The 57339-nt window shown below is 55.1% G+C and carries 56 protein-coding genes, 4 tRNA genes and 1 riboswitch (2 of these 61 running past the window's edge); of the genes, 15 read left to right on the top strand and 45 right to left on the bottom strand.

Translation table 11 applies throughout. The features are described 5' to 3' along the window. The 6 genes from OGX84_RS19075 to moaA form a co-directional block, all read right to left on the bottom strand. On the bottom strand, window positions 1-604 hold the 5' portion of the coding sequence (locus OGX84_RS19075) for a Bax inhibitor-1/YccA family protein (protein ID WP_024130511.1). Its footprint begins 101 nt before the window's first position; 604 of the gene's 705 nt are visible here — the first part of the coding sequence; the start codon lies at window positions 602-604; its stop codon lies off the left edge, out of view. A 51-nt stretch (window positions 605-655) separates the two neighbouring features. Continuing rightward, window positions 656-1108, bottom strand: coding sequence for a molybdopterin synthase catalytic subunit MoaE (gene moaE / locus OGX84_RS19070; RefSeq protein WP_058668823.1), 453 nt, complete (start codon window positions 1106-1108; stop codon window positions 656-658). Between the two features lies 1 nt (window position 1109). Further along, window positions 1110-1355, bottom strand: a complete 246-nt coding sequence (moaD, locus tag OGX84_RS19065; protein ID WP_012133191.1) for a molybdopterin synthase sulfur carrier subunit — start codon at window positions 1353-1355, stop codon at window positions 1110-1112. Beyond that, the gene (gene moaC, locus OGX84_RS19060) at window positions 1348-1833 is read right to left on the bottom strand and encodes a cyclic pyranopterin monophosphate synthase MoaC (protein WP_012133192.1); all 486 of its coding nucleotides are present in this window, start codon (window positions 1831-1833) and stop codon (window positions 1348-1350) included. The genes moaD and moaC overlap by 8 nt, the downstream gene beginning before the upstream one ends. Before the next feature lie 2 nt (window positions 1834-1835). Next, window positions 1836-2348: a molybdenum cofactor biosynthesis protein B gene (gene moaB / locus OGX84_RS19055; protein WP_047457988.1), complete on the bottom strand. Its 513-nt coding sequence runs from the start codon at window positions 2346-2348 to the stop codon at window positions 1836-1838. A gap of 24 nt (window positions 2349-2372) precedes the next feature. Continuing rightward, window positions 2373-3362, bottom strand: a complete 990-nt coding sequence (gene moaA / locus OGX84_RS19050) for a GTP 3',8-cyclase MoaA (RefSeq protein WP_024130512.1) — start codon at window positions 3360-3362, stop codon at window positions 2373-2375. Continuing rightward, window positions 3350-3496: riboswitch (molybdenum cofactor riboswitch) on the bottom strand. Its footprint overlaps the gene before it by 13 nt. Before the next feature lie 286 nt (window positions 3497-3782). Between moaA and yvcK the strand changes: the two genes are divergently transcribed. Continuing rightward, entirely contained in the window at window positions 3783-4691 is a 909-nt protein-coding gene (yvcK, locus tag OGX84_RS19045; RefSeq protein WP_024130513.1) for a uridine diphosphate-N-acetylglucosamine-binding protein YvcK, read from the top strand. A gap of 104 nt (window positions 4692-4795) precedes the next feature. On the opposite strand, the gene uvrB is transcribed toward yvcK, so the two are convergent. The 5 genes from uvrB to bioB all read right to left on the bottom strand — a co-directional run bounded on the left by uvrB (window position 4796) and on the right by bioB (window position 10997). Continuing rightward, on the bottom strand, window positions 4796-6817 hold the full coding sequence (gene uvrB, locus OGX84_RS19040) for an excinuclease ABC subunit UvrB (RefSeq protein ID WP_047457991.1): 2022 nt from the start codon (window positions 6815-6817) through the stop codon (window positions 4796-4798). Window positions 6818-7384: 567 nt separating this feature from the next. After that, window positions 7385-8071, bottom strand: a complete 687-nt coding sequence (gene bioD / locus OGX84_RS19035; RefSeq protein ID WP_214143430.1) for a dethiobiotin synthase — start codon at window positions 8069-8071, stop codon at window positions 7385-7387. Then, window positions 8064-8819, bottom strand: coding sequence for a malonyl-ACP O-methyltransferase BioC (gene bioC, locus OGX84_RS19030; protein ID WP_047457995.1), 756 nt, complete (start codon window positions 8817-8819; stop codon window positions 8064-8066). The genes bioD and bioC overlap by 8 nt, the downstream gene beginning before the upstream one ends. Continuing rightward, window positions 8806-9960: an 8-amino-7-oxononanoate synthase gene (gene bioF / locus OGX84_RS19025; RefSeq protein WP_286458294.1), complete on the bottom strand. Its 1155-nt coding sequence runs from the start codon at window positions 9958-9960 to the stop codon at window positions 8806-8808. Before bioF ends, bioC begins: the two co-directional genes overlap by 14 nt. Then, window positions 9957-10997, bottom strand: coding sequence for a biotin synthase BioB (gene bioB / locus OGX84_RS19020; RefSeq protein WP_012133202.1), 1041 nt, complete (start codon window positions 10995-10997; stop codon window positions 9957-9959). Before bioB ends, bioF begins: the two co-directional genes overlap by 4 nt. An 86-nt stretch (window positions 10998-11083) precedes the next feature. Between bioB and bioA the strand changes: the two genes are divergently transcribed. Beyond that, window positions 11084-12373: an adenosylmethionine--8-amino-7-oxononanoate transaminase gene (bioA, locus tag OGX84_RS19015; RefSeq protein WP_286458292.1), complete on the top strand. Its 1290-nt coding sequence runs from the start codon at window positions 11084-11086 to the stop codon at window positions 12371-12373. 65 nt (window positions 12374-12438) lie between these two features. Then, window positions 12439-12915 carry a kinase inhibitor gene (locus tag OGX84_RS19010; RefSeq protein ID WP_049010068.1) on the top strand — a complete coding sequence of 159 codons (477 nt, stop codon included), beginning with the start codon at window positions 12439-12441 and terminating at the stop codon, window positions 12913-12915. 105 nt (window positions 12916-13020) lie between these two features. Here the strand turns inward: OGX84_RS19010 and hutH are convergent, their stop codons facing one another. From hutH to hutI, 5 genes are all read right to left on the bottom strand, one after another. Next, a complete protein-coding gene (gene hutH / locus OGX84_RS19005; RefSeq protein ID WP_012133205.1) occupies window positions 13021-14541 on the bottom strand; it encodes a histidine ammonia-lyase in 1521 nt (506 codons plus the stop codon). 1 nt (window position 14542) lies between these two features. Beyond that, window positions 14543-16228 carry a urocanate hydratase gene (gene hutU, locus OGX84_RS19000; protein WP_012133206.1) on the bottom strand — a complete coding sequence of 562 codons (1686 nt, stop codon included), beginning with the start codon at window positions 16226-16228 and terminating at the stop codon, window positions 14543-14545. A 139-nt stretch (window positions 16229-16367) separates the two neighbouring features. Beyond that, window positions 16368-17087 (bottom strand): histidine utilization repressor, encoded by a 720-nt coding sequence (locus OGX84_RS18995; RefSeq protein ID WP_115626508.1) that lies wholly within the window; start codon window positions 17085-17087, stop codon window positions 16368-16370. 88 nt (window positions 17088-17175) lie between these two features. Beyond that, window positions 17176-18117, bottom strand: coding sequence for a formimidoylglutamase (hutG, locus tag OGX84_RS18990; protein ID WP_012133208.1), 942 nt, complete (start codon window positions 18115-18117; stop codon window positions 17176-17178). Then, complete coding sequence (hutI, locus tag OGX84_RS18985) at window positions 18114-19337, bottom strand: imidazolonepropionase (RefSeq protein ID WP_275166441.1); 1224 nt, start codon at window positions 19335-19337, stop codon at window positions 18114-18116. Before hutI ends, hutG begins: the two co-directional genes overlap by 4 nt. 231 nt (window positions 19338-19568) lie before the next feature. On the opposite strand from hutI, the gene OGX84_RS18980 reads away from it, so the two are divergent. Then, window positions 19569-20852: a putative acyl-CoA thioester hydrolase gene (locus OGX84_RS18980; protein WP_012133211.1), complete on the top strand. Its 1284-nt coding sequence runs from the start codon at window positions 19569-19571 to the stop codon at window positions 20850-20852. Window positions 20853-20924: 72 nt separating this feature from the next. Here OGX84_RS18980 and OGX84_RS18975 read toward each other — a convergent pair whose 3' ends face one another. The 3 genes from OGX84_RS18975 to OGX84_RS18965 all read right to left on the bottom strand — a co-directional run bounded on the left by OGX84_RS18975 (window position 20925) and on the right by OGX84_RS18965 (window position 25841). Next, complete coding sequence (locus OGX84_RS18975; RefSeq protein ID WP_275166439.1) at window positions 20925-23183, bottom strand: hydratase; 2259 nt, start codon at window positions 23181-23183, stop codon at window positions 20925-20927. A gap of 84 nt (window positions 23184-23267) precedes the next feature. Further along, window positions 23268-24701: an anion permease gene (locus OGX84_RS18970; RefSeq protein WP_230032185.1), complete on the bottom strand. Its 1434-nt coding sequence runs from the start codon at window positions 24699-24701 to the stop codon at window positions 23268-23270. Between the two features lie 84 nt (window positions 24702-24785). Further along, the gene (locus OGX84_RS18965; protein ID WP_115609475.1) at window positions 24786-25841 is read right to left on the bottom strand and encodes a 4-oxalomesaconate tautomerase; all 1056 of its coding nucleotides are present in this window, start codon (window positions 25839-25841) and stop codon (window positions 24786-24788) included. Between the two features lie 198 nt (window positions 25842-26039). Between OGX84_RS18965 and OGX84_RS18960 the strand changes: the two genes are divergently transcribed. Continuing rightward, window positions 26040-26978 carry a LysR family transcriptional regulator gene (locus OGX84_RS18960; protein WP_047458020.1) on the top strand — a complete coding sequence of 313 codons (939 nt, stop codon included), beginning with the start codon at window positions 26040-26042 and terminating at the stop codon, window positions 26976-26978. Between the two features lie 59 nt (window positions 26979-27037). Here the strand turns inward: OGX84_RS18960 and pgl are convergent, their stop codons facing one another. Further along, window positions 27038-28033, bottom strand: coding sequence for a 6-phosphogluconolactonase (pgl, locus tag OGX84_RS18955; RefSeq protein ID WP_024130516.1), 996 nt, complete (start codon window positions 28031-28033; stop codon window positions 27038-27040). A 163-nt stretch (window positions 28034-28196) separates the two neighbouring features. On the opposite strand from pgl, the gene OGX84_RS18950 reads away from it, so the two are divergent. Beyond that, on the top strand, window positions 28197-29015 hold the full coding sequence (locus OGX84_RS18950; RefSeq protein WP_012133218.1) for a pyridoxal phosphatase: 819 nt from the start codon (window positions 28197-28199) through the stop codon (window positions 29013-29015). On the opposite strand, the gene modC is transcribed toward OGX84_RS18950, so the two are convergent. The 4 genes from modC to OGX84_RS18930 all read right to left on the bottom strand — a co-directional run bounded on the left by modC (window position 29016) and on the right by OGX84_RS18930 (window position 31929). Then, a complete protein-coding gene (modC, locus tag OGX84_RS18945; protein ID WP_012133219.1) occupies window positions 29016-30074 on the bottom strand; it encodes a molybdenum ABC transporter ATP-binding protein ModC in 1059 nt (352 codons plus the stop codon). It lies immediately after the preceding gene. Window positions 30075-30076: 2 nt separating this feature from the next. Continuing rightward, the gene (modB, locus tag OGX84_RS18940; RefSeq protein WP_012133220.1) at window positions 30077-30766 is read right to left on the bottom strand and encodes a molybdate ABC transporter permease subunit; all 690 of its coding nucleotides are present in this window, start codon (window positions 30764-30766) and stop codon (window positions 30077-30079) included. Continuing rightward, complete coding sequence (gene modA / locus OGX84_RS18935) at window positions 30766-31539, bottom strand: molybdate ABC transporter substrate-binding protein (RefSeq protein WP_012133221.1); 774 nt, start codon at window positions 31537-31539, stop codon at window positions 30766-30768. The genes modB and modA overlap by 1 nt, the downstream gene beginning before the upstream one ends. 240 nt (window positions 31540-31779) lie before the next feature. Continuing rightward, window positions 31780-31929 carry an AcrZ family multidrug efflux pump-associated protein gene (locus OGX84_RS18930; protein WP_024130518.1) on the bottom strand — a complete coding sequence of 50 codons (150 nt, stop codon included), beginning with the start codon at window positions 31927-31929 and terminating at the stop codon, window positions 31780-31782. 128 nt (window positions 31930-32057) lie between these two features. On the opposite strand from OGX84_RS18930, the gene modE reads away from it, so the two are divergent. From modE to gpmA, 7 genes are all read left to right on the top strand, one after another. After that, window positions 32058-32846, top strand: coding sequence for a molybdenum-dependent transcriptional regulator (gene modE, locus OGX84_RS18925; protein ID WP_012133223.1), 789 nt, complete (start codon window positions 32058-32060; stop codon window positions 32844-32846). A gap of 67 nt (window positions 32847-32913) precedes the next feature. Next, entirely contained in the window at window positions 32914-34386 is a 1473-nt protein-coding gene (modF, locus tag OGX84_RS18920; protein WP_112002195.1) for a molybdate ABC transporter ATP-binding protein ModF, read from the top strand. Window positions 34387-34604: 218 nt separating this feature from the next. Continuing rightward, complete coding sequence (gene galE, locus OGX84_RS18915; protein ID WP_112002194.1) at window positions 34605-35621, top strand: UDP-glucose 4-epimerase GalE; 1017 nt, start codon at window positions 34605-34607, stop codon at window positions 35619-35621. A gap of 9 nt (window positions 35622-35630) precedes the next feature. Continuing rightward, window positions 35631-36677, top strand: a complete 1047-nt coding sequence (gene galT, locus OGX84_RS18910; protein ID WP_112002193.1) for a galactose-1-phosphate uridylyltransferase — start codon at window positions 35631-35633, stop codon at window positions 36675-36677. A 3-nt stretch (window positions 36678-36680) separates the two neighbouring features. Continuing rightward, window positions 36681-37829, top strand: coding sequence for a galactokinase (gene galK / locus OGX84_RS18905; RefSeq protein ID WP_047458033.1), 1149 nt, complete (start codon window positions 36681-36683; stop codon window positions 37827-37829). After that, entirely contained in the window at window positions 37823-38863 is a 1041-nt protein-coding gene (gene galM / locus OGX84_RS18900) for a galactose-1-epimerase (RefSeq protein ID WP_060815868.1), read from the top strand. Before galK ends, galM begins: the two co-directional genes overlap by 7 nt. 221 nt (window positions 38864-39084) lie before the next feature. Beyond that, window positions 39085-39837, top strand: a complete 753-nt coding sequence (gpmA, locus tag OGX84_RS18895) for a 2,3-diphosphoglycerate-dependent phosphoglycerate mutase (protein ID WP_112002192.1) — start codon at window positions 39085-39087, stop codon at window positions 39835-39837. 102 nt (window positions 39838-39939) lie between these two features. On the opposite strand, the gene OGX84_RS18890 is transcribed toward gpmA, so the two are convergent. The 5 genes from OGX84_RS18890 to aroG form a co-directional block, all read right to left on the bottom strand. Continuing rightward, window positions 39940-40716, bottom strand: a complete 777-nt coding sequence (locus OGX84_RS18890) for an ABC transporter ATP-binding protein (RefSeq protein WP_112002191.1) — start codon at window positions 40714-40716, stop codon at window positions 39940-39942. Next, entirely contained in the window at window positions 40713-41795 is a 1083-nt protein-coding gene (locus tag OGX84_RS18885) for a FecCD family ABC transporter permease (RefSeq protein ID WP_052194398.1), read from the bottom strand. Before OGX84_RS18885 ends, OGX84_RS18890 begins: the two co-directional genes overlap by 4 nt. Beyond that, entirely contained in the window at window positions 41792-42778 is a 987-nt protein-coding gene (locus tag OGX84_RS18880) for an ABC transporter substrate-binding protein (RefSeq protein ID WP_275166429.1), read from the bottom strand. Before OGX84_RS18880 ends, OGX84_RS18885 begins: the two co-directional genes overlap by 4 nt. Window positions 42779-42789: 11 nt before the next feature. Then, on the bottom strand, window positions 42790-44958 hold the full coding sequence (locus OGX84_RS18875) for a TonB-dependent receptor (RefSeq protein WP_112002189.1): 2169 nt from the start codon (window positions 44956-44958) through the stop codon (window positions 42790-42792). A gap of 183 nt (window positions 44959-45141) precedes the next feature. Beyond that, window positions 45142-46194 (bottom strand): 3-deoxy-7-phosphoheptulonate synthase AroG, encoded by a 1053-nt coding sequence (gene aroG / locus OGX84_RS18870; protein ID WP_012133235.1) that lies wholly within the window; start codon window positions 46192-46194, stop codon window positions 45142-45144. A gap of 315 nt (window positions 46195-46509) precedes the next feature. Here aroG and OGX84_RS18865 point away from each other — a divergent pair, with 315 nt between their 5' ends. Continuing rightward, window positions 46510-46884 carry a YbgS-like family protein gene (locus OGX84_RS18865; protein ID WP_112002188.1) on the top strand — a complete coding sequence of 125 codons (375 nt, stop codon included), beginning with the start codon at window positions 46510-46512 and terminating at the stop codon, window positions 46882-46884. A gap of 112 nt (window positions 46885-46996) precedes the next feature. Then, window positions 46997-47938 carry a CDF family zinc transporter ZitB gene (zitB, locus tag OGX84_RS18860; RefSeq protein WP_047458052.1) on the top strand — a complete coding sequence of 314 codons (942 nt, stop codon included), beginning with the start codon at window positions 46997-46999 and terminating at the stop codon, window positions 47936-47938. On the opposite strand, the gene pnuC is transcribed toward zitB, so the two are convergent. The 16 genes from pnuC to cydB all read right to left on the bottom strand — a co-directional run. Beyond that, window positions 47935-48654 carry a nicotinamide riboside transporter PnuC gene (pnuC, locus tag OGX84_RS18855; RefSeq protein ID WP_047458055.1) on the bottom strand — a complete coding sequence of 240 codons (720 nt, stop codon included), beginning with the start codon at window positions 48652-48654 and terminating at the stop codon, window positions 47935-47937. The genes zitB and pnuC overlap by 4 nt on opposite strands. 24 nt (window positions 48655-48678) lie before the next feature. Then, window positions 48679-49722, bottom strand: coding sequence for a quinolinate synthase NadA (gene nadA, locus OGX84_RS18850; protein WP_024130522.1), 1044 nt, complete (start codon window positions 49720-49722; stop codon window positions 48679-48681). A 397-nt stretch (window positions 49723-50119) separates the two neighbouring features. After that, window positions 50120-50195, bottom strand: a tRNA-Lys gene (locus OGX84_RS18845). 132 nt (window positions 50196-50327) lie between these two features. Further along, window positions 50328-50403, bottom strand: a tRNA-Lys gene (locus OGX84_RS18840). Window positions 50404-50406: 3 nt separating this feature from the next. Continuing rightward, window positions 50407-50482 (bottom strand) — tRNA-Val (locus OGX84_RS18835). 35 nt (window positions 50483-50517) lie between these two features. After that, window positions 50518-50593: transfer RNA gene (locus tag OGX84_RS18830), tRNA-Lys, on the bottom strand. Window positions 50594-50757: 164 nt separating this feature from the next. Beyond that, window positions 50758-51546, bottom strand: a complete 789-nt coding sequence (cpoB, locus tag OGX84_RS18825; protein WP_012133241.1) for a cell division protein CpoB — start codon at window positions 51544-51546, stop codon at window positions 50758-50760. 9 nt (window positions 51547-51555) lie between these two features. Further along, window positions 51556-52074, bottom strand: coding sequence for a peptidoglycan-associated lipoprotein Pal (gene pal / locus OGX84_RS18820; RefSeq protein ID WP_003022983.1), 519 nt, complete (start codon window positions 52072-52074; stop codon window positions 51556-51558). Window positions 52075-52108: 34 nt separating this feature from the next. Further along, on the bottom strand, window positions 52109-53401 hold the full coding sequence (gene tolB, locus OGX84_RS18815) for a Tol-Pal system beta propeller repeat protein TolB (protein WP_024130523.1): 1293 nt from the start codon (window positions 53399-53401) through the stop codon (window positions 52109-52111). A 132-nt stretch (window positions 53402-53533) separates the two neighbouring features. Continuing rightward, window positions 53534-54760 (bottom strand): cell envelope integrity protein TolA, encoded by a 1227-nt coding sequence (gene tolA, locus OGX84_RS18810; RefSeq protein WP_047458058.1) that lies wholly within the window; start codon window positions 54758-54760, stop codon window positions 53534-53536. Window positions 54761-54823: 63 nt separating this feature from the next. Further along, on the bottom strand, window positions 54824-55252 hold the full coding sequence (tolR, locus tag OGX84_RS18805; protein ID WP_012133245.1) for a colicin uptake protein TolR: 429 nt from the start codon (window positions 55250-55252) through the stop codon (window positions 54824-54826). 3 nt (window positions 55253-55255) lie between these two features. Further along, entirely contained in the window at window positions 55256-55948 is a 693-nt protein-coding gene (gene tolQ / locus OGX84_RS18800) for a Tol-Pal system protein TolQ (protein WP_024130524.1), read from the bottom strand. Beyond that, entirely contained in the window at window positions 55945-56343 is a 399-nt protein-coding gene (gene ybgC / locus OGX84_RS18795) for a tol-pal system-associated acyl-CoA thioesterase (protein WP_012133247.1), read from the bottom strand. The genes tolQ and ybgC overlap by 4 nt, the downstream gene beginning before the upstream one ends. 149 nt (window positions 56344-56492) lie before the next feature. Beyond that, a complete protein-coding gene (gene ybgE, locus OGX84_RS18790) occupies window positions 56493-56786 on the bottom strand; it encodes a cyd operon protein YbgE (protein ID WP_012133248.1) in 294 nt (97 codons plus the stop codon). After that, entirely contained in the window at window positions 56786-56899 is a 114-nt protein-coding gene (cydX, locus tag OGX84_RS18785; protein ID WP_003022970.1) for a cytochrome bd-I oxidase subunit CydX, read from the bottom strand. Before cydX ends, ybgE begins: the two co-directional genes overlap by 1 nt. A 14-nt stretch (window positions 56900-56913) precedes the next feature. Beyond that, window positions 56914-57339, bottom strand: the 3' portion of a protein-coding gene (cydB, locus tag OGX84_RS18780; protein ID WP_012133250.1) for a cytochrome d ubiquinol oxidase subunit II. It continues 714 nt past the right edge of the window; 426 of the gene's 1140 nt are visible here — the last part of the coding sequence; its start codon lies off the right edge, out of view — the gene reads right to left on this strand; it ends in the stop codon at window positions 56914-56916.

The following is a 57339-nucleotide window of genomic DNA, read 5'->3' as shown; positions in this document are numbered from 1 at the left end:
AGCTGTCACGAACATCAATCTGCTCGCCAATGTTTTTCAGCTTCTGCGTGTCATAGGCGGTCAGGCCGACAAAGACAACCACCCCGATATAGGTTACCGCCCACATCAACGCTTCGCTTTTGAGCCAGAAGTTGACCAACGATGCCAGAATGATACCGATCAGCGCCATAAACAGCATGCTGCCCCAGCCGCTGAGATCGCGTTTCGTGGTGTAGCCATACAGGCTCATCACGCCAAACATCCCGCCGGTCACGACAAACGTGCTGGCGATAGACGAATAGGTATAAACGATAAAAATGCTCGACAGCGTCAGGCCCGTCAACGCCGAATAGAGCATAAACAGCGTGGTCGCCATCCCGGCGCTAAGTTTTTGCACCATTGCCGACAGCGCAATAACCAGCGCAAGCTGGGCGATAATCAAGCCAAAGAAGGTGATTTTGCTGGAAAAGACAAACATCATCACCGCAGGCGTATTCGCTGCATACCAGGCGATAAATGCGGTCAGCAGCAGCCCAACCGTCATCCAGCCATATACCTGCGCCATATACGTTTGCAGGCCGGAACGGGTCTGTACGATAGAATCGGATCGTGGGAATCGGTCCATGATGATCTCCTGATTAAAAGTGATACCCCTGAATAAGGGTATCACATTCTGCTACCAGCGTTTTGCCGCCTGCCGATCGCTATCGCGCGCTTCCACCCAGCGCTCGCCTTCCGGCGTCGCTTCACGCTTCCAGAACGGCGCGCGGGTTTTCAGATAATCCATAATGAATTGCCCGGCCTCGAACGCGCTGCTACGGTGCGCGCTGGTTACGCCGACAAAGACAATCTCATCGCCCGGCCACAGTTCGCCAATACGATGGATCACCGTCACGCGCCCCAGCGGCCAGCGCGAGCGCGCCTCGTCCACGATATCCGCCAGCGCTTTTTCCGTCATCCCCGGGTAATGTTCCAGCGTCAGCGCTTTAACGCTGTCGCCCAGATTATGATTACGGACTTTACCGGTAAAGGTTACGACAGCGCCATCTTCATCACGCTCCGCCAGCCAGGGGTACTCCTCCCCGACGCTGAACGGCGCATGGCCAACGATCACTCGCGTTTCAGCCATCTCAGCCTCCTGTCACCGGTGGGAAAAAGGCCACTTCATCACCCGCCGTCAGCGGATGTTCAAAACTGACCAGCGTCTGATTGACGGCGGCCAGCAGCTTGCCGTCTTCCAGCGCCAGCGCCCAGCGATCGCTTTGCGCCGCCAGATGCTGACGCAGCGCTTCTACAGTTGGGAAATCGGCGGCGACCTCTAACGCATCCGTTCCCACCAGTTCACGCACCTGAGCGAAAAACAGAACCTTAATCATGCGCATCCACCTTAAAATCGCCAGATTTACCGCCGCTTTTCGCCAGCAAGCGCACCGGGCCAATCACCATATCTTTTTGCACCGCTTTGCACATGTCGTAGATCGTCAATGCTGCCACGGAAGCGGCAGTCAGCGCTTCCATCTCCACGCCGGTTTTCCCCGTCAGGCGGCACAGCGATTCAATGCGTACCCGGTTGTGTTCAGGCTCCGCCTGCAATTGCACTTCGACCTTACTCAACAACAGCGGATGGCACAGCGGGATCAGCTCCCAGGTACGTTTAGCCGCCTGAATACCGGCGATACGCGCGGTCGCGAAAACATCGCCCTTATGGTGACTGCCGTCGATAATCATCGCCAGCGTTTCACTGCGCATCGTCACAAACGCTTCGGCGCGCGCCTCACGTACGGTTTCCGCTTTGGCGGAGACGTCCACCATGTGCGCTTCGCCAGCGGCATTAATATGGGTCAGTTGCGACATACTTATTTCTTCAAATGTGGGTGGAAGTTACACGGGCGTGTGCGAGCATCAAGCTGCGGCGCGATGATGTTGTCCCAGGCGGTGCGGCACGCTTTTGTGGAGCCCGGCATCGCAAAAATCAGCGTCTTGTTGGCAACGCCGGCCACCGCGCGCGATTGCAGGGTCGATGTGCCAATCTCTTCAAACGACAACATGCGGAACACTTCGCCAAACCCTTCGACTTCGCGATCAAAGAGCGGCAGTAACGCTTCCGGCGCCTGATCGCCATCGGTCAGCCCGGTGCCGCCGGTGATGAGCACCACCTGAACGTCATCGCTGGCGATCCACGCGGAAACCTGCGCGCGAATGGCGTAGCGGTTCTCTTTAACGATGGCTTTGTCCACAACCTGATGCCCTGCTTCCAGCGCGGCGTCGCGCAGAAAATGACCGGAAGTGTCGTCTTCTTCGCCGCGACGACTGGAAACCGTAAGAATAGCAATGCGGGTAGGGATAAACTCAGCGCTTACCTGACTCATAAAAACTCCTTGTCCGTTAAGGCGTTAACCGCCTATGTACGATAGATTTTGCGTAATACCGGTATTGTTCTGGTGCAGGAAGTGGGTCTGCTTTTTCTCCAGCAGCGCGGCTGAAATGCGTTCTTCCAGCGCATGTTGCTGTGCATCGTCTTCCAGCAGGTCGCGCAGGCTTACGCCGCCTTCGCCAAACAGGCAAAGATGGAGTTTACCGACCGAGGAAACGCGCAGACGGTTGCAGGTGGCGCAGAAATCTTTTTCATACGGCATGATGAGACCGATTTCACCGGCATAGTCAGGATGACAAAAAACCTGCGCCGGGCCGTCGCTGCGCTGGCGCAGCTGATGAATCCAACCGCGACGCAGCAGTTCATCACGCAGCACCTGTCCAGAAATATGGTGTTTACGAAAGAGTTCGCTCCCCTCTCCCGTCTCCATCAGTTCAATGAAGCGCAGTTGAATGGGGCGTGCCTGAATCCAGGCGAGAAAGGTGTCCAGTTGATGATGGTTCACATCGCGCATCAACACGGTGTTCACTTTGACCTTTGCGAAACCGGCGTCAAACGCGGCGTCAATACCCGCCATCACCTGCTGGAATTTATCCTGCCCGGTAATGGCGTGAAACTGACGGGCGTCGAGGCTATCGACGCTGACGTTGATGCCCGTCAGACCCGCGTCGCGCCAGTTCGCCGCATCACGCGCCAGACGATACCCATTAGTGGTCACCGCAATCTGGCGAATCGCGTCGTTTTCACGCACGGCGGCAATGATGTCGGTAAAGTCGCGACGCAGCGACGGTTCACCGCCGGTAAGGCGCACTTTTTCGGTGCCCAGACTGGCAAACGCGCGCGTCACACGGCGAATTTCATCGACGGTCAGAAAGCCGTTATTGGTGACACCGCCAGGCTTGTAGCCATCCGGCAGGCAGTATGTGCAACGAAAGTTACACACATCAGTAATCGACAGACGTAAGTAATAAAACTTACGTGCGAAAGCATCGGTAAGTTGTGAGGCCATGTACACCTTTCCAAATACGGGAGGCGGAGTCATTTCTTCCTGCGCCCTGGTGGCAAACTCTTTCGAGGCTTGTCACGGCCAAAACACCATATCAATTTGACACAGGCGTAGAGGCTAGAGTGTCTTTTTAAGCATCGCTTAAAAAGGTGGTTATGCCGATACTAGCGTGTAAATAGCATTTTTGCCATTCCCACTTTACGCTATATAATCATGTATATAGCGTCATGATCGTGCTATTTCGCTACAGAATAAGCAAAAATCACACTTTTGCATTGATATACATCAGTTAGCCATCAGGCTAACCCTATCCGAAAGAGGTAGAGGGGATGGATTTATTTTCCATCGTTGTTCGTTGGCTAATTGCTGAAAAGGCGCTATTTGCGCTACTGTAGCGCAGTACCTCTGATATTAGGAATTTGTATGCGCAATCGTACGCTGGCAGACCTGGATCGTGTTGTCGCTCTCGGCGGAGGGCATGGATTAGGACGCGTTCTCTCTTCACTCTCTTCATTAGGCTCACGCCTGACCGGTATTGTCACCACCACCGATAACGGGGGTTCCACAGGCCGTATTCGCCGCTCTGAAGGGGGAATCGCCTGGGGCGATATGCGCAACTGTCTGAACCAGTTAATTACCGAACCCAGCGTCGCGTCGGCGATGTTTGAGTACCGTTTTGGCGGTAATGGTGAACTTTCCGGCCATAACCTCGGAAATCTGATGTTAAAGGCGCTGGATCACCTGAGCGTGCGGCCTCTCGAAGCGATAAATTTAATTCGCAACTTATTGAAGGTGGATGCGCATTTAATCCCTATGTCGGAGCTGCCGGTAGACCTGATGGCCATCGACGATCAGGGGCATGAAGTATACGGCGAGGTGAATATCGATCAACTGGCGACCCCGCCGCAGGAGCTGATGCTGTCACCGAAAGTCCCCACCACCCGGGAAGCGGTGCAGGCCATTAGCGAAGCCGATTTGATTCTGATTGGCCCCGGAAGTTTCTACACCAGTTTGATGCCGATTCTGCTGCTTGATGAGCTGGCGCAGGCGCTGCGCCGTACTCCGGCGCCGATGGTCTATATCGGTAATCTGGGGCGCGAATTGAGTCTGCCCGCCGCCAGCTTAACGCTTGTCGACAAACTGGCGATTATGGAGCAATACGTCGGGAAACAGGTTATCGACGCCATTGTGGTTGGCCCGAAAGTGGATGCCTCGGCGGTGACGGGCCGGATTGTGATTCAGGAAGTGCTGGAAGCCAGCGATATTCCGTATCGCCATGACCGACAGCTGCTGCATAACGCGCTGGAGAAAGCGATACAGGCGTTAGGGTAAGCGTATTCAGATTTGCCCGGTGGCGCTTCGCCTACCGGGCCTACACACAACAGGCGGAACAACCGTAGGCCGGATAAGACGCTTTACGTCGCCATCCGGCATCGTCATGACGCCGCGATAAACAGCTCACGTAGCTGATGCAGCTGGTCGCGAATCTCTGCGGCTTCTTCAAACTCCAGGTTTTGCGCATGCTGCATCATCTGGCCTTCCAGCTCATGAATTTTCTGCTGCAACGCTTTCGGCGTCATATCCATCTCAACCACACCCGATTTCGCCGCTGCGCGGGACTTCCCTTTGCCCTTCGCTTTGGTTTTCGCGATGTTCTGACCCAACGCCAGAATATCGACCACTTTCTTATTCAGCCCCTGCGGAACGATACCGTGCTCTTCGTTGTATAACTGCTGTTTCTCGCGACGACGTTCGGTTTCGCCTATCGCTTTCGCCATCGACGGGGTGATCTTATCGCCATAGAGGATCGCCTTCCCGTTGACGTTACGCGCCGCACGGCCGATGGTCTGAATCAGCGAACGCTCTGAACGCAGGAAGCCTTCTTTGTCTGCGTCCAGAATCGCCACCAGCGAGACCTCAGGCATGTCCAGCCCTTCTCGCAACAGGTTGATCCCCACCAGCACGTCAAACTCGCCCAGACGCAAATCACGAATGATTTCCATACGTTCAACGGTATCGATGTCCGAGTGCAGGTAACGTACGCGCTCGCCGTGTTCTTCGAGATATTCGGTAAGATCTTCCGCCATTCGCTTGGTCAGCGTCGTCACCAGCACACGTTCGTTAATCGCCGCCCGCAGGCGGATCTCAGAGAGCAGATCATCAACCTGCGTCGCCACTGGCCGAACTTCAATGATCGGGTCCAGCAGCCCGGTGGGACGCACCACCTGATCCACCACCTCGCCGCCGGATTTCTCCAGCTCATAGTTGCCCGGCGTGGCGGAAACGTAGATAGTTTGCGGGGCCAGCGCTTCAAACTCTTCAAATTTTAGCGGACGGTTATCCAGCGCTGACGGCAGACGGAAACCGTACTCCACCAGCGTCTCTTTGCGCGCCCTGTCCCCACGAAACATCCCGCCGATTTGCGGAATCGTGACGTGAGATTCATCCACGACTAACAGGCCATCGGCAGGCAGATAATCAAACAGCGTCGGCGGCGGCTCGCCAGGCCCGCGCCCGGAAAGGTAGCGGGAGTAGTTTTCAATCCCCGAGCAATATCCCAGCTCGTTCATCATTTCCAGATCGAACTGCGTACGCTGGGTTAAGCGCTGTTCTTCCAGCAGCTTATTGTTTTCCAGCATGATCCTGCGTCTGTCCACCAGTTCGTCTTTGATCTCCTCCATCGCCTGTACGATGCGCTCGCGCGGCGTAACGTAGTGCGTTTTCGGGTAGATGGTGTAGCGCTGGATAGTCGATTCAACCTGCCCGGTCAGCGGGTCAAACAGCGACAGACGTTCAACCTCTTCATCAAACAGCTCAACCCGCAGCGCAATATCGTCAGACTCCGCCGGGAAGATGTCGATGACCTCGCCGCGTACGCGGAAAGTGCCGCGCTGGAAGGCCTGATCGTTGCGGGTATATTGCAACTCCGCCAGACGGCGCAGGATAGCGCGCTGATCGATGATCATCCCCACCGTCAGGTGCAGCATCATCTTCAGGTATAAATCGGGATCGCCCAGACCGTAGATAGCGGAAACCGAAGCCACGACCACAACGTCCCGCCGCTCAAGCAGCGCCTTGGTCGCCGACAGCCGCATCTGTTCTATGTGTTCGTTCACCGACGCATCTTTTTCGATAAAGGTGTCGGAGCTGGGCACATACGCCTCTGGCTGATAGTAGTCATAGTAAGAGACGAAATATTCCACCGCGTTGTCAGGGAAGAACTCTTTCATTTCGCCGTATAACTGGGCCGCCAGCGTTTTATTGGGCGCAAGCACCATCGTCGGGCGCTGTAAATCGGCAATCACATTGGCGATGGTGAACGTTTTCCCTGATCCCGTTACGCCCAACAGCGTCTGGTGCGCCAGACCATCTTCAAGACCTTCCTCCAGACGACGTATCGCCTCCGGCTGATCGCCTGAAGGTTTAAAAGCGGAATTCAGTTTGAACGGTTTACTCATGGGCAGCTACCTGAAGGAATGGGCGGGCAGGACACTAATTTTACCCGGAGCCGCTAATATTGCCAGCAAAATATACTGGATGAAAAAACAGTGGCGACTTAAGGTATTACTCAAATAAGGGATAACACCCGGCATTGCGACGTAAAATGTAGACCCTGACGAGATAAAAAACCAGTGAGATGCGGTTATCCCCAAACCAAAGACTTTTTTAACACTTGTCAAGATGTGTGATGAAAGATTTGTGGCAACCCGTGACACTTTCCTTACAGCCATTGCTTTTATCTAACAAATTGTTTCATAAGCACTATTTACTTAAGACGCCTTTCGCATCAATTTAGTCGCAGGCCGCGTCTTCTCTCGCTTACGTTGTGTTTTCTAACTCTAATACACAAGGTTATCCACAGGAATGGTGGATAACTGCGTCCAGCCCGTATGGACTGCCGCCTGGCAAAATCGCGCGGACGCCCCTTGATGAGGGGCTAAAAAAAAATTATCGCTTTTTTTTGATTTTTATCAGCTAACGAAACGCGGGCGGCAGGCGAGATCCTGCTCGCATTTTCACCCGTTTTACACCGCCTTCAGGCGCGTCAGATCGAGATATTGTCCTGTCGATGCGCTTTCCGCCTTCCCGGAAAGCCAGGGGATTTCGCCCAGCAGAGGAGCCGTAATCACCCGCGTTAGCGTCGCCATGTATTCCGCATGGCGCTTTCCGGGCGGCGTCACGTCATTGGCTACCCACCCGGCAAGCGTCAGCCCGGCTTGCTGCACGGCCTGCGCCGTCAGCATGGCATGATTGATACACCCAAGCTTCACGCCCACCACCAGAATCACCGGCAGGTGCTCCGCCGCAACCCAGTCGGCAAACGTCAGCGTTTCGCCAAGCGGAGTAAACCAGCCGCCCGCCCCTTCCACTAACACCCAGTCGGCCTGCCGTTCCAGCGCGCGTAAACCGGCGGACATCACCGAGGCCTGAACGGGTCTCCCCTCCTCTGCGCTCACAATGTGCGGCGAGGTCGGTTCCGCAAAGGTGTAGGGGTTGATCGCTTCATAGGCCAGCGTCAGCGTGCTGTTGCGCTGTAGCGCCAGGGCATCGCTATTGCGCAGCCCCTGCGCCGTCATCTCGCTGCCCGACGCCACGGGCTTGTAGCCTGCCGTCCGAAAGCCGCTCTGCGCGGCAGCCTGTAACAGGGCGCAACTGGCGACCGTTTTTCCGACTTCAGTGTCCGTCCCGGTGACAAAATACCGTTTAATCACGTTCAATGACTCCCAAAAAAAGCTGATACGTCAGCGGATATTTCCCCTGTTGCTGCGGCCAGGCCAACTGTAACTGTCGCAACTGCGAACGCGTTAACACGCGCGGTTCACGCCCCTCGTGCAGATGCGTCGCCCCAATGCCTTTAAGCGAACGCATCGCGCTGAGCGCATCATCAAACCACAGGGTGATCGCCTGGATCTGCTGACGGACGCGCCAGCCGTGCATTGCATTGCCGATCGTCTCCGGCGACAAAAAATGGTTGGCATGCCCCCGGTTATCTACCGCCTGCCAGGCCTGACGCAGTTCCGGCAGCGATCCGTGCGCCAGCGAGGTAAACGCCACCACGCCGCCAGGACGCACCACGCGATACAGTTCGCTTAGCGCGCCGCGCAAGTCGCCGCACCACTGCACCGCCAGGTTGCTCCATGCCAAATCAAACCGCGCCGCCGCCAGCGGGATGGCTTCGATATCCGCCGCAAGGTAATGGTGAGCAGCCTGCTGACGACGCGCCTCATCCAGCATTTGCGCCGAAAGATCGAGCGCCGTGACCTCGCATCCCTGCTCTCGCCAGAAGCGACTCATCCGCCCAGGCCCACAACCGGCGTCCAGAACGTGCGCACATTCGCGCCCTGCCAGCAGCGCCAACAGCGCGTCCGCACTCTGGCGTTGCAGTTCAGCGTGCTGTTCATAATGCGACGCGGCGCGCCCAAACGCGGCTGCAATCGCCTGCTTATCAACCTGCGCCATCCAGCACCTCCAGTAAGCGATCAATATCCTGCGTTTCGTGCGCCTGAGTGAGCGTCAGGCGCAATCGGGCAGTACCGGCCGGAACGGTAGGCGGTCGGATCGCGCTCACCCAGCATCCCTGCTCCCGCAGAGTATCCGCCAGCCGTAACGCGCGCGCATTGTCTCCGACAATCAGCGGCTGAATCGCACTGTGCGAATTTGCCAGCGTAAAATCGCTGGCCTTAACGCCCGAACGGAAGCGCTGAATTAACGCAGCCAGTTTTTCCCGGCGATCTGCGCCTTCCGGGCTTCGGATCACCGCCAGCGCCGCGCTCAGCGCCTGCGCCTGGGCCGGTGGCATACTGGTGCTGTAGATCAGATGGCGGGCAAACTGCAACAGATAATCCGCAACGCTTTCAGAGCAGAGAATCGCCGCCCCGCTGACGCCAAAGCCTTTGCCAAACGTCACAATCAGCAGCTCAGGTTTGACCTGCTGTCGCCAGCAGCTTCCGCGCCCTTCATCGCCCGTAACGCCAATACCGTGCGCATCATCCACCAGCAGCCAGGCGTTACGCTGCCGTGCGACACGGTGGATCTCCGCCAGCGGCGCGCCGTCGCCGTCCATACTGAATATGCCCTCTGTCACCACCAGTTGCTGCCCGCCGCACGGGGCGTCCAGCAGGCGCGCCAGGTGTTGAGGATCGTTGTGGGTAAAGCGGCGAAGCGTCGCCGGGCTGAGGTTTGCCGCTTCCAGCAATGAGGCGTGGCTGAGACGGTCCGCGACAATCCGATCGTCTTTCGCCATCAGCGCGGCGATAACCGCCTGATTCGCCGCAAAGCCAGAGATAAACAGCAGCGCCCGCGAATAGCCAAGCCAGCCTGCCAGCGCCTCTTCAAGCGCCTGATGCGCCACGGAGTAGCCGCTGACGTGGCCGGAGCCGCCGCTGCCGACGCCAAAGCGCTCCGCACCCTGTTGCCAGGCGCGAATAATCTGCGGATGGTGACTTAAACCGAGGTAGTCATTGCTGGAGAAATTCAGATACTGGCGTTCGTTAGCCACCAGCCAACGCCCTGCCCCCTGCGTCACCGCATAGCGGCGACGCAACGCATCGGCAGAACGACGCGCCGTAAGCACATCGTCGATTTTTTGCTGCCAGGTCATACTGCTGCCGCGTTGTAATAGTCGTCTGTATCCGGGGTCATCAGCGCCTGTTCCAGACGCTGTTGCTGTTCGTTGTCGCCAGCCAGTACCGACGTTTGCTGCGGATTCAGCCCCAGTTTGCGGAACAGCTGGAGATCTTTGTCTTCTTCCGGGTTCGGCGTGGTCAGCAGCTTGCAGCCGTAGAAGATGGAGTTCGCCCCCGCCATAAAGCACATCGCCTGCGTCTGTTCGTTCATCTGTTCGCGCCCCGCAGAAAGACGCACGTAGGAGGTTGGCATCATAATGCGCGCGACAGCGATCGTGCGGATGAAATCAAACGCATCCACATCCTCATTATCCGCCAGCGGCGTACCTTTGACCTTCACCAGCATGTTGATCGGCACGCTCTCCGGCGGAGTCGGCAAATTCGCCAGTTGCAACAGCAGCCCGGCGCGATCTTTGACCGTTTCGCCTAAGCCAACGATACCGCCAGAGCAGACTTTAATCCCCGCTTCACGCACTTTGTCCAGCGTATCAAGACGTTCCTGATACGAGCGGGTCGTGATGATATTGCCGTAAAATTCCGGGGAGGTATCCAGGTTGTGGTTGTAGTAGTCCAGCCCGGCGTTGGCGAGGCGCTGCGCCTGAGATTCATTGAGCGTGCCGAGGGTCATACAGGCTTCCAGCCCCATCGCCTTCACGCCCTGCACCATCTGTTCCAGATACGGCATATCGCGCTCGTGCGGGTTTTTCCATGCCGCGCCCATGCAGAAACGGGTTGAACCGGCGTTCTTCGCTTTGCGCGCGGAGTCCAGCACCTGCTCCACTTCCATCAGACGTTCCGCTTCCAGCCCCGTCTTATAGCGAGAACTCTGCGGGCAATATTTGCAGTCTTCCGGGCAGGCGCCGGTTTTAATCGACAGCAGCGTGCTGACCTGCACCTGTTGCGGATCGAAATGCTGACGATGGATTTGCTGCGCGTCAAATAGCAGATCCAGCAGCGGTTTATTAAATAATTCGGTAACTTGCGACAATGTCCAGCGTGGGTGGTGAGCCATAGGGCCTCTCCAAAGGGTGTTGTTAATTCTTGATTCGGTGTAGACTCGTAAACCTAAATGTTTTTAATTTGGTTTACAAGTCGATTATGACAACGGACGATCTTGCCTTTGACCAACGCCATATCTGGCATCCCTATACCTCCATGACCTCCCCGCTCCCGGTTTATCCGGTTGCGCGCGCCGAGGGTTGCGAACTGATTTTGGCCAACGGCGACCGTCTGATCGACGGCATGTCGTCATGGTGGGCGGCGATCCACGGTTACAACCATCCACAGCTCAACGCCGCGATGAAAACGCAAATTGACGCCATGTCGCATGTGATGTTTGGCGGCATTACCCATGCCCCTGCGGTCAACCTGTGTCGCAAGCTGGTGGCGATGACGCCGCAAGCGCTGGAGTGCGTGTTCCTGGCGGACTCCGGTTCGGTAGCGGTGGAAGTGGCGATGAAAATGGCGCTGCAATACTGGCAGGCGAAAGGCGAGTCTCGTCAGCGTTTTCTGACCTTTCGCAACGGCTATCACGGAGACACCTTCGGCGCGATGTCGGTATGCGATCCAGATAACTCAATGCACAGCCTGTGGAAGGGCTATCTGCCGGAAAACCTCTTTGCCCCCGCCCCGCAAAGCCGGATGGATGGCGAATGGGACGAGCGGGATATGGTGGCCTTTGCCCGCCTGATGGCGGCGCACCGGCATGAGATTGCGGCGGTGATTCTGGAGCCCATTGTCCAGGGCGCTGGCGGGATGCGGATGTATCACCCGGAGTGGCTTCGCCGCATCCGTAAGATGTGCGATCGCGAAGGGATTCTGCTGATTGCCGATGAGATCGCCACCGGATTTGGCCGCACAGGTAAACTGTTTGCCTGCGAATATGCAGACATTACGCCGGATATTTTGTGTCTCGGTAAGGCCATCACCGGCGGTACGATGACGCTTTCCGCCACGTTAACCACCCGTCGGGTCGCTGAAACCATCAGCAACGGCGAAGCCGGTTGCTTTATGCATGGCCCGACTTTTATGGGCAATCCGCTGGCGTGCGCCGTGGCTTGCGCCAGTCTTTCCCTGCTGGAAACGGGCGAGTGGCAGCAGCAGGTGGCGACGATTGAAACGCAGTTACGCCAGGAATTAGCGCCCGCGCGCGCATCATCCTGGGTCGCTGACGTGCGCGTACTCGGCGCCATCGGCGTCGTGGAAACCACGCACCCGGTCAATATGGCGGCGTTGCAGCGTTTCTTTGTCGGGCAAGGCGTCTGGGTGCGCCCGTTTGGTAAACTGATCTACCTGATGCCGCCCTATATCATCCAGCCGGAACAATTGCATCGTCTGACGCAGGCGGTGAACGACGCTGTGCGCAATGAAACATTTTTTATCCATTAATCAGCGGTAAGCTGTAGCGGTTCTGGCTACACTTCCTTGCTAATCAGTAGATTAATGGAGGCGGTATGAAACTTATCAGCAACGACCTGCGCGACGGGGAAAAACTGCCCCATCGCCATGTGTTTAACGGCATGGGCTATGACGGGGACAACATCTCCCCGCACCTGGCCTGGGACGAGGTGCCCGCCGGTACGAAAAGCTTTGTCGTGACCTGCTACGATCCCGATGCGCCAACCGGCTCAGGCTGGTGGCACTGGATTGTCGCCAACCTGCCAGCCGATACCCGCGTACTGCCGCAAGGGTTTGGTTCCGGCCTGGTGGCGATGCCGGAAGGGACTCTCCAGACACGCACCGATTTTGGTAAAGCAGGCTACGGCGGCGCAGCTCCGCCGAAAGGGGAAACGCACCGCTACATCTTTACCGTTCACGCGCTGGATGTGGAGCGCATTGATGTCGATGCAGGCGCCAGCGGCGCGATGGTGGGCTTTAACGTCCATTTCCATTCGCTCGCCAGCGCGTCGATTACCGCAATGTTCAGCTAAGTGCCGTTGTTGCCTGATGGCGACGCTAAAGCGTCTTATCCGGCCTGCGGCACCTGACACCCAGCGCCGTAGGCCGGATAAGCGTCAGCGCCATCCGGCATTTTTTTACAAGAAATCAGGTAATAACCGGAACAAGTCCCCACGCGCCAGCAGTTCGGTCGCGCACTCAATATCCGGCGCGAAGAAACGGTCCTGAGTATAATGCGGCACCTGCTCGCGCAGCGCTTTTCGCGCCTGCTCCAGCAGCGGGCTTGAGGTTAATCCTTCCCGGAGGTCGATCCCCTGACAGGCCGCCAGCCACTCTACCGCAATGACCCCACGCGTGTTTGCCGCCATTTCCCATAGTCGCCGACCCGCAGCGGGCGCCATCGACACATGATCTTCCTGATTGGCCGACGTCGGCAGGCTGTCCACGCTGTGCGGATGCGCCAGCGCTTTGTTCTCGCTGGCCAGCGCCGCAGCGGTCACCTGCGCAATCATAAAACCGGAGTTGACGCCGCCGTTTTTCACCAGGAAAGGCGGCAACTGCGACATATGTTTATCCATCATCAGCGCGATACGCCTTTCCGACAGCGCGCCGATTTCCGCAATCGCCAGCGCCAGATTATCCGCCGCCATCGCCACCGGTTCGGCATGGAAGTTACCGCCAGAAATCACATCCCCCTCTTCGGCAAACACCAGCGGGTTATCCGAAACGGCGTTGGCTTCAACGAGCAGCACCTCCATCGCCTGACGCAGTTGTGTGAGGCACGCGCCCATCACCTGCGGCTGACAGCGCAGCGAGTACGGGTCCTGCACCTTTTCACAGTTATGGTGCGACTGTGCTATCGCGCTGGTCTCCGTCAGAACGTGGCGGAACAGCCCGGCGGCGTCGATCTGCCCACGCTGACCGCGCGCGGCATGAATGCGCGCATCAAACGGTCGGCGCGACCCCAGAACGGCTTCGGTGGTTAACGCCCCGCAGACCACCGCAGAGGCGAACAACGCCTGCGCTTCGAACAGCCCACGCAGCGCAAAGGCGGTGGAGGCCTGGGTGCCATTCAGCAGCGCCAGTCCCTCTTTCGCCGCCAGCGTGATCGGTTCCAGTCCGGCCTTTTTCAACGCCTCTTTCGCCGGAAGCCACTCCCCCTGCCAGCGGGCTTTCCCTTCGCCAAGCAGCGTCAACGACATATGCGCCAGCGGCGCCAGATCGCCCGATGCCCCTACAGAACCTTTCGCCGGGATCAGCGGCCAGACCTCTGCGTTGACCAGCGCAATCAGCGCCTCAATCACGCTCAGGCGGATGCCCGAGAAACCACGCGCCAGGCTATTGATTTTCAGCACCATGATCAGACGCACCATCGCGTCGTCCAGCGGCTCGCCAATACCCGCCGCGTGGGAGAGCACCAGCGAACGTTGCAGGTTTTGCAGATCCTCCGTGGCGATGCGCGTCTGCGCCAGCAGACCAAAACCGGTATTGATACCGTAGGCCGTGCGCCCCTCGGCGACGATATTGTTCACGCAGTCGACGCTGGCATTAATACCGTCAACCGCGCTGCTATCAAGACGCAGTTGCACTGGCTGCTGCCAGACGGCGCGAAGCTGCGCAAAACTCAGATGACCCGGCGTTAACGTAAGCGTATTCATATCAGCGTTTTCCTTGAGTAGCCGCGATCATCGGCAAGTTCAGCCCTTGTTCTGCGGCGCATTCAACCGCAATCTCATACCCGGCGTCAGCATGACGCATCACGCCTGTCGCCGGATCGTTATGCAGCACTCTGGCGATACGCGCTGCCGCCTCGTCGGTGCCGTCGCAGACAATCACCATTCCGGCATGTTGCGAGAACCCCATACCGACGCCGCCGCCATGATGCAGCGAAACCCAGGTCGCACCGCTGGCGGTATTGAGCAGCGCGTTCAGTAACGGCCAGTCGGATACCGCATCAGAACCGTCGCGCATCGCTTCCGTCTCCCGATTTGGACTGGCGACGGAGCCGGAATCCAGATGATCGCGGCCAATGACGATCGGCGCGGAGACCTCTCCACGGCGTACCATTTCGTTAAACGCCAGACCCAGTTTTTGCCGCCACGCCAGCCCCACCCAGCAAATACGCGCCGGTAAGCCCTGGAAGTTAATACGTTCGCGCGCCATATCCAGCCAGTGATGCAGATGTTTGTCATCCGCCACAATCTCTTTGACTTTGGCATCGGTTTTATAAATATCTTCTGGATCGCCGGAAAGCGCCACCCAACGGAATGGGCCGATCCCCCGACAAAAAAGCGGGCGGATATAGGCCGGAACGAACCCAGGAAAATCAAAGGCGTTCTCTACGCCCATCTCTTTCGCCATCTGGCGGATATTGTTGCCGTAATCAAAGGTCGGGACGCCCATTTCACTGAACGCCAGCATCGCCTGTACGTGCTTCGCCATTGAGCGTTTCGCCGCCTGTACCGTGCCCTGTGGATCTGACGCCGCTTTCGCCTGATACTCCTCCCAACGCCAGCCAGAGGGCAGATAACCGTGCAGCGGATCGTGCGCGCTGGTCTGGTCGGTCACCAGATCCGGGCGAACGCCGCGTTTTACCAGTTCCGGCACGACGTCCGCCGCGTTGGCGCACAGCGCAACGGAGACGGCTTTACCTTCGCGGGTATATTTTTCAATTCGCGCCAGCGCGTCGTCCAGCGAGGTGGCCTGTTCATCGACGTAGCGGGTACGCAGACGGAAATCAATACGGCTTTGCTGGCATTCGATATTCAGCGAGCACGCCCCCGCCAGCGTCGCGGCCAGCGGCTGTGCGCCGCCCATACCGCCAAGCCCGGCGGTCAGCACCCAGCGCCCGGACAAATTCCCCTGATAGTGCTGCCGTCCTGCTTCAACGAAGGTTTCATAGGTACCCTGCACGATGCCCTGACTGCCGATGTAGATCCAGCTTCCGGCGGTCATCTGGCCGTACATCGCCAGCCCTTTGGCGTCCAGCTCATTGAAATGTTCCCAGGTCGCCCAGTGCGGCACCAGGTTGGAGTTAGCGATCAGGACACGTGGCGCGTTTTCGTGGGTCTTAAACACGCCGACCGGTTTACCGGACTGCACCAGCAGGGTTTCATCGGCCTCCAGTTTGGTCAACGCATTGATGATGGCGTCATAGCACTCCCAGTCGCGCGCCGCGCGGCCAATGCCGCCATAAACCACCAGTTCATGCGGATTCTCGGCAACATCGGGATCGAGGTTGTTCATTAACATGCGCAGCGGCGCTTCGGTTAACCAGCTTTTTGCCGTCAGGGTTGTTCCCCTCGGGGCGCGGATATCCTGCTGACGATACTTGCTTTGAGGCATGACACCAGACTCCTTACGATGATCGGACAGATAAGTAACATATACTTGTCTATACAACTTGTCGCAAGGCTGATTTTAACAACTGAGATACATTTTTGTTATATTGCGTCAGCAATCACGCTTTTTATCGCGCCGTCATTCAGGACATAAAATGGCCCTGCAACCGGTAGCGAGAACCGGGGAAAAGCAGGCGAGCGTGAGAAACAATGTGCGACGCAGACCAGGTGCGTCGATGAATTAACAGGCAGGGATCGTGCTCCTTAATGTTCAGCAGCGCGCACTCTTCCGCCGTGGCGCGCACGGCTTCCACAATGTGCTCCCCTTCCGTTAGCGGGGCGATCAGCGACAGGTATGCATGAGGCGTGGTCTGGCTGTAATCCTGCGCCAGATAATCCGGTACAACGCTGGCGTTCACACAGCGATCCTCAATCTGCACCGGCAGATCGTTTTCATAGTGCACCATCACCGAATGAAAAATCAGCGTGCCTTCACGCACATTCAGGGCAGTGGCCTGAAGCGCATTCGCCTGCGTCTGTTCCAGCGTCAGCACCTCACAGCGGTGCTGATGGTGACGGGCGGCGATTTCATCGGCAATGCTGCGAATTTCAAACAGTGCGGACTGCCCTTTCGGTTCCGCCACAAATGTGCCGACGCCCTGTAAACGCACCAGCAGCCCTTCATCCGTTAATTCCCGCAACGCCCGGTTGATTGTCATCCGGCTGAAGCCAAATTGCGCCACCAGTTCCGCTTCCGAGGGAATACGGTCATGCGGGCGCCAGACGCCGCTGGCGATGTTGTCGCTGATCGTCTGTTTGACCTTTTCATAGAAAGGCACAGGGGCAGAACGGGATGGGAGCATGCGTAAGCCTTCCTTAAGCGTATGATTTTATTTGCCGGATGGCATTATCCGGCCTGTAACGCGATTCTGGGCCGGACAAACATCGCGATTAACGCCACCCGTGTGCGATTTGCCAGCCGAGGCGTGCCGCAACACGCGCTGCGTTGCCATCATCGTCAAAGCGCGGATTAAATTCAACCATATCCACCGCCTGTAGCTTACCGCTGCGACAAACGGCATCGACAAGCCGCATCACCGTCGCCAACGGCACACCGAGCGCTGCGGGCGCAGACACTGCGGGCATCTCCCAGGCGGGCAACACATCAAGATCGATGGTCAGGTAGATCTTATCCACGCTGTCGATAACCTGCGCCAACGGCGCCTGAGCGGTATCACAATCCACGTCTTCTACGATGGTCACTCCGCGTTGTTGCGCCTCATCCCATAACGCCTGCGTATTTGCCGCCCGACTGACGCCAAAGCAGGCGTAATGAAACTCACGCTGCTGTTCATCGCATAATTGCGCCAACTGGCGAAACGGCGTACCGGAGGTGGCGTGGTCAGCCCGACGCAGATCCAGATGCGCATCAAGATTAATAATGCCGACTCTGGCATGCGGGAACGCATCAAGCAGTCCCGCGCCATGCCCAAACGCCGTTTCATGTCCGCCGCCTAGCACAAACGTGCGCATATCCGCCTGCTGGCAGCGCCGTACCGCATCGCGAAGCGCCTGCTGCGCGCCTTCCAGATCGGGGGCTTGCGCAATAATGTTACCTAAATCCACCAGCCGATCGTGGCCGTGGTGAGAGGCCAGGTTCGCCAGCGCCCGGCGCAGGGCATCCGGCGCGCCAGCGGCGCCAGGCCGCCCCTGGTTTCGCTTCACGCCTTCGTCACAGGCAAAGCCGAGCAAGGCGATTTTTTCACGATACATTTCGGGAGAAAACGTCGGGCTGCGCGTCACCGTCTGAAAGAGACGCAGCGCGTTAGCCGCCTCGGCGCTGTCATCACGCCCTTGCCAGAGCGTGGGGGATGCGGGTTGCCATTGCGTCATGTTACTTCTCCTCTGAATACACGGTGACAGAGCGGGTTACGCCCCGGTTCATAAAGGATTTCAACCGGAAGCTCAGCGTCCCATACGGCAAAGTCAGCGACATATCCCGCTTTCAATTGCCCATGCGTCGTCTGCCGCCCCAGCGCGCGCGCAGCATGCCGCGTCACGCCCGCCCACGCCTCTTCCGGCGTTAAGCCAAACTGTACGCAAGCCATGTTCATCGCCAGATGCAAACTGATAAACGGACTGGTGCCGGGGTTAAAGTCCGTTGCAACCGCCATTGGCACGCCATAGTGGCGGAGCAACGCCACCGGCGGGCGCTGCGTCTCTTTGAGGAAATAAAACGCCCCCGGCAGCAGAACGCCCACGGTGCCGCTGCGACTCATCGCCGCCACGCCAGCCTCATCCAGATACTCAATATGGTCAGCGGATAACCCCTGATAACGACTCACCAGTTGTGCGCCCCCCAGCAAGGAGAGCTGCTCAACGTGCCCTTTTACCGGAATGCCCAACGCCTGAGCGGCCTGAAATACCCGCTCACTCTGCGCCAGGTTAAACCCCACGCTTTCACAGAAAAGATCCACCGACTCAAACAGCCCTTTTGCCCATAATCCGGGCAGAATACTTTCGCAAACTAGCGTGATATAGCCGTCGGGATCGTCGCGGTATTCTGCTGGCGTCGCATGTGCCGCCAGCAGGGTAGGACTGATTTCCACCCTGTTTTCATGCGCCAGCGCAGCGGCAACGCGCAACATTTTCTCTTCCGTGGCGAAATTCAGGCCATAGCCGGATTTCACCTCCAGCAACGTAACGCCTTCTTGCAGCAACCGCGCCATCCGCGCACGCGCAATGGCTAAAAGCTCATCTTCAGAGGCCGTCCGGGTCGCGGCGACGGTCGCGTTGATACCGCCGCCCTGCGCGCTGATCTGCTGGTACGACACGCCGTTAAGCCGCTGTTCCCACTCCCCGGCGCGCGTGCCGCCAAAAATCAGGTGGGTGTGACAGTCAATCAATCCGGGCGTGACCAGTCGGCCTTGCAGATCCACGGTATTGCGGTGCGCGGCGTTGAGCGACGACGCAGGCACAATATCCAGTATCCGGCCCTGGCGGACGACAAGCGCATGATCGTCCACCATCCCATAAGGGCTACCGCGTTCAGTATCCATCGTCGCCAGTCGGCCATTCCGCCAGATCGTGTCATCAGGTAAAAGTTGCGCCATTGGGTTCATCACTTGTCATGGGTTGTCTATACATTTATTTTTTATTCTGCCGGGGTTGTCAATCTTACAGGCCATGAATGTTATTTATTTGTGATGTACTTGCCTGGAACATCAGGTGCGCGGCGTCTAAAAAAGAACTTTTTACCTTTTCACCTTCCCGTTTCGCTCAACTTAGTATAAAAAAGCAGGCTTCAATGGAATTAATTTAACTTTCAAAGCCCGGAGCAACCTGTGAACACATTTTCGGTTTCCCGTCTGGCGCTGGCACTGGCTTTTGGCGTGACGCTGACCGCCTGTAGCTCTACGCCGCCCGATCAAATCCCATCCGATCAGACCGCGCCAGGCACCTCCTCGCGTCCGATCCTGTCGGCGAACGAAGCGCAGAATTTCGTTGCTGCACACTATTTCTCGTCACTGACGCCGAATACGGCGCCGTGGACGCCTTCCGCCATTACGCTGCCTGCGCAACCTGACTTCGTTGTCGGCCCGGCTGGCACGCCAGGCGTGACGCACACCACCATTCAGGCGGCGGTAGATGCGGCAATTACGCAGCGCAGCAGCAAGCGTCTGTACATCGCCATTATGCCGGGCGAGTATCAGGGAACCGTGTATATCCCGGCGGCGCCTGGCAGCCTGACGCTGTACGGCACGGGCGAGAACGCGATTGATGTGAAAATCGGCCAGGCGATTGACGGCGAAATGAGCACGACCGACTGGCGTCGTTCAGTGAACCCGGGCGGTAAATACATGCCGGGCAAACCTGCGTGGTATATGTTTGATAACTGCCAGAGCAAACGCGGCGCCAGCATTGGCGTGATGTGTTCTGCGGTGGTCTGGTCACAGAATGACGGCTTGCAGTTACAAAATCTGACCATCGAAAACAATCTCGGTGACAGCGTTGACGCCGGCAACCATCCGGCAGTGGCCTTACGCACTGACGGCGACAAAGTGCAGATTAATAAAGTGAACATTCTGGGTCGCCAGAATACCTTCTTCGTGACCAACAGCGGCGTGCAGAACCGTCTGCAAAACGATCGCCAACCGCGCACGCTGGTGACGAACAGTTACATTGAAGGGGATGTGGATATGGTTTCCGGTCGCGGCGCAGTGGTGTTCGATAACACCGATTTCCGCGTGGTGAACTCCCGTACCCAGCAGGAAGCGTATGTTTTCGCTCCGGCAACGCTGTCGAATATTTATTACGGTTTCCTCGCCACCAACAGCCGCTTTACCGCCGCAGGTGATGGCGTCGCGCAACTGGGTCGTTCGCTGGATGTGGATGCCAACACCAACGGTCAGGTCGTTATCCGCGATAGCGTGATTAACGAAGGGTTCAATATGGCGAAACCGTGGGCTGACGCCGTTATCTCCAAACGTCCTTTTGCCGGGAATACTGGCGCGAAGGATGATAAAGACGAGGTGCAGCGTAACCTGAACGACACGAACTTTAACCGGATGTGGGAATACAACAACCGGGGTTTAGGCAGTAAAGTGGTCGCCGAACCGAAGCAATAATATCTGCTGACGATTATTCTTCAGGCCAGATAAAAGAGAAAAGGTCGTCACGCCGGGCGTGACGACCTTTTTTTACATCTGACGGTTTTTATTGAAATTAATCAGACTTCCCGCTTTGATAATTTCACGTTCCTCGGCGGTCAGGCTTTCCAGATACAGACTGATTTCCGTGATTTCATCGTCATGAATCACATAGCCTTTTAAGGTGGTTGCGCATTGATCCAGCACCGTACGGACGCCAGGAATGTAAATATAATCCCCGACGTCAAAGCCAGGCTCACCCGCCATTTGCAGCGGCAACATTCCCCAGTTGATCACATTCGAACGGTAGCGTTTCGTCGCATACTCCTGGGCTATATTCGCCAGACCGCCAATCACGCGCTGACAGCTTGCCGCCTGTTCACGCGCGGAACCGTCTCCCGGCTTAACGGCATAAATCATGCTGCCAATCCCGGTGGCTAACGGATCGGTGGTTTCCTGGCCCGCAATTGTGCGAATACGGGCAAAGACCGGCTCCAACTCACTCACCTCGCCTGCCAGACGCTGTTTTTCCAGCGTCGCGGTTGCTTTGCTTCGGCCAACATAGTCTGGATCGCGGCGTGACAGGGTGAACTCCGCCAGACCAACCGGATTTGAGCGAAAAGAGGAGGTCTCCCCGGACGGAATCAGCTCATCCGTCGTTGTAACTTCATCAAGAATTTTTGACGCCACCTTGAGCAGAATATTTTCCGTCAGCGCCCCCAGCGCCGGCCAGTCTTTAATATTCGGGCCATAGATGAGCGATTGCTGCGTCGCCCCTTTAACAAAACCCTGATAGACACGGTTTTTGTACGGAGTAGGATCAAACGCATAGTCAGGAACGTTTTCCCAGCAGTCCAGTTCAGCGGCGGAGGTCAGATAGCCCCCATTTATTGCCGTCGCCGCAATAGAACGCGCATCCATCAGCGCAACCGCGGACATTTGACCATTACCCGGTTTCGAACCTTCACGGTTCGGGAAGTTACGGGTGGTGTGGCGAATGCTCAGCCCGTTGTTAAAGGGCGTATCGCCAGCGCCAAAGCATGGGCCGCAGAAAGCGGTTCTGATGATTGCGCCCGCGCCAGTTAAATCGGCCACCACGCCTTTTTTCGCCAGATCCATAAATACAGGCTGTGAAGAGGGGTAAACCGCGAGTGAGAACGTCTCGTTACCACACGATTTACCGCGCAACGCATTCGCCGCCGCAATGACGTTCTCATAGTTACCGCCTGAGCATCCGGCAATAATTCCCTGCTGAACCTTTAATCTTCCCTTCTCAACTTTATCCAGCAGTGAGATTTTGGCTTTCCCACGGGCAATGCGCGCAGACTCAATTTCTACCTGGTGCAGAATATCCGTCAAATTCTCATTTAATGTGTCGATTTCATACACATTACTCGGATGGAAAGGTAGCGCGATCATCGGTTTAATTGTGCTCAAATCAACATAAATACAGCCATCGTACCAGGCCATTGGCTGCGGATTCAGCTGTCGATAGTCCGGTTCACGGCCATGTAACGCCAGCCAGCTACGGGTCTCATCATCCGTTTGCCACACCGAACTCAGGCAGGTCGTCTCCGTGGTCATGACATCAAAACTGTTACGGAAATCCGTGGACATTGCGCTAATGCCCGGCCCCACAAATTCCATGACCTTATTTTTGACATAGCCATTTTTAAATACGGCGCCAATGATGGCTAACGCCACATCCTGCGGGCCAACGCCTGGCGCCAGTTTTCCCGTCAGATATACCGCCACGACGCCCGGATAATCGATATCCCAGCTATCATTCAACAGTTGTTTGACGAGTTCACCTCCGCCCTCCCCTACGGCCATCGTCCCCAGCGCGCCATAGCGCGTGTGGCTGTCTGAGCCTAAAATCATTTTTCCACCGCCCGCCATCATCTCGCGCATATATTGGTGGATGACCGCAATATGGGGCGGCACATAAATACCGCCATAGCGCTGCGCAGCGGAGAGTCCAAAAAGATGATCATCGCCATTAATGGTTCCACCAACGGCGCATAATGAGTTATGACAGTTTGTGAGAACATAAGGTAATGGAAAACGCGCCATCCCGGACGCTTTCGCGGTCTGAATTATGCCTACATAGGTAATATCGTGGGAGGTTAACGAATCAAACTTGATTTTAAGTTTATCCATATTTCCTGACGTATTATGAGACGCAAGAATGGACCATGCTATGGTGCCTTTTTTGGCTTCCTCTTTTTGTACATTACCGCAATACTGTTCTTCTGCAATTATCTCATTGTTACCGGAGAGATAAATCCCTTTGTCATATAACTTAATCATTCGTTACTCCACATTGCCGTGCATGTTTCCATGCACGAACAACAGACCATGTCATTAATAATAAAAATGAACGCTGACGGTTGATTACAGCATGTTCCAGTCAATCAACATGTTCCACCACCAGATACCAATCGTGATATGTACCAGGAACGTTAAGATGGTCAGAACCGCGCCGACGAGCCACCAGGACTTAATATCGTTATAACCGACCCCGAAAATAACCGGGCCAGCGGCACCGCCATAGTGCGTGACCATTCCGCCATAAGAGTTGGAGAATAATAAGGCCAGCGCGGTTAGCATTAATGGCGCGCCAGAGACATTCGCCAGCATGGCAAATACCGGCATCATCGCCACAATATAAGCGCTACCGGAGGCAAAGAAATAACGGACAATAATACTCAGGAACAAAATGACGAAGAACGCCACGTTACCATGATTATCAAAAGAGAGATTGTTTTTAAACAGTTCAGCCAGCCAGTCAAAAAACTTCACTTTCGATAATAAAGAGCTTAAGCCAATGATACCGCCGTACCAGATTAATGTATTCCAGCCGCCCTTATTTTTAACGACATCATCCCAGCTCACCACGCCCAGTAACAACATCGCGCCCATCACCACAATCGCAACGGTTGATTCATCCACGCCAAGTTGTTTACTGAAAATCCAGCCTGACAGCGCGAGGACAAAAATACCCAGCAGTAATTTCTCACGGCCTTTCATTGGCCCGAGATCCTGAAGCCCGGCTTTCGCGATCGTCTTATTATCAACCTTTTTAATTTCCGGTGGATACATGGTATAAATCACCAGCGGCGTCACCAGTAACATAATGATGCCCGGCACCATTGCTGCCAGCGCCCATCCTCCCCAGCTTAATTGCAGATGGCAAATATCGTTGATCATTTTCAGCGCCAGTATGTTCCCTGCCATTGCGGTAAAAAACATATAACTGGTCGTTTTCGTGACCATATACACGGACATCATTAAGTAATGACCGACACGACGGGGGCTTTTTTCAGGCTCAGAACCCAGCGCAACGGCCACACTGTTGATGATCGGTAAAACAATGCCGCCTGCGCGCGCCGTGTTTGACGGCGTTGCCGGAGAGAGAACCAGATCGAGAAAAACCGTGACGTAGCCCAGCCCCAGCGTGGTATTCCCGATCTTACCAATCAGAATATACGCAATGCGTTTACCCAGGCCAGTAGTGACAAACGCGGCGCTTAACGTAAACGCAGAAAACACCAGCCACGTTGTTCCAGAGGCATAACCGCTGAGCACGCTGGTCGTTTTAAACGCCCCTTCACTTAAATTTCCAACCACGACCATCGATGCCGCGACGGCAATCAATAATACAACGGGTTCGGGAAACGGTTTTATCACCAGCCCCACGATTGCCGCAAGATAGATGCCAAAGAGAACCCAGGCGAGTTCACTCAGACCGGCTGGCGCGGGAATTATGCCAATAATACACGGGATCGCTAATATAATAATTAGCTTCCATATAGATTTTTTATTCATTTTTTGCACCCTGATTTATCTGTATTCGTTATACAGAAAAGGCATTGTTTGATTTTCCTTAATCACAGCGAAATGAGATCAACATCATTCAGGAATATAAACTTCACCTGCAAAAATCTTTCTTGCTGTGCGAATAACAGAAGCGCGTATTGAAGAAGGCTCATTACCTTCATTTGTTAAATGAATATCAAGGCATCCGCCCGGGTGTTCGATATTTATATCGCCATAGTCCGTCAATTGCGTCATCCGGTGGGCGACCGTCCCTTCTGTCGCACAACTACTGGCAAGCGCGATAGCACCAGTAATCGCCAGCGCCTTATGGCAGGAGTGCGGCATAAAATAGCGCACATTGATCGTCCCGCCCCGTCTGGCCGGGGAAATAAGCATCGGTTTAGGAATAACCATATTGCTGACGTCGCCTAACCCCATCGCTTTACCCGCCTGCAAACGGATGGATTCAATGCGGCGCAATAATTCAGTATCGGCATCGAGTTCCGCAGGGGATTCATAACCCGTTTTACCGACATCTTCGGCAGCGATAATGACCACCGGCATCGCCATATCAATACAGGTGACGGCAACGGAATTAAAATGATCGACACGATGACCGGTCGGAAAAATTTGCCCGGTTTTGGCGCCAGCAGCGTTCAAAAACGTGAGTGCCACGGGCGCGGCCGTTCCCGGTACGCCATCGATTTTTGCCTGGCCTTCGTACTCAACGGCGCCGTCCGGCGTCTGCACGTCCGCTTCGATATACGTATTTGTATTTACATTACGTATACGCACGCGCGTGACGGGCGGCGTAGTCTCAATTAAGCCATGTTCAATCGCAAATGCGCCTACCGCGGAAAGCATATTTCCACAGTTCGGCGTGGTATCAACGCGGTGTTCATGTACCAGAACCTGAGCAAATAAATAGTCGATATCTGCTTTTGAGTCATCCGAACGACGGATAATGGCCACTTTACTGGTCAACGGATTACCGCCGCCAATGCCATCTATTTCCAGTTCATTCCCCGATCCCATAATTGCCATCAATATGGCATCGCGCCGCTGTCTCTCCTCAGGAAGGTGTTCTGCTAATAAAAACGCCCCTCTGGATGTTCCCCCTCGCATCAACGTGCAGGGAATTTTTTTCATAACATTGCCCTCAATTAAAAAACATTAGCGTTAATGAGGACATGGTTGCACGCGCAGAATAGAGAGGCTAATGACTTTAAATTTATGATTGATAATTTATTTGCATTAATCAAGACGGATAATTTACATATAAACTACGTTTTTCTCTCCTGGGGCAGCAAATCAGGGAATCCCTGGATTCTATTTTCTGGAGTTATGATGAAACACGAATTATCAAGTATGAAGGCATTTGTCACACTGGCAGAGGCAGGATCATTTAACAAAGCCGCTAAATTACTTAACATTACGCAACCTGCATTAACTCGCAGAATAAAAAAGATGGAAGATGATTTACATACCCTGCTTTTTGAGAGAACAACACGTAAAGTAGAATTAACAAAAGCGGGGAGGATGCTGTTACCGGAAGCCAGAGAATTAATAAGAAAACTGGATGAAGCTCTTTTTAATGTTCGCGAAATGAATGCTTATCACCACGGCACGATCACATTGTCCTGTATTCCGACCGCTGTTTTCTATTTTTTACCCCTTGCTATCGGAAAATTTAATGAGTTGTACCCCAATATCAAAATACGAATTCTTGAAAAAGGTACGAACAACTGCATGGAATCGGTGTTGGGTAACGAAGCTGATTTCGGCATAAATATGAACAGCATCACAAATTCTGCTATTGACTTCACCCCGCTGGTGAATGAACCGTTTGTTCTGGCCTGTCGACGAAACCATCCCTTAGCCAGTAAGCAACTGGTCGAATGGCAGGAGTTGGTGGGCTACAAATTGATTGGCGTGCGGTCATCCAGCGGTAACAGGCTGCTTATTGAGCACAATCTGGCGGATAAACCCTGGAAGCTGGACTGGTTTTACGAGGTTCGTCATTTATCGACCTCGCTTGGGCTGGTTGAGGCCGGGCTGGGTATTTCTGCGCTGCCGGGGCTGGCAATGCCTCAGACAGTGCATCCCACGCTTATCGGAATCCCGTTGATCGAACCCGTTATCAGACGCACGTTAGGGATTATCCGGCGCAAAGACGCCGTTCTCTCTCCTCCGGCAGAGCGTTTTTTCTCTCTGCTTTTGAATGTCTGGGCCGATGATAAAGACACGCTGTGGACGCCCTTTGCTGAACCACAGCGACAACAATAACGCCGTATCCGGCCGACGGCCCGGTAAGCGAGCGCCACCGGGCACAACGTCACGGAATATTAATACGCGTTAACCACGACCCACATTGGCCCCTGGCCTACCGCATAACGGCCTTTCTCCGTCAGCAGCCCCTGCTCACCGGCAATGGCATACACCGCAATATGGTGTGACTTCTGCCCGGCGGCAATCAGGTACTTACCGCTATGATCGACGTTAAAGCCGCGCGGCTGCGTTTCAGTCGGCTGGAAGCCCTCTTTCGTCAGTACGCTGCCGTCTTCAGAAACGCTAAAAACGGTAATCAGGCTGGCGGTACGGTCGCAGGCATACAGATGACGGCCATCCGGCGTAATATGGATATCCGCCGCCCAACGCGTGTCAGAAAAATCGGCAGGCATCATATCCAGCGTCTGCACGCATTCAATATTGCCGTGCGGATCTTTCAGCTCCCAGACATCAACAGAGCTGTTCAGTTCATTCACGCAGTAGGCATATTGCTGGTTCGGGTGGAACGCCATATGGCGCGGCCCGGCCCCCTCAACGGTGGTGACTTCCGCCGGTTCCTGGGCGACCAGTTTGCCGTCGTCGCTGAGCGTAAACAGGCAAATGCGATCCTGCTTCAGCGCAGGCACCCACAGCGTCCGGTTATCCGGCGAGATATTCGCTGAGTGGCACCCTTCCAGCCCTTCAACGACATCCACCACGCCAGCCGGCAGGCCATCATCCAGACGGGTCACGCTGACGTTACCGGCATTGTACGAGCCAACAAACACAAAACGGCCCTGATGATCGGTAGAGATATGGGTTGGGCTACCCGGCAGAGCGGACTCCGCCGCGAAGGTCAGCGCGCCGTCATCCGGCGCAATACGGTAAGCCAGCACGCGGAACTCAGGACGGACGCCAACATAGAGATAGCGCTTATCAGGGCTGACCACCATCGGCTGAACCTGCCCCGGTACATCAACCACCTGCACCAGCTTCAGCGAGCCGTCATGATTCAGGCTCCAGACGTGAATTTGCTGGCTCTCAGGGCTGGCGGTATAAACGGTTTGCTTCATGACTACTCCTTCCTTATGGCAACTGTCTGCAATTGCGGAATACAGCTTAACGTAGACGCTTTTAACGGTGAATGCTGAATTAACGCTCAGAATTTTGTCCGGCCAACCGTCTCGGTGTACCATTCCCACAGGCAAAATTCTCAACCTTAATCTGGAACTCCCTATGACCGCTCGTGTGATTGCCCTGGATTTAGACGGCACCTTACTGACGCCGAAAAAAACATTGCTCCCCTCCTCGCTTGAGGCGCTTTCTCGCGCCAGAGAGGCAGGCTACCAACTTATCATCGTCACTGGCCGTCATCACGTTGCGATTCATCCTTTTTATCAGGCACTGGCGCTGGATACACCTGCAATTTGCTGTAACGGTACTTACTTGTATGATTATCAAGCAAAAAATGTTCTTGAGGCCGATCCGCTGCCTGTCGATCAGGCATTGCAACTGATTGATCTGCTGGATGCGCATCAGATTCACGGTCTGATGTACGTTGATGACGCGATGGTTTATGAACGCCCGACCGGCCATGTGATCCGTACCGCTAACTGGGCGCAGACGCTGCCGCCGGAACAGCGCCCGACCTTTACTCAGGTGCCGTCGCTGGCGCAGTCGGCACGCGACGTCAACGCCGTCTGGAAATTCGCGCTGACCGATGAAAATCTGCCAAAACTGCAACAGTTCGTGCAGCAGGTTGAGCATCAGCTGGGTCTGGAGTGCGAATGGTCTTGGCACGATCAGGTGGATATCGCGCGTAAAGGGAACAGCAAAGGGAAGCGCCTTACCCAGTGGATTGAAGCGCAGGGCTGGTCGATGGAGAATGTGGTGGCGTTTGGCGATAACTACAATGATATCAGTATGCTGGAAGCGGCAGGCACCGGCGTCGCGATGGGCAATGCTGACGACGCGGTGAAAACGCGGGCGAATATCGTGATCGGCGATAACACCACGGACAGCATTGCGAAGTTTATTTATACCCACCTGCTGTAATCAGGCGGTAATTGAAACACTCTTGATTTGCGCGTACAGCCACAGGCCAGGTTTGATGCCCAGCTCATCCCTGGCCCACGGGCTGATTCTCGCCCACAGCGTTTTCCCGCCGACTTCAAGCTGGACTTCCACCTGCCCGTTATCGTCATAACAGTTTGCCACTTTTGCCCGCAGGATATTACGGATACTGGTTTGCATCGGTGGTTGTAATACCAGCGACACGTCCGAGGCCTGAATACGAATACGCAGCACGGTTTGCAGCGGCTCTTCCAGTTTGTTGACCCACAGGTGCTGATCGCCCAGCGCCAGCGCGGTCATTGCATAATGCGGATGATGCTCCAGCACGCTCACTTTCAGGATGCTGCTCTGCTGCTCTTTCGGCAGCCACGGGTGCATCACACTGCTGCCCCAGACTTCTTCCAGCGCGCCAAACGCTTTCACCTGCCCGTTTTCCAGCACCATGACTCTGTCCGCCAGATGTAAAATCTCGTCCAGCGAGTGGCTGACGTACAGCAGGGGGATATTAATTTCGCGCGCCAGGCGTTGCAGATACGGCAGCAGTTCGCGTTTGCGCGGAATATCCAGCGAAGCCAGCGGCTCATCAAGCAACAGTAGCTCCGGCGCGGTCAGCAACGCGCGGCCAATCGCCACACGCTGTTTTTCCCCGCCGGAAAGGCTGCCTGGCAAACGTTCCAGCAAAGGTTCGATACCGAGCAGATCCACCAGCTTGTCGAACTGTCCGGCCATGCTTTTCGCCATGCCATAGCGCAGATTGCCGCGCACTTTGTAATGCGGAAACAGTCGGGCATCCTGGAACACATAACCGACGCGCCGTTTTTCCGGCGTCAGGCAGATGCCATTTTCAACATCATTAAGCACGCGACCATTGAGCACAATGCGCCCTTTTTGCGGGCGCGTCAGTCCGCTGATGGCATTGATCAGCGATGTTTTCCCGGCGCCGGAAACGCCAAAAATAGCGGTGATCCCATTGGCAGGTAGCGTTTCATTGAGCGTCAGACAGTGGGTGCCCAGCGTCTGGGAGAAATTGAGTTCCAGCATGTTTATCTCCCCGCGCGCTCACGGCTGATACGCGCCAGCCATTCCGAAATCAACAATGAGATCAGCGCCAGCACAATAGAAATAATGCACAATCTCGCCGCCGCGCTTTCGCCGCCAGGGGTCTGGATCAGGGTATACATCGCGGAAGGAATGGTGCGGGTTTCACCCGGAATGTTAGACACGAAAGTGATGGTAGCGCCGAACTCGCCGAGCGAACGGGCAAACGCCAGCACGGTCCCGACGATGATGCCAGGCAATGTCAGCGGTAGCGTAATGGTGAGGAAAACACGCCAGCGTCCTGCGCCCAGCGTTCTGGCGGCCTGCTCCAGCTTAATGTCGACCCCTTCAAGCGCCAGACGAATAGCGCGAACCATTAACGGGAAAGACATCACCGCCGCCGCCAGCACGGCGCCTCGCCAGCTAAAGGCAAAGGTAATGCCGAACCAGTCATAAAGCCACTGACCAATAAATCCGCGTCGGCCCATCGCGATAAGCAGCAGATAACCGACCACCACGGGCGGTAAAACCAGCGGCAGATGCAGTACGCTGTCGAGCAACGCTTTGCCTGGAAACTTGCATCGCACAAGTAACCAGGCAAAAAAGATCCCAAACGGCAGACTAAACAACACGGCCAGGGAAGAAACTTTCAGGCTCAGTAGAACGGCCTGCCATTCTGGATCAGTCAGTATCATTACTTCGTCGTAAATCCATAACGTTTAAAGATTTCGGAAGCCTGCGGTCCTTTCAGGTAGTCATAGAACGCGCTGACCGTTGCGTTTTTGTGTCCATCAACAATCGCGATCGGGTATTCCACTTTCTTATGGGAATCTTCCGGGAACGTGCCAACCACTTTCACGCCTTTGCTGGCAACGGCATCAGAACCGTAAACGATGCCCAGCGGTGCTTCGCTACGCTCCACCAGCGCCAGTGCGCCACGCACGTCTTCCGCAGGAGCCAGTTTCGGCGCCAGGGTATCCCATGCGCCCAGTTTTTGCAGCGCTTCTTTTGCATAAATGCCAGCCGGAACGTGTTCCGGGTCGCCCACCGCCAGACGACCGCCATTCAGCAGAGTCGTCCAGTTGGTTTTGCTGTCGATGGTGATGTCTTTCTGTTCACTGGCTTTTGGCGCGACCACAACCAGGCTGTTGCCAAGCAGCGTTTCACGCGTTGCGGTATCAATCGCTTTTTTGTCTACCGCGTAATCCATCCATTTCTGGTCAGCAGAGATAAACAGATCCGCTGGCGCTCCCGCTTCAATCTGGCGAGCCAGCGTAGAAGAAGAGGCAAATGAAGAGACAACGTCAACGTTCTTCTCTTTTTTGTATTCAACCGCAATATCCTGCATTGCGTTGGTCAGCGAAGCCGCCGCGAATACGGTGATTTTCCCTTCATCCGCCAGCGCATGTCCGGCAACAGTCAGAGATAATGTTGCCCCAGCAAACAGGCGTAACCATGTACGTGCCATCTGTAACTCCTTTGAGTGTCGTTATGTAGGCGCAAATATAGCGAGAAAATAAGGTTTTTCCCAGAAGTTATTGATACCCAATTGAGGTTACGCAAAGAAAATATCGGCAGAAAAAGCAGGATCTTGAGGGGCGCTACCCAATGGATTTCGGGTTGCGCTGAGACTCACAGGCACAGCCAACAAAAATGCGGCCTGAAAGTCGAAGAAAGTAAAACGCCCGACTGAGCGGGCGTTTAAAAATCAATGGTTCTGTCTGGACTGGTCTTTCTGACCGATACCGGAGAAAATGTTGAACACTTCACCCAGACCGTAAATCAGCCCCAGAATGATGGCCATGACCACCGGAACCATGACTACGGCGAATACCAGACTTTTCAATAACTCTAACATGGTCAACTCCAGATAGGATTCTTTTGATATTCTAACTGCATAAATGAGAAAAGCACTCCCCTTTTGTGCGGTCGACTTTGCGCGGAAGCGGTTTTCCGTCACAATAACCCTTTTGCCAGGATCTTGTTATGCAGGCCGAAATCCTCCTTACACTCAAACTTCAACAAAAATTGTTTGCGGACCCCCGCCGCATTTCGCTGCTCAAGCATATCGCGCTTTCCGGCTCCATCAGCCAGGGGGCGAAAGATGCGGGCATCAGCTACAAAAGCGCCTGGGATGCCATTAACGAGATGAATCAACTCAGCGAGCAGACGCTCGTCGAGCGCGCAACGGGCGGCAAAGGCGGCGGCGGCGCGATACTGACTCGCTACGGTCAGCGCCTGATCCAGCTTTACGATTTGCTCGCCCAGATTCAGCAAAAAGCGTTCGACGTGCTGAGCGACGACGACGCCCTGCCGCTCGACAGCCTGCTGGCCGCCATTTCCCGTTTCTCTTTGCAAACCAGCGCCCGTAACCAGTGGTTCGGCACCATTACCGCGCGCGATCACGATCAGGTTCAACAGCATGTCGATGTGCTGCTGGCCGACGGCGAAACGCGACTGAAGGTCGCCATCACTGCGCAAAGCGGCGAGCGTCTTGGCCTTGATGAAGGTAAAGAAGTCCTGATCCTACTGAAAGCGCCGTGGGTTGGCATTACCCAGGACGAGGCGATTGCCCGGGCTGCCGACAACCAGCTTCAGGGAACCATCAGCCATATTGAACGCGGCGCCGAGCAGTGCGAAGTCCTCATGACATTACCTGACGGCCAGACGTTGTGCGCCACCCTGCCCGTTGAAGAGACCGCCACGCTGGAAGAAGGTGCTAACGTGACGGCATATTTTAATGCTGACAGAGTGATTATCGCTACGTTGTGCTAAGTGCATTGACATCTGTTCTTTGAACACGTATCCCTGTCATTCATCGCTGCAAAAAATGGGATACAAAATGTCATCATTGCATATTTCGCAAGGTACGTTTCGCCTGAGCGACACAAAAACGCTTCAGTTAAGTGCGCTGACGTTGCAGGCGGGGGAGAGCTGGGCTTTTGTCGGCACCAATGGAAGCGGGAAATCGGCGCTGGCCCGCGCGCTGGCGGGAGAACTGACGCTACTGAAAGGCGAGCGCCAGTCTCAGTTCGCGCGCGTCACCCGCCTCTCATTCGAACAGTTGCAAAAACTGGTCAGCGATGAATGGCAGCGCAATAACACCGACCTGCTCAGCCCTGGCGAAGACGACACCGGACGAACTACGGCAGAAATCATTCAGGATGAGGTGAGCGATCCCGCCCGCTGTGCTGAACTGGCGCAGCAGTTTGGCATTTCTTCTCTGCTCGACAGACGTTTTAAATACCTTTCTACGGGCGAAACGCGCAAAACGCTGCTTTGTCAGGCGCTGATGTCAGAACCGGATTTATTAATCCTCGATGAGCCATTTGACGGGCTGGATGTCGCCTCCCGCCAGCAACTGGCGAATCTTCTCGCCACGCTGCACCAGTCGGGCTACACGCTGGTGCTGGTGTTAAATCGCTTCGATGAGATCCCCGAATTCGTTCAGTATGCGGGAGTCCTTGCCGACTGCACGTTAACGGAAACGGGGGAAAAAGCGGATTTGCTCCAGCGAGCGCTGATTGCCCAACTCGCGCATAGCGAACGACTGGAAGGCGTAAAGTTGCCCGAGCCGGATGAACCTTCTGCCCGTCACGCCCTGCCGAACGGCGCGGCGCGCATTATTCTCAACGATGGCGTCGTCTCCTATAACGACCGCCCTATCCTTAAGCATCTGAGCTGGCAGGTGAATCCTGGTGAACACTGGCAGATTGTCGGGCCTAACGGCGCGGGAAAATCCACCCTGCTAAGTTTAATCACCGGCGACCATCCGCAGGGATACAGCAACGACCTGACGCTGTTTGGCCGCCGTCGCGGGAGTGGTGAAACAATCTGGGATATCAAAAAACATATCGGCTATGTCAGCAGCAGCCTGCATCTGGATTACCGCGTCAGCACCACGGTGCGTAATGTCATTCTCTCCGGTTACTTTGACTCGATTGGCATCTACCAGGCGGTTTCCGACAGGCAGCACAAGCTGGCGCAGCAATGGCTGGATATTCTGGGAATGGACAAACGCACTGCGGATGCGCCTTTCCACAGCCTGTCCTGGGGGCAACAACGGCTGGCGCTGATCGCCCGTGCGCTGGTCAAACACCCTACGCTGCTGATTCTTGATGAGCCATTACAAGGCCTGGACCCGCTGAATCGTCAACTCGTTCGCCGCTTTGTCGATGTACTGATTAGCGAGGGAGAAACGCAGTTGCTGTTTGTCTCCCATCACGCGGAAGACGCCCCAGGCTGCATTACCCATCGGCTGGAGTTTGTACCGGAAGGCGAGAGTTACCGCTATCAACAGACGACGCTGCGTTAGCGGTTCATTGGGGGCGTGCGACCACGCCCCTTTTTTCACTGCTTTTTCAGATAAAAGGCGCAATCATTCTTAAAGCATATGATTTATCATTAAATAACAGGCGTCGGCGGGTGAAAAAACCGAAGTGTAAACGATTCCACTAATATATTCCATGTCACACTTTTCGCATCTTTGTTATGCTATGGTTATTCCATACCATAGGCTTAACGGAGCGAATTATGAGAGTACTGGTCACCGGTGGTAGCGGTTACATTGGAAGTCATACTTGTGTACAGTTACTGAAAAACGGTCACGATGTCATCATCCTTGATAACCTCTGCAACAGTAAGCGCAGCGTACTGCCTGTTATCAAGCGATTAAGTGGTAAGCACCCAACTTTCGTTGAAGGCGATATTCGTAACGAAGCGCTGATGACTGAAATTCTGCATGACCACGCGATTGACGCCGTCATTCACTTTGCCGGTCTGAAAGCCGTGGGCGAATCCGTCGCCAAACCGCTGGAATACTATGACAACAACGTCAACGGTACGCTGCGTTTAATCAGCGCCATGCGCGCCGCCAATGTCAAAAACTTCATCTTCAGCTCCTCCGCCACCGTCTACGGCGATCAGCCCAAAATTCCTTATGTCGAAAGTTTCCCGACCGGCACGCCGCAGAGCCCATATGGCAAAAGTAAACTGATGGTCGAACAGATCCTGACCGACCTGCAAAAAGCGCAGCCGGACTGGAGCATCGCCCTGCTGCGCTACTTCAACCCGGTCGGCGCGCATCCGTCAGGTGATATGGGCGAAGATCCGCAAGGCATTCCTAACAACCTGATGCCGTACATCGCCCAGGTCGCCGTTGGCCGTCGCGAATCACTCGCGGTCTTTGGCAACGACTACCCTACCGAAGACGGCACCGGCGTGCGTGATTACATCCATGTGATGGATCTTGCCGACGGCCACGTAACCGCGATGGAAAAACTGGCTGGCAAACAAGGCGTGCATATTTACAACCTTGGCGCCGGTGTTGGCAACAGCGTGCTGGATGTGGTTAACGCTTTCAGCAAAGCCTGCGGTAAACCCGTTGCTTATCATTTTGCCCCACGCCGTGAAGGCGACCTTCCGGCCTACTGGGCGGACGCCAGCAAAGCCGACCGCGAACTGGACTGGCGCGTAACCCGCACACTTGACGAAATGGCACAGGACACCTGGCGTTGGCAGTCACGCCATCCGCAGGGATATCCAGACTAAGGACATGTCATGACGCAATTTAATCCTGTCGATCATCCACATCGCCGTTTTAACCCGCTAACCGGACAGTGGATTCTGGTTTCACCGCATCGCGCAAAGCGCCCCTGGCAGGGGGCGCAGGAAACGCCATCTCAGCAGGCGCTTCCCGCCCATGACCCGAACTGCTTCCTGTGCGCGGGCAATACGCGGGTAACCGGAGATAAAAACCCGGATTACACCGGCACCTATGTCTTTACAAATGACTTTGCCGCGCTGATGTCTGACACCCCGGACGCGCCGGACAGCCATGACCCGTTGATGCGTTGCCAGAGCGCCCGCGGCACCAGCCGCGTGATCTGCTTTTCTCCCGATCACAGCAAGACGCTGCCGGAACTGAGCCTCCCCGCGCTGACGGACATCATCAAAACCTGGCAAGAACAGACTGCCGATCTGGGAAAAACCTACCCCTGGGTGCAGGTTTTTGAGAATAAAGGCGCGGCGATGGGCTGCTCCAACCCGCATCCGCACGGCCAGATTTGGGCCAACAGCTTCCTGCCGAACGAAGCCGAGCGTGAAGATCGTTTGCAAAAAGCCTACTTCGCCGAGCAGCACTCCCCAATGCTGGTGGATTATGTGCAGCGCGAACTGGCGGACGGCAGCCGTACGGTGGTTGAAACCGAGCACTGGCTGGCGGTCGTGCCTTACTGGGCGGCCTGGCCGTTTGAAACGCTGCTGCTGCCCAAAGCGCATGTGCTGCGCATTACCGATTTGACCGACGATCAGCGCGACTCCCTGGCGCTGGCGCTGAAAAAGCTGACCAGTCGTTATGACAACCTGTTCCAGTGCTCCTTCCCCTACTCCATGGGCTGGCACGGCGCACCGTTTAACGGTGAAGAGAACGGGCACTGGCAGCTGCACGCGCACTTTTATCCACCGCTGCTGCGTTCCGCGACCGTCCGTAAATTTATGGTCGGTTATGAAATGCTGGCGGAGACCCAGCGCGATCTGACGGCAGAACAAGCGGCGGAGCGTCTGCGCGCGGTCAGCGACATTCATTTTCGCGAATCAGGAGTTTAAATAATGAGTCTGAAAGAGAAAACACAATCTCTGTTTGCAGAAATTTTCGGCTACCCTGCTACCCACACCATTCAGGCGCCTGGTCGCGTCAATCTGATCGGCGAGCACACCGATTACAACGACGGCTTTGTGCTGCCTTGCGCTATCGACTACCAGACGGTGATTAGCTGCGCCACGCGTGACGATCGCAAAGTGCGCGTGATTGCGGCTGACTACGACAACCAGGTTGATGAATTCTCCCTTGATGCGCCGATCGTTACCCACGACAGCCAGCAGTGGTCAAACTACGTGCGCGGCGTGGTGAAGCATCTGCAAAAACGAAATAACGCATTTGGCGGCGCGGATCTGGTTATCAGCGGCAATGTGCCGCAGGGCGCGGGACTCAGTTCTTCTGCGTCGCTGGAAGTCGCGGTCGGCACCGTATTCCAGCAGTTGTACCACCTGCCGCTGGATGGCGCGCAAATCGCGCTCAACGGCCAGGAAGCGGAGAATCAGTTCGTCGGCTGCAACTGCGGCATTATGGATCAGCTGATCTCCGCGCTGGGTAAAAAAGATCATGCCCTGCTGATTGACTGCCGCACGCTGGGTACGAAAGCGGTTTCCATGCCGGAAGGCGTGGCGGTGGTGATCATCAACAGTAACTTTAAACGTACGCTTGTGGGCAGCGAGTACAATACCCGCCGCGAGCAGTGTGAAACGGGCGCGCGTTTCTTCCAGCAACCGGCGTTGCGCGATGTCAGCCTTGCGGCGTTCAACGCGGTGGCCAGCGAGCTGGATCCGATTGTCGCCAAACGTGTTCGCCACGTACTGACCGAAAACGCCCGTACCGTTGAAGCCGCCAGCGCGCTGGAGAAAGGCGACCTGAAACGCATGGGTGAATTGATGGCGGAATCTCACGCCTCAATGCGCGATGACTTCGAAATCACCGTCCCGCAGATCGACACGCTGGTCGAAATTGTGAAAGCGACCATCGGCGATAAAGGCGGCGTACGCATGACCGGCGGCGGCTTCGGCGGCTGCGTCGTCGCGTTGATCCCGGAAGCGCTGGTTCCTGCCGTACAGCAGGCCGTGGCCACGCAGTATGAAGCGAAAACCGGAATCAAAGAAACGTTTTACGTATGCAAACCCTCACAAGGAGCCGGACAGTGCTAAACGAAACGCCCGCACTGGCGCCCGATGGTCAGCCGTACCGCCTGCTCACCCTGCGCAACGATGCAGGGATGGTGGTCACGCTGATGGACTGGGGCGCCACACTACTTTCCGCCCGTATCCCGCTAACCGATGGCAGCGTCCGTGAAGCGTTGCTGGGGTGCGCCAGCCCGGAATATTACCAGGATCAGGCCGCCTTTCTTGGCGCATCAATTGGCCGCTACGCCAATCGCATTGCCAACAGCCGTTACACCTGGGCGGGTGAAACCGTCAGTCTGCTGCCGAGCCAGGGTGAAAACCAACTGCACGGCGGGCCGGACGGCTTTGACAAACGTCGCTGGCAGATAGTCAACCAGAACGATCGTCAGGTGCTGTTCGCACTGACGTCTGACGATGGCGATCAGGGCTTCCCCGGCCATCTCTGCGCCACCGCGCAGTATCGTCTCACCAACGATAATCGAATCTCCATTACCTATCGAGCGACGGTAGATAAGCCCTGCCCGGTGAACCTGACCAACCACGTTTACTTTAACCTGGACGGCGAGCAGTCAGACGTACGCCAGCACAAGCTACAGATTCTGGCTGATACGTACCTGCCGGTTGATGAAAGCGGTATTCCACGCGACGGGCTGAAATCCGTTGCCGGAACCTCGTTCGACTTCCGCAGCGCAAAAACCATCGCCAGCGCGTTTCTTGCCGATGACGATCAGCGCAAGGTAAAAGGTTACGATCACGCCTTTTTATTGCAGACCAAAGGCGATGCCAGCCAGCCAGCCGCGCACCTGTGGTCGCAGGATGAGAAATTGCAGATGAAGGTTTATACCTCCGCTCCGGCGCTGCAATTCTATTCCGGCAACTATCTGGGCGGCACGCCGTCGCGCGGGCCTGAACCTTATGCCGACTGGCAAGGCCTGGCGCTGGAAAGCGAATTTCTGCCAGACAGCCCGAACCACCCGGAATGGCCGCAACCTGACTGCGTGTTGCATCCCGGCGACGAGTACGCCAGCCTGACGGAATATCAGTTTATTCCGGCCTGACGATGAGCCATAACAGGCCCGATGGCGCCAGCTATCGGGCCTGTGGCGCGTCGCTTTGCTCAAATCCCCACCACTCAAAGACAAAATCGCAACTCTGGGTTCACAAGAACCTTACACTGCGTCACTATTTTCGCTATGGTTATGCGTAAGCGTTGCCGCTGACCTGTCACGGCAATATAATGAGAATTATTATCATTCAATAAAGCTTGAGGAGTGAGAGTATGGCTGTAACTAAGCTGGTTCTGGTACGTCACGGCGAAAGTCAGTGGAACAACGAAAACCGTTTCACCGGTTGGTACGATGTTGACCTGTCCGAGAAAGGCGTGGGTGAAGCAAAAGCGGCAGGTAAACTGCTGAAAGAGGAAGGCTATAGCTTCGATTTTGCTTATACCTCCGTGCTGAAACGTGCCATCCACACGCTGTGGAACGTCCTGGACGAACTGGATCAGGTCTGGCTGCCGGTTGAGAAATCCTGGAAGCTGAACGAACGTCACTACGGCGCACTACAGGGTCTGAACAAAGCGGAAACCGCTGAAAAATACGGTGATGAGCAGGTTAAACAGTGGCGTCGCGGTTTTGCCGTGACCCCGCCGGAGCTGACCAAAGATGACGAGCGTTATCCGGGCCACGATCCGCGTTATGCGCAACTGACCGAGAAAGAGCTACCGCTGACTGAAAGCCTCGCGCTGACTATCGATCGCGTGATCCCTTACTGGAACGAAACCATTCTGCCGCGCATGAAAAGCGGTGAGCGCATCATCATCGCCGCTCACGGTAACTCTCTGCGTGCGCTGGTGAAATACCTGGATAACATGAGCGAAGAAGAGATTCTCGAACTGAACATCCCGACCGGTGTACCGCTGGTGTACGAGTTCGACGAAAACTTCAAACCGATCAAACATTACTATCTGGGTAACGCTGACGAGATCGCGGCAAAAGCAGCGGCCGTAGCGAACCAGGGTAAAGCGAAGTAATCTGATTTTCCTGATGGCGCTTCGCTTATCGGGCCTACGGGTTGGCAATATGCGTCCTGTAGGCCGGATAAGGCGTAAGCCGCCATCCGGCAATACATGTACTTAAACCCCGATAACCCCGTCGAGCACCACCTGCGCCCTGCCCTGTGAACAACGTTCCACACGACCCCGAACGTTATACACTTCCGCCAGGCTTTCTGCGGTAATAACCGCTTCCGGCGCGCCGCTGGCCACCAGTTTGCCCTCCTTCAGCATCAGCACATGTTCGCTGTGACGTAGCGCGATATTAATATCATGCACCACCACAACCGTCACCATATTGCGCGCCCGCGTTTCCCGCACGATCAGATCCATAACGTGAAACTGATAGTTCAGATCCAGCGCGCTAAGCGGCTCGTCCAGCAACAAAAGTTCCGGGTAGCGAATCAGCGACTGCGCCAGCCCCACCAGTTGCCGCTGGCCGCCGGAAAGCTGGTCAAGATAGTGCAGCGCCAGATGCGCAATGCCGAGTTGATCCAGGATTGCCAGCACCTGCGAGTGGCTGTTCGCGCCATCCCGCCCGCCGGACGCCCGCTGCGCCACGATAATTGACTCCAGCACATGCAGATGTACGCCCTGCGGCAGCGACTGAGGTAAAAACACCACCTTTTCCGCACGCCGGGCAAACGGCAGCGACATCAGGTTCTCACCGTCCAGCATGACCTCGCCACGGGCTTTATTCAGCCCGGCCAGCGCGCGTAATAACGTTGATTTCCCGCAGCCGTTCGGCCCCAGCAGAACGGTAATTTTACCGCGCGGCAGCTCAGGCACGCTGAGATCGTGAATAACCGGATGTTTCGGATAACCGGCGCTTATTCCCTTGAGGATCAACCCGCTCATGACATGCTCCCCCGGTGGCGCAAAATAATGCTCAGGAAGAATGGCACACCCACCAGCGACGTTACGATGCCTACCGGGATGATCACCCCAGGAACAATATTCTTCGACGCGATCGAGGCCAGCGACAGCACCAGCCCCCCCGTCAACACGCTGCCCGGCAGATAGAACCGGTGATCTTCACCAAACAGCATTCGCGCAATGTGCGGCGCGACCAGACCGATAAAACCGATTGGCCCGACAAACGCCACCGACAGCGCCGATAGCAGGCTGATGCGCAGCAGCGATGACAGGCGCAGGCGCCGCACGTCAATGCCAAAACTCATCGCCCGATCTTCCCCCAACCGTAGCGCCGTCAATTGCCAGGCGCTACGCATCGACCACGGCAGCACAATGGCAAACACCAACGCCAGCACGCCGAGCTTTTCCCACGACGCGCGCGCCAGGCTGCCCATCGTCCAGAACACCAGCCCCTGTAGCGTGTCCTCATCGGCAACAAACTGCATCATCGACACCAGCGCATTAAAGGTAAACACCAGCGCGATACCGAACAGCACCACGCCAGAGGTCGCCACGCGCGTCCAGCGAGTAATCCCGTCCAGCAGCAGGGCGGACAGCAGCGCAAAAGCAAAGGCATTCGCGGGAATAAACCAGGCGGCAGGAACGCCGGGAATGCCGATACCCAACACGATCGCCAGCGCAGCGCCAAAGGCCGCTGCGGAAGAAACGCCCAGCGTGAACGGACTCGCCAGCGGGTTGTTCAGGATCGTCTGCATTTCGGCACCCGCCAGCCCCAAAGCCATTCCCACCAGTAACGCCATCAGCGCATAGGGTAAACGGATATCCCAGACGATAACGCGCGTCCCCGCATTAACGCTTGCCGGGTGCAGCAGCGTTTGCCAGAGCTCGCCGAGCGACAGACCAGACGGGCCAAGCGTAGAGTCCAGCACCAGCGAGGCGACTATCGCCGCAATAATCAGCAGCGCCAGCATCAACCGCTTGCGTACCACAAGACGGTAGCGATCGTCGATCGACGGAGCATTAGCGGATAGCGACATAACGTTCCTTACCTGTAGAGTCATTTCGGCGGATTGAGCACATCGCTAATCTGCGCGTCGCTGAGTGTAATGCCAAAGAAGTCCTGGTAAAAGCGGCGGGTCTCCTTGCGCATATCCACATCGGCAAAGCGCTGCGGGTAGAGCATTTTTGCCAGCCAGAGGAATTGTAACGCCTCTTCGCTGGTCTCCCGACACCACCAGAACATCCCTTTCGGGTTCACATACACGCGATGATGAATCACGGCGTCCACCTGCGCCCACTGGGGAGAAGTCAGGATGGCATCCGCATCCCGCTTATTCATGGCGACAATCACCGCCGGATTTGCCGCGACAATCTGCTCAAGAGCGACTTCCCCCATCCGGTTTTGCTTGTGGCTAAACCAGCGCTCGGCGACGTTTTTTGCACCGGCCAGATCCATCCAGTCCTGATTAAGCGACGGCCTGCCGGAAGTGGTCAGCGGATTGCCCATGCTGTGATAGAGGGTCATTCGCTGATCTTCAGGAAGATCGCTTAAGCGCACCTTTACCCGCGCCACATTGCGGTCAAAATACTGCTGATACCGCTGCGCTTTATCCTGCGCATCCGGCCCCAGCACCTCCGCTGTTTTATGCACCCGGGCGGTCAGCGCCTGCATGGAGTTCGCCTCAAACGCCAGTACGCGCACTCCCGCCTGTTGGAGCAGCGACGCCCTCGGCACCGTCATCGATTTCGGCACAAACAGCAGTTGCGTACCGAGCGAGATGATCTGCTCCGGGTCCAGTTCGTGACCGCTGTTGACGCTGACAACGGCGACATTCTCAATACGCGGCAGACTCTGGCGAAAAAGCGGAATCGTCTTTGCAATCATCGACGTGCCAACAATATTATCGCCATACCCCAGCATGGTGATGATGGTGTTTTGCGCCGGCCACGGTGAAGCGATGCGCACATCGCTGTGCGGCTGCGCGGCAAACAGGCTCCCCGCCACCAGCCAGGCCAGCGCGGGAAAAATGCGGGTTAGCGTCATGACTCCATCCTTTAAAAATCAAACGTGACGGAGGCGCGAACTTCACGCCCGCTGCCGATAAAGGCGCTGGGTGAACCGTTATCGCCATCGGTGCCTGACGGGAAGATTGATGCCCAGTAGTGCTTATCGAACACGTTGTTAACCACCACGCGGAAGGTGGTCGGCACGCTGCTGATTTTCGTGGTGTAGCGGGTGCCCAGGTCCCAGGTGGTGTAGCTGCTGGCCCATGCGGTGTTGGTATCGTTGGCGGCACGCTTGCCGGTATAGTGAACGTTAGCGCTGTATACCCATTCCGGCATCGACGGTAAGCTGTACTCCGCCAGCATGTTCGCCTGCACTTTCGGTACGCCTACCACCCGTTTATCGCTGGTGGTATCGCTCACCGTATCTTTCAGTTTCGGATCGAGGAGCGTCACGCCGCTGTAGATATTCAGCCCTTGCCAGACATTACCGGAGGCCGTCAGCTCCAGACCGTTATTGACCTGGTTCCCCTGTTCCTTATAGACATTGTCGCCGGGATCGACATAGGCAAATGGACGCTCAAGACGGAACAGCGCCGCCCCCAGATTCATCCCGGAGACATCGGCTTTTAGCCCCATCTCATATTGTTTGCTGCGATACGGGTCGAGGGTTTGCCCGGCATTTTTCACGTCGCTATTGGTTGGCGCCGTCCCGCCCTGTTCCAGCGACTCCGCATAGCTGACGTAGGCCATCACATTCGGGGTGATTTTATACATCAACGCCGCATTCGGGCTTAAACCGTTCTCATCAATCTGGCCGGTTTTATGACCGCTTTTATTGTAGTTCTGCGACTGAATCCAGCTCTGGCTCAAGTAGAACATCGCCGACCATTTCGGCGTGAAAGTCACGGTATCCCCAAGGGTAATGCTCTGTTGCGTGTTGACGCTGGATTTATAACGATCCCCACCGGTTATGATTTTGCCATCGCCCTTTTCGTACATCTCAGAGGGGTGATACATATTGGTGGTGTCCCAGCTATAAGACGGCCCCGTCCCTTTCGCACTGTACAGCGACCAGACATAACCGGTGGTTGAGAGCGCAATATCATGCCCGACAGAACCGGTATCAACATGACCGTTAAGCGTGGCGGTATTGCTCAGTACGCGAAAACGTCCTGCGGCAGTAGAGTCTTTCAGCGAACGGCTGATATCGCCCTGGTTATTGATAATTTTGCTGGATACGTTACGCATCGCGCGATCCGCCTGCTGCCAGCCAACGCCCGCCGTTACGGACCAGTCATCATTGAGATAATGAATAAGACGCGTGCTCACCGTGTCGGTTGTCAGATCGTTCCCGGCCGTGCTGAGCGCCAGATTTTTATCTTTGGGATCGGGTGCGGAAGGTAATTTAATGTTCGGGCCATAGCTGAAGCTTCCCGGATAGCCTTTTTGAATAAACTCATAGTGGCTGGCATCCAGCTGTAATTGCGTTCCTGGCTGAATATTCCAGTCCAGCGCCACGGAAAGCAACTTACGGCGCAGCGTACTGTCATCCAGATTCCCTTCACCTTCCTGATTCAGCACATTCACGCGATAGCCAAAACGGTTGTCATCATCAATGTGTCCGCCCAAATCAACATGCCCGGTGAAGGCGCTCCGGCTTTGATAACCCAGAGTGACTTTGCGCAGCGTCTCTTCCGTTGGGCGTTTGGCGACAAAATTAAACTGCCCGGCCGGACTTGCCGGGCCGTACAGCGCGCCGGTCAGGCTGTTGAGCACATCCAGGCGTTCCAGCATCTCAACGGGGAAAGCGGTGGTTGAGACGATGTTCAACCCATCCAGGCGGCTGTTGGCAACCACGCTGCCCTGCATCCCCCGGCTCTGCGGTCTGCCGACATCCATGCCGCCGCGCGCCTGCATTTGTGTGCTGGGCGAGTATTTCAGCAGTTCGCTCACGCTTTGCGCCTGCTGGTTCTCAATCATCTCTTTGGTGACGGTCGTGGTCGAATACGGTGTATCAACCCAGGCTTTATTGCCCAGCGGCCCGACATCGATATCATTGGTTTTGAATCCAGCGCCGGAAGCGGCATGCGTGGTATCGGCAGAAGGCTGGCTGGTGACGATAATTTCATCTTCAGAGGTGTTTGCCGCATGTGCGCTGTGCGGCGCCAGGGAAATGAGAAGAGGCAACAGCGTTGCCAGTTGAGTGGGCTTATTCATTTGTATTATCAATCGTTATGTAAAAATTTATATTACGACCGATATAAGTGTAAAAAGTTGATCACGATCACATCAAAACTTTTAAACAAAGAACTAACTCTTTTGGATTACAAACAGTTAGTAGAAAAAAACCGGCCTGATTTGCCGGTTTTTCAATTGCGCAACGTGCGTTGGCAGGAGGAATTATCCGCGACGGGCTTTCACCGCATTCGACAACTGACGCAGCAGCGCATCCGTATCTTCCCAGCCGATGCAGGCGTCGGTAACGCTCTTACCGTAGGTCAGCGGTTCGCCGCTTTCCAGGCTCTGATTACCTTCCACCAGATGGCTTTCCACCATCACGCCAATGATCGCGTTTTCGCCACGCGCAATCTGCTGGCAAACATCCGCACAAACGTCCATCTGCTTTTTAAACTGTTTGGAGGAGTTCGCATGGCTGAAATCGATCATAACCTGCGGCGCAAGCCCCGCTTTAGCAAGACCTTCTTTTACTTCTGCCACATGTTGCGCGCTGTAGTTTGGCTCTTTGCCTCCACGCAGAATAATGTGGCAGTCGCCGTTGCCGCTGGTATTCACAATGGCGGAGTGCCCCCACTTAGTGACGGAGAGGAAGCAGTGAGGCGCACCGGCGGCATTGATGGCGTCAATCGCCACTTTAATGGTGCCGTCAGTGCCATTTTTAAAGCCGACCGGGCAGGAAAGACCGGAGGCCAGCTCGCGGTGTACCTGAGACTCCGTGGTACGTGCGCCAATCGCGCCCCAGCTCATCAGATCCGCCAGATATTGCGGGGTGATCATATCAAGGAACTCACCCGCAGCAGGTAATCCGCTGTCGTTAATGTCGAGCAATAGCTTGCGGGCAATACGCAGGCCATCGTTAATCTGGAAGCTGTTATCCATATGCGGATCGTTGATCAGCCCTTTCCAGCCCACCGTGGTGCGCGGTTTTTCAAAATAGACGCGCATGACAATTTCAAGCTCGCCTTTTAGCTCTTCACGCAGCGTCATTAAACGAGCGGCATACTCTTTGGCGGCAACCGGATCATGAATTGAGCACGGCCCAATCACCACCAGCAGGCGATCGTCATTCCCTTTCAGGATTTTATGAATCGCTTTGCGGGCATGGGCAACGGTGTTTGCTGCATTCTCTGTAGCGGGAAATTTTTCAAGGAGTGCGACTGGCGGTAATAACTCGTTGATCTCTTTAATACGTAAATCGTCGTTCTGATAATTCATGATTATTCCAGTGTTGCCATACTTATCTAATTAAATGCAATCCCTTCAATCTATCTCTTTGGCTAAAAAGTGTAAACTGACTTTTACACTTCGAACGGACTAATCCTGGAATTAGGAAAAAAAACGCCAGAAAGTAGCGAAAAACGAGATCTAACCTACAATTTTTAACTGTAAACACTCTTTTTGTGAGTTTTTTCAAGATTCTCTGCTGAGCTAAATCGCCAGTGCGGGATCTTTAACCCCTCTCTGAGATTTTACTGGCACATGCACTGTTGGAAGAGTTATCCGACATATCGACCATAACAGGAGCATCTTATGAAAATGACAAAACTGGCCACACTTTTTCTTACTGCCATACTCAGCCTTGCCAGTGGCGCAGCGTTGGCCGCTGACGCGAATACGCAGTCCAACAACGGACAGGCAAACTCTTCGGCGGATGCCGGACAGATCGCCCCTGACGCCCGCGAAAACGTCGCGCCAAACAATGTAGACAACAGTCAGATTAATTCCGGCGGCACCATGCTTCACCCGGATGGCTCATCAATGACCCACGACGGCATGACCTCCGATGAAGTGCATAAAAACACCATGTGTAAGGACGGCCGCTGCCCGGACGTGAATAAGAAAGTGGAGACCGGCGACGGCATCAACAACGACGTTGATACTAAAACCGATGGCACCACGCAGTAAGCCTGAAAAAAGGCCAGGTAACGGGAGAGCTGATGCTCTCCTTTTTATTTTGTCAGCCCAAAACTTGTATGATGTCATACAGTAATAATGAAAATAACAAAGGGATGACACGATGGCACATTCACACTCTCATACTGCTTCGCATCTGCCGGAAGATAAGAACGCGCGTCGGTTGCTGTTCGCATTTTGTGTCACCGCCGGATTTATGCTGGTTGAAGTGGTGGGCGGCATTCTTTCAGGATCGCTGGCGCTGCTGGCCGATGCCGGGCATATGCTTACCGATGCCGCAGCCCTGTTGTTCGCTCTGATGGCCGTACAGTTTTCCCGTCGTCCTCCAACCATTCGCCACACTTTCGGCTGGCTGAGACTGACAACGCTGGCCGCGTTTGTTAACGCCATCGCATTAGTGGTAATTACCCTTTTAATCGTCTGGGAAGCCATTCAGCGCTTCTATACGCCACGCCCTGTCGCAGGCGGCATGATGATGACTATCGCAGTGGCGGGTTTGCTCGCCAACGTGTTCGCGTTCTGGCTCCTGCACCGGGGGAATGAAGAAAAAAACCTCAATGTGCGTGCCGCCGCGCTGCATGTGATGGGGGATTTACTGGGATCGGTCGGCGCCATTTTTGCCGCACTGATTATCATCTGGACAGGCTGGACGCCAGCGGACCCGATTCTCTCGATCCTGGTTTCCATACTGGTGTTACGCAGCGCCTGGCGTCTGTTAAAAGACAGCGTAAATGAATTACTGGAAGGCGCGCCGGTTTCGCTGGATATCGCGGCGTTGCGTCGCCATCTCAGCCGGGATATTCCCGAAGTACGCAATGTGCATCACGTCCATGTCTGGATGATAGGAGAAAAACCCGTGATGACGCTGCATGTGCAGGTGATCCCGCCGCACGATCATGACGCGTTGCTGGCGCGCATCCAGCATTTCCTGATTCACCATTACCAGATTGAGCACGCCACCATTCAGATGGAATATCAGCCGTGCAACGGGCCGGACTGCCACCTGAATCAGGGACTATCCGGCCATTCGCATCATCACCACTAACTGGAAAGCGCGTGTGAGCCTCGTTCGCGCGCGCTGTTGATCCACATCCGGCTGCCATTCAGAGCGATGAAGGTCAGGATCAGATACTCCAGCGACATCGCATAGACGCCTTGCAGTGCGAAGATCACCACGCTTATCACGTTGATAATCACCCACAGCAGCCAGTTTTCGACATACTTGCGCGTCATCAGGATCATCGCCACAATCGACAGCACCATCATGCAGGAGTCCCAGAACGGGAAGGCATCAGGCTGCAATTCCGGCACGGCGACCGACAATCCCAGCGCCTGCATCAGGTTGACGGCGACGCGAGTCAGGAAAGCAAATACCGGATCGATATACGCGGTCATCAGACCTATCGCCACCACGCATACCGCCAGCCAGGCCAGCGCTTTTGGCAGCGGCAGCCAGCGAATTTTCAATTCAATCTCATGCTGGCTTGTTTTGCGGGACCAGGCATACCAGCCGTAAATATTGGCGGCAAAGAAAAATACCTGAAGCAACAGGCTGGCGTAGAGTTGGATCTGAAAAAAGATGATCGCGAATAGCGTCACGTTAATCAGGCCGAAAAAATAGTTGCTGATCTTTTCCAGGCTGGCAAGCCCGATACACAGCAACCCCGCAACGGTGCCGACAGCTTCAATCCATGACAGGTCGTAACCGCCAGCGCCAATTGGAATATGAACCAGAATGTTCTGTGTGCTAAAAAAATCCATCTTTCCCCCAGAGCGTTTTATGTTTTACGCTCGTAGTGTAGCCGCAAATTCCAGCATACGGTTGAGCGGCAGCAGCGCCCCTTCTCGCAACGCCTGGTCAACGTGAATCTCATGGGCCTGCCCGCCCTGCTCTAACCCCTCAGCAATTGCCTTAAGGCCGTTCATCGCCATCCACGGACAATGCGCGCAGCTACGGCAGGTCGCCCCTTCTCCGGCTGTCGGCGCTTCAAGCAACTCTTTATCAGGCACCGCCTGCTGCATTTTATAGAAAATGCCCCGGTCGGTCGCCACAATAAGCTGCTTATGCGGCAGCGTGCGGGCGGCATTAATCAGCTGGCTGGTAGACCCGACGGCATCCGCCATATCGACAATCGATTGTGGCGACTCAGGATGCACCAGCACGGCGGCATCCGGGTACAAACCTTTCATCCGGGTCAACGCCTGGGTTTTAAATTCATCATGAACGATACAGGCCCCCTGCCAGCAGAGCACATCCGCGCCGGTCTGCTTTTGCACGTAATGTCCCAGGTGGCGATCCGGCGCCCAGATAATTTTCTCGCCCAGACTGTCCAGATGTTCAATCAGTTCAACGGCGATACTGGAGGTAACAACCCAGTCAGCGCGGGCTTTGACGGCAGCAGACGTGTTGGCGTAAACCACTACCGTGCGATCCGGGTGGGCGTCGCAAAACGCGCTAAATTCGTCAATCGGACAGCCCAGATCCAGCGAGCATTCCGCCTGTAGAGTCGGCATCAGGATGGTTTTTTCCGGGCTGAGAATTTTGGCCGTCTCGCCCATAAAACGGACGCCAGCGACCAGCAACGTGGAGGCAGGATGTTTCGCGCCAAATCGCGCCATCTCCAGCGAGTCGGAAATGCATCCTCCGGTTTCTTCAGCCAATTGCTGGATTTCGGGATCGGTGTAATAGTGCGCCACCATGACGGCATCGCGCGCTTTCAGCAGACGTTTGATTTTCTCGCGGTAGAATTGCTTTTCATCCACGCTTAGCGGGGTCGGTTTCGGCGGAAACGGATAGATTGCGGCTTCCGGGTCAAACATTACGCTCATCATGCTTTCTCGTTTTACTGGCTTAACGAAATAACCGATATAAAGCGTAACCCACGCCACAATCGGTTAAATTTGTTTTATATGCTAAACAAGATAGCCGATTGGTTGGCAAAAGTCACAACAATTGCGCTTGATAATGCCGGATGGCGGCGCAAGCGCCTTATCCGGCCTACGGGTCGCCGACTGACGTCTTATCCGACCTGAACGAGTGTATCGCTGTAGGCCTGATAAGCGCAGCGCCATCAGGCACAAATTCTGCGCATAGCAAAAAGGCGCCTTTAGGGCGCCTTTTTACATTGGTGGGTCGTGCAGGATGACTCGGCTTCGCCTCGCCCTTCGGGCCGTTGCTGACGCAACGTTATCCTTCACGTTTAACACCTGAGAGCGATGTTAAAATTGGTGGGTCGTGCAGGATTCGAACCTGCGACCAATTGATTAAAAGTCAACTGCTCTACCAACTGAGCTAACGACCCCTTGCGGGATTTTAATGCTTAATCATTCAGGATGGTGGGTCGTGCAGGATGACTCGGCTTCGCCTCGCCCTTCGGGCCGTTGCTGACGCAACGTTATCCTTCACGTTCTCTACCAGTAACCACCTTTAAAACTGGTGGGTCGTGCAGGATTCGAACCTGCGACCAATTGATTAAAAGTCAACTGCTCTACCAACTGAGCTAACGACCCGAGTGGTGGGTGATGACGGGATCGAACCGCCGACCCCCTCCTTGTAAGGGAGGTGCTCTCCCAGCTGAGCTAATCACCCGATACTACGCTGGTAAGATGTTTCCATCTTTAAAGTGGTGGGTCGTGCAGGATTCGAACCTGCGACCAATTGATTAAAAGTCAACTGCTCTACCAACTGAGCTAACGACCCACTTTTGCGCTGCTTTCGGTTTGTTTGATATCCCCTGGCAACGGCGGCATATATTACTGATTTCAGATTTCAGCGCAACAAAAATTTCGATGTAGATCACTCAACTGCTTAGGAATCGCACGACGAGACCAGAAATAACGCGATTTCTGGTCGCGTGGTGTGCATTACATCGCGTTGAGACGTTTTTGCGCTTGTTTTGCGCCATCAGTGCCAGGGTATTTACTGATAACCTGCTGATAAACCGCTTTGGCTTTTGCCGCGTCGCCTTTGTCCTGCATGATGACGCCGACTTTGTACATCGCGTCAGCCGCTTTTGGTGACTTCGGGTAGTTTTTGACTACCGAGGCAAAATAAAATGCGGCATCATCTTTTTTACCCTTGTTGTAATTCAACTGGCCGAGCCAGTAATTGGCATTCGGCTGATAAGTTGAGTCCGGGTATTTTTTGATGAAGTTCTGAAACGCCACAATCGCATCATCCTGGCGGGACTTATCCTGCACCAGAGCAATTGCCGCATTGTAATCGGTATTGGCGTCGCCGCTTTGTACCGGCGCGCCTGACGTCGCCGCGCCCGCGCCAGGCGCAGGTGTTGCGGTTGCCGCCCCGCTTTGCTCGCCGCCCGCCGATGGCGTCGCTGCGCTACCGCTGCTCAGACTGTCCATCTGTAGCAGGATCTGCTTCTGCCGTTCAACAACCTGATTCAGCTGATACTGGCTTTCCTGAATTTGACCACGCAGGGAATCAATATCGGACTGATTATCAGAGAGTTGTTGCTGGAGTTGGGTTAAAAGCTGGCTGTGAGCATTCGAAATACGCTCGAGTTGAGTGACGCGGTCTTCGACCGAGCCTGAGCCGACACTACTGATTGGCGCCTGAGCAAAAGCGGCCCAGGGGGCCGCTATGCCAACCAGTAACGACAGACTCAACAGGTGATGTCTGAAGTTACTGCTCATGCAATTCTCTTAGTAAACCAGTACGGCGCGACGGTTTTTAGCGTAAGCCGCTTCGTCGTGACCCAGTACTGCGGGTTTTTCTTTACCGTAAGAAACGATGGAGATCTGGTCAGCAGAAACGCCTTTACCCTGCAAGTACATCTTAACAGCGTTAGCACGGCGTTCGCCCAAGGAGATGTTGTACTCAGGAGTACCACGTTCGTCCGCATGACCTTCTACGGTGACTTTGTAAGACGGGTTGCTACGCAGGAAGTTAGCGTGCGCATCCAGCATTGCCGCGAAGTCAGAACGGATATCGTACTTGTCCAGATCGAAGTAAACGATGTTGTTCTGCTGCAATTGCTGCATCTGCAAACGCGCTTGCTCTTCAGAAGACATGTTGCCGCTGCCGTTCGCATCCATACCAGTGCCTGCACCCAGCATGCCTTCGCTGCCGTCATTGCTGGCGTTCTTGTTGGAAGAACATGCAGCAATTGCCATAACAGGCAGAGCGATCATCAGCCCTTTCAGCACTTTGTTCAGTTGCATTTCAATGATTCCTTTACTAATCAATTAATTATTATCACAGATACGGCGACCAGGCAGGGAATTTAACCTGACCATCGGTTGCCGGAAGACGCGCCTTGAAACGCCCATCTGTAGAAACCAAATTCAGCACGGATCCCATCCCCTGAGAAGAGCTGTAGATTACCATAGTGCCGTTAGGTGCCAGACTTGGCGTTTCATCCAGGAACGTTGACGACAGAACCTGTACGCCACCCGCTACCAGATCTTGTTTGGCAATGTGCTGCTGACCATTCGCCGAGCTTACCATTACCATAAATTTACCGTCGCTGCTCACATCCGCATCCTGGTTTTGCGAACCTTCCCAGGTGATACGCTGCGGAGCACCGCCGTTCACGTTAACTTTATACACCTGCGGACGACCGGCCTGGTCAGAGGTAAAGGCCAGGTTCTGGCTGTCCGGGAACCACGTTGGTTCGGTGTTGTTGCTGCGACCATCCGTCACCTGACGAATCTGACCAGAACCAATGTCCATCACATACAGGTTCAGGCTACCGGTTTTAGACAGGGCAAACGCCAGTTTGCTGCCATCCGGCGAGAACGCAGGCGCGCCGTTGTGACGCGGGAACGACGCAACCTGACGCACAGCCCCGTTAGCCAGCGTCTGGATAACCAGCGCGGAACGACCGCTTTCGAAGGTCACGTAGGCCAGTTTAGAGCCGTCAGGAGACCACGCCGGAGACATCAGCGGCTGCGGAGAACGGTGAACCACGAACTGGTTGTAGCCATCGTAGTCAGACACACGCAGTTCATACGGGAACTGGCCGCCGTTAGTCTGCACTACGTAAGCGATACGGGTGCGGAATGCGCCCTTGATGCCGGTCAGCTTCTCAAACACTTCATCACTTGCAGTATGGCCAGCATAACGCAGCCACTGCTTGTTCACTTTGTAAGAGTTCTGCGCCAGTACAGTACCCGGTGCGCCGCCGGTGTCAACCAGCTGATAAGCAACATTGTAGGAACCGTCAGGATTCGGAGTCACCTGGCCGACAACAACCGCATCAATACCCAGCGCAGACCATGCCGCCGGCTGAACTTCTTGCGCCGTACCCGGCTGCTGCGGCAGACGAGAACGATCCAACGGATTGAATTTACCGCTGTTGCGCAGGTCAGCGCCAACGATGCCGCCAATATCTTCAGGCGCAGCTCCCGGCCCTGCCCACTGGAATGGCACAACGCCAATTGGGCGCGCCGAGTCCACCCCCTGGGTGATCTCGATACGTACTTCTGCGTGCAGCACCGCTGCCCACAGCATTAAGAAACCAAATGCTACTCGTAATGCCTGCTTCATCATATCTCCCTTATCCGGGCGGAAAGCCCACGATAATTTAGCAGAATGTTAACAAACTCAAATACACAAAACTACCAGAACCCAGCGACTCTCGTTGCGTGCCTTTCCCCGCCGTGACGGGGAAAGTTTAGCTTACGGTTTAAAGTCCAGAGGTGCGTTTTTAAACACTTCGTATACCGCCTGGCTTGGTGGTTTTGGAATCTTCGCCTGTCGGGCCGCAGCAAGCGCTGCCTGACAAAGCGCGGGATCGCCACCTTCAGACTGAATATCCAGCAACAGGCCGTCTGGTGCCAGTTTTATACGCAGCGTACAGGTTTTACCTGCATAGGACGATGCGTCGTAAAACTTACTTTCAATGGCCGATTTAATCTGCCCGGCATAATTGCTGATATCCGCGCCTGATGCGCCATTGTTTTTAGTATTACCACTCCCCGCAGGAGAAGCATTGCTTCCTGCCGCTCCGCCGCCGGTTTTCGGCGCATTCTTACCGGAGCTTAAATCGCCCAACAGGTCGTCGACGCCAGATGCGGCAGCGGCTTTTTCGGCTGCGGCTTTCTTCGCAGCAGCCGCTTTATCTGCCGCAGCTTTCTTATCGGCAGCAGCCTTCTCAGCAGCAGCTTTTTTTGCTGCTGCCGCTTTCTCAGCGGCGGCTTTGTCGGCGGCAGCTTTCTTCTCTGCGGCCGCTTTTTCAGCAGCAGCCTTTTCTGCTGCGGCTTTCTTCGCGGCCTCTGCCTGAGCCTGCTTAGCCGCCTCGGCTTCCGCTTTTTTCTTCGCGTCGGCGGCGGCTTTTGCCGCTTCAGCTTCGGCTTTCTTCTTCGCATCAGCAGCCGCTTTTACCGCTTCGGCTTCCGCTTTCTTCTGCGCTTCCGCCGCTGCTTTAGCCTGCGCGTCCGCTTTCGCTTTCGCATCCGCTGCGGCTTTCGCCGCCGCTTCTTCAGCCTGTTTCTGCTGCTCCTGCGCTTTCTTCGCGGCCGCTTCCGCTTGTTTCTGCTGTTCCGCCTGCTCGCGCGCCTGTTCCTGCGCGGCTAAACGTTCTTTCTCAAGTTGCTTCAGTCGTTCCTGTTCAGCCGCCTGCTTCTCGCGAAGCTCTTCAGCTTGCTGCTGCGCCTGTTTTTCACGCTGTTCCGCCGCACGCTTCGCGCTCGCCTGTTGCTGCTGCTGACGATCGTACTGCTGAACAACTGCGCCGGGATCGACCATGACGGCGTCGATGGAAGAACCACCGCCGCCCCCGGCTGAAGCCTCTATATGCTCATCGAACGAACTCCAGATCAGCACTGCAAATAAGATGACATGCAGTACCGCTGAAATAATTATCGCCCGTTTGAGCTTGTCGTTTTGTTCGGTTGCCTTTGACACTCTCGGTTCCCAAAAACTGTGCGCCTGTTACTTGCTATCTTTACGTCCCGGAGACGCAGAAGATCAGATAGGCTGCGTCATCAAGCCAACCGATTTCACGCCCGCACTGTGTAACAAGTTCAGCGCTTTAATTATTTCATCGTAAGGCACGTCTTTCGCGCCACCGATTAAGAAGACCGTTTTCGGATTGGACTCCAGGCGACTTTTCGCTTCGGCAATAACCTGCTCTGGCGGCAACTGATCCATCCTGTCTTTCTCAACCACCACGCTGTATTGCCCAATACCGGAAACTTCAATAATGACCGGCGGATCGTCATTGGTGCTGACGGCCTGCGACTCGGTCGCGTCCGGCAGATCGACTTCCACACTCTGGGTAATGATCGGCGCCGTCGCCATGAAAATCAGCAACAGCACCAACAGTACGTCGAGCAACGGTACAATGTTGATTTCGGACTTGAGATCGCGACGACCTCGTCCACGCGTTCTGGCCATGGCTTACCCCTTGTTGCTCTCGCTACTGGTAAACGCCTGACGGTGCAGAATGGCGGTGAACTCTTCCATAAAGTTGTCGTAATTCAGTTCCAGTTTGTTCACGCGCTGATTCAGGCGGTTGTAGGCCATAACCGCTGGAATCGCCGCAAACAGACCGATAGCCGTTGCAATCAGCGCTTCCGCGATACCCGGCGCCACCATTTGCAGCGTCGCCTGTTTCACCGCACCGAGGGCGATAAACGCGTGCATAATCCCCCATACCGTACCAAACAGACCAATATACGGACTGATGGAACCCACGGTGCCGAGGAAAGGAATGTGCGTCTCTAATGTTTCCAGCTCACGGTTCATGGAGATACGCATCGCACGAGACGCCCCCTCAACAACCGCTTCCGGCGCATGGTTGTTTGCACGATGCAGACGCACAAACTCTTTGAACCCGCTATAGAAGATTTGTTCCGAACCCGCGAGGCTATCACGACGCCCCTGGCTCTCCTGATACAGGCGAGACAGTTCGATTCCAGACCAGAATTTATCTTCGAACGCTTCCGCTTCGCGCGCCGCAGCGTTAAGAATACGAGTCCGCTGGATGATGATAGCCCAGGATGCGATTGAAAAACCAATCAAAATCAACATGATAAGTTTAACCAGAAGGCTTGCCTTCAGGAACAAATCAAGGATATTCATGTCAGTCACTGCTTAAACTCCGCGACAATAGACTTGGGAAGCGCACGAGGCTTCATTTTGAGTGGATCAACGCAAACAATCAGAACTTCCGCTTCGTTGAGCACGTTGTTCTCTGCGTTGACAATGCGTTGCGTGAAAACCAAAGAGGTGCCACGCATTGACGTAATTTCAGTTTGGACTTCGAGCATATCGTCGAGTCGCGCAGGCGCATAATATTCCAGCGTCATTTTACGCACCACGAAAGCAACCCGTTCAGCCAACAGCACCTGCTGACTGAAGTGATGATGACGCAGCATCTCTGTGCGTGCTCTTTCATAAAAAGCGACGTAACTGGCGTGGTAAACCACACCACCGGCGTCGGTATCCTCATAATAGACACGAACCGGCCATCGAAATATATTCACTGTACATCCCGGTAATGCAAAAAAAGTTAACGCTTTTAAACGTTGCTACTATACGCGCGCGAATGAGGCTTGGGAATGGGGGGAAGTTAAGGGAGAGTAAAAATTTATGGGCTTATGAAAACCCATAAATTTTTAAGGATACTTCTTATTCAAAAGAAGAAAAAAATCAGACCAACAATAAGCACGATATCGGCGAGCAGCGGGCAAAAGATCCCCTGCCAGTGAACGGCGCGAGGACGAAATCCTACGCCATGAATCACGCCCGTACAGACGGCCCACATCAGCAGAAAACCATGCCAGATTTCCAGCTCGCTTGTTTTTGCCGCGAAACGCGTCGGGTCCCAGAAGATGCAGCCTGCCAACACTAACGCCAGCATAAAGGAAAGCGCCCGTAATGGGCGCTTATCCATTACCGCATACAACGTTGCGATAATACTGGTCATTAGCTGTCTTCTTGTCCGGCTTTACCTGATTCTACGTGCTCAAGCGCCAGCGCAGTGATTATCCCAAATGCACAGGCAAGAAGCGTTCCCAGAATCCATGCGAAATACCACATTTTTAGCTCCTTACTTAGTACAGAGAGTGGGTGTTGCTTTCAATATGTTCTTTAGTGATGCGGCCGAACATTTTCCAGTAACACCAGCTGGTGTAGATCAGAATGATCGGTACAAACACCAACGCAACCCAGGTCATCAGGTTCAGCGTTCTCTGGCTGGAGGTCGCATCCCACATGGTCAGGCTCGCATTCATCATGGTGCTGGAAGGCATCACAAACGGGAACATTGCGATACCGGCAGTCAGGATGATGCAGGCCAGAGTCAGAGAAGAGAACAGGAATGCCCATGCTCCTTTCTCCATACGGGAGGTCAGGATAGTCAGCAGCGGCAGAACCACGCCCAGCGCCGGAACCAGCCACAGGATCGGCGTACTGTTGAAGTTCACCATCCACGCACCGGCTTCACGCGCGACTTCTTTGGTCAGCGGGTTAGATGCGGC

It is taken from the genome of Citrobacter sp. CK202 (assembly GCF_030333225.1).
Lineage (GTDB): Bacteria > Pseudomonadota > Gammaproteobacteria > Enterobacterales > Enterobacteriaceae > Citrobacter_B > Citrobacter_B koseri.
This window is presented reverse-complemented; position numbering and strand designations above follow the sequence as displayed.

What these genes read in the sequence shown, in the direction of transcription:
- moaE (WP_058668823.1), bottom strand. Translation starts at nt 1,108, where the DNA reads ATGGCTGAAACGCGAGTGATCGTTGGCCATGCGCCGTTCAGCGTCGGG.
- moaD (WP_012133191.1), bottom strand. Translation starts at nt 1,355, where the DNA reads ATGATTAAGGTTCTGTTTTTCGCTCAGGTGCGTGAACTGGTGGGAACG.
- moaC (WP_012133192.1), bottom strand. Translation starts at nt 1,833, where the DNA reads ATGTCGCAACTGACCCATATTAATGCCGCTGGCGAAGCGCACATGGTG.
- moaB (WP_047457988.1), bottom strand. Translation starts at nt 2,348, where the DNA reads ATGAGTCAGGTAAGCGCTGAGTTTATCCCTACCCGCATTGCTATTCTT.
- moaA (WP_024130512.1), bottom strand. Translation starts at nt 3,362, where the DNA reads ATGGCCTCACAACTTACCGATGCTTTCGCACGTAAGTTTTATTACTTA.
- yvcK (WP_024130513.1), top strand. Translation starts at nt 3,783, where the DNA reads ATGCGCAATCGTACGCTGGCAGACCTGGATCGTGTTGTCGCTCTCGGC.
- uvrB (WP_047457991.1), bottom strand. Translation starts at nt 6,817, where the DNA reads ATGAGTAAACCGTTCAAACTGAATTCCGCTTTTAAACCTTCAGGCGAT.
- bioC (WP_047457995.1), bottom strand. Translation starts at nt 8,819, where the DNA reads ATGGCGCAGGTTGATAAGCAGGCGATTGCAGCCGCGTTTGGGCGCGCC.
- bioF (WP_286458294.1), bottom strand. Translation starts at nt 9,960, where the DNA reads ATGACCTGGCAGCAAAAAATCGACGATGTGCTTACGGCGCGTCGTTCT.
- bioB (WP_012133202.1), bottom strand. Translation starts at nt 10,997, where the DNA reads ATGGCTCACCACCCACGCTGGACATTGTCGCAAGTTACCGAATTATTT.
- bioA (WP_286458292.1), top strand. Translation starts at nt 11,084, where the DNA reads ATGACAACGGACGATCTTGCCTTTGACCAACGCCATATCTGGCATCCC.
- OGX84_RS19010 (WP_049010068.1), top strand. Translation starts at nt 12,439, where the DNA reads ATGAAACTTATCAGCAACGACCTGCGCGACGGGGAAAAACTGCCCCAT.
- hutH (WP_012133205.1), bottom strand. Translation starts at nt 14,541, where the DNA reads ATGAATACGCTTACGTTAACGCCGGGTCATCTGAGTTTTGCGCAGCTT.
- hutU (WP_012133206.1), bottom strand. Translation starts at nt 16,228, where the DNA reads ATGCCTCAAAGCAAGTATCGTCAGCAGGATATCCGCGCCCCGAGGGGA.
- OGX84_RS18995 (WP_115626508.1), bottom strand. Translation starts at nt 17,087, where the DNA reads ATGCTCCCATCCCGTTCTGCCCCTGTGCCTTTCTATGAAAAGGTCAAA.
- hutG (WP_012133208.1), bottom strand. Translation starts at nt 18,117, where the DNA reads ATGACGCAATGGCAACCCGCATCCCCCACGCTCTGGCAAGGGCGTGAT.
- hutI (WP_275166441.1), bottom strand. Translation starts at nt 19,337, where the DNA reads ATGGCGCAACTTTTACCTGATGACACGATCTGGCGGAATGGCCGACTG.
- OGX84_RS18975 (WP_275166439.1), bottom strand. Translation starts at nt 23,183, where the DNA reads ATGATTAAGTTATATGACAAAGGGATTTATCTCTCCGGTAACAATGAG.
- OGX84_RS18970 (WP_230032185.1), bottom strand. Translation starts at nt 24,701, where the DNA reads ATGAATAAAAAATCTATATGGAAGCTAATTATTATATTAGCGATCCCG.
- OGX84_RS18965 (WP_115609475.1), bottom strand. Translation starts at nt 25,841, where the DNA reads ATGAAAAAAATTCCCTGCACGTTGATGCGAGGGGGAACATCCAGAGGG.
- OGX84_RS18960 (WP_047458020.1), top strand. Translation starts at nt 26,040, where the DNA reads ATGAAACACGAATTATCAAGTATGAAGGCATTTGTCACACTGGCAGAG.
- pgl (WP_024130516.1), bottom strand. Translation starts at nt 28,033, where the DNA reads ATGAAGCAAACCGTTTATACCGCCAGCCCTGAGAGCCAGCAAATTCAC.
- OGX84_RS18950 (WP_012133218.1), top strand. Translation starts at nt 28,197, where the DNA reads ATGACCGCTCGTGTGATTGCCCTGGATTTAGACGGCACCTTACTGACG.
- modC (WP_012133219.1), bottom strand. Translation starts at nt 30,074, where the DNA reads ATGCTGGAACTCAATTTCTCCCAGACGCTGGGCACCCACTGTCTGACG.
- modB (WP_012133220.1), bottom strand. Translation starts at nt 30,766, where the DNA reads ATGATACTGACTGATCCAGAATGGCAGGCCGTTCTACTGAGCCTGAAA.
- modA (WP_012133221.1), bottom strand. Translation starts at nt 31,539, where the DNA reads ATGGCACGTACATGGTTACGCCTGTTTGCTGGGGCAACATTATCTCTG.
- OGX84_RS18930 (WP_024130518.1), bottom strand. Translation starts at nt 31,929, where the DNA reads ATGTTAGAGTTATTGAAAAGTCTGGTATTCGCCGTAGTCATGGTTCCG.
- modE (WP_012133223.1), top strand. Translation starts at nt 32,058, where the DNA reads ATGCAGGCCGAAATCCTCCTTACACTCAAACTTCAACAAAAATTGTTT.
- modF (WP_112002195.1), top strand. Translation starts at nt 32,914, where the DNA reads ATGTCATCATTGCATATTTCGCAAGGTACGTTTCGCCTGAGCGACACA.
- galE (WP_112002194.1), top strand. Translation starts at nt 34,605, where the DNA reads ATGAGAGTACTGGTCACCGGTGGTAGCGGTTACATTGGAAGTCATACT.
- galT (WP_112002193.1), top strand. Translation starts at nt 35,631, where the DNA reads ATGACGCAATTTAATCCTGTCGATCATCCACATCGCCGTTTTAACCCG.
- galK (WP_047458033.1), top strand. Translation starts at nt 36,681, where the DNA reads ATGAGTCTGAAAGAGAAAACACAATCTCTGTTTGCAGAAATTTTCGGC.
- gpmA (WP_112002192.1), top strand. Translation starts at nt 39,085, where the DNA reads ATGGCTGTAACTAAGCTGGTTCTGGTACGTCACGGCGAAAGTCAGTGG.
- OGX84_RS18890 (WP_112002191.1), bottom strand. Translation starts at nt 40,716, where the DNA reads ATGAGCGGGTTGATCCTCAAGGGAATAAGCGCCGGTTATCCGAAACAT.
- OGX84_RS18885 (WP_052194398.1), bottom strand. Translation starts at nt 41,795, where the DNA reads ATGACTCTACAGGTAAGGAACGTTATGTCGCTATCCGCTAATGCTCCG.
- OGX84_RS18880 (WP_275166429.1), bottom strand. Translation starts at nt 42,778, where the DNA reads ATGACGCTAACCCGCATTTTTCCCGCGCTGGCCTGGCTGGTGGCGGGG.
- OGX84_RS18875 (WP_112002189.1), bottom strand. Translation starts at nt 44,958, where the DNA reads ATGAATAAGCCCACTCAACTGGCAACGCTGTTGCCTCTTCTCATTTCC.
- aroG (WP_012133235.1), bottom strand. Translation starts at nt 46,194, where the DNA reads ATGAATTATCAGAACGACGATTTACGTATTAAAGAGATCAACGAGTTA.
- OGX84_RS18865 (WP_112002188.1), top strand. Translation starts at nt 46,510, where the DNA reads ATGAAAATGACAAAACTGGCCACACTTTTTCTTACTGCCATACTCAGC.
- zitB (WP_047458052.1), top strand. Translation starts at nt 46,997, where the DNA reads ATGGCACATTCACACTCTCATACTGCTTCGCATCTGCCGGAAGATAAG.
- pnuC (WP_047458055.1), bottom strand. Translation starts at nt 48,654, where the DNA reads ATGGATTTTTTTAGCACACAGAACATTCTGGTTCATATTCCAATTGGC.
- nadA (WP_024130522.1), bottom strand. Translation starts at nt 49,722, where the DNA reads ATGAGCGTAATGTTTGACCCGGAAGCCGCAATCTATCCGTTTCCGCCG.
- cpoB (WP_012133241.1), bottom strand. Translation starts at nt 51,546, where the DNA reads ATGAGCAGTAACTTCAGACATCACCTGTTGAGTCTGTCGTTACTGGTT.
- pal (WP_003022983.1), bottom strand. Translation starts at nt 52,074, where the DNA reads ATGCAACTGAACAAAGTGCTGAAAGGGCTGATGATCGCTCTGCCTGTT.
- tolB (WP_024130523.1), bottom strand. Translation starts at nt 53,401, where the DNA reads ATGAAGCAGGCATTACGAGTAGCATTTGGTTTCTTAATGCTGTGGGCA.
- tolR (WP_012133245.1), bottom strand. Translation starts at nt 55,252, where the DNA reads ATGGCCAGAACGCGTGGACGAGGTCGTCGCGATCTCAAGTCCGAAATC.
- ybgE (WP_012133248.1), bottom strand. Translation starts at nt 56,786, where the DNA reads ATGACCAGTATTATCGCAACGTTGTATGCGGTAATGGATAAGCGCCCA.
- cydX (WP_003022970.1), bottom strand. Translation starts at nt 56,899, where the DNA reads ATGTGGTATTTCGCATGGATTCTGGGAACGCTTCTTGCCTGTGCATTT.